Origin of the sequence: Pseudocoprococcus catus (genome assembly GCF_019734885.1) — a bacterium.
Taxonomy (GTDB): domain Bacteria; phylum Bacillota; class Clostridia; order Lachnospirales; family Lachnospiraceae; genus Coprococcus_A; species Coprococcus_A catus.
Genome location: NZ_JAAXCM010000045.1, coordinates 1 through 53,798 on the forward strand (window position 1 = coordinate 1; position 53,798 = coordinate 53,798).

The 53,798-nt window shown below is 45.8% G+C and carries 38 protein-coding genes and 1 pseudogene; 32 read left to right on the forward strand and 7 right to left on the reverse strand.

The annotated features are described in order from the left end of the window. Window positions 1–265: 265 nt before the first annotated feature. Together HED67_RS12240 and HED67_RS12245 are read left to right on the forward strand one after the other, a co-directional pair. The gene (locus tag HED67_RS12240) at window positions 266–502 is read left to right on the forward strand and encodes an HTH-like domain-containing protein (protein ID WP_221718468.1); all 237 of its coding nucleotides are present in this window, start codon (window positions 266–268) and stop codon (window positions 500–502) included. A 468-nt stretch (window positions 503–970) separates the two neighbouring features. Beyond that, the gene (locus HED67_RS12245) at window positions 971–2,179 is read left to right on the forward strand and encodes a molybdopterin molybdotransferase MoeA (RefSeq protein ID WP_221718469.1); all 1,209 of its coding nucleotides are present in this window, start codon (window positions 971–973) and stop codon (window positions 2,177–2,179) included. A gap of 39 nt (window positions 2,180–2,218) precedes the next feature. On the opposite strand, the gene ftsH is transcribed toward HED67_RS12245, so the two are convergent. Continuing rightward, a complete protein-coding gene (ftsH, locus tag HED67_RS12250; RefSeq protein ID WP_221718470.1) occupies window positions 2,219–4,033 on the reverse strand; it encodes an ATP-dependent zinc metalloprotease FtsH in 1,815 nt (604 codons plus the stop codon). A 212-nt stretch (window positions 4,034–4,245) separates the two neighbouring features. Here ftsH and HED67_RS12255 point away from each other — a divergent pair, with 212 nt between their 5' ends. The 4 genes from HED67_RS12255 (at window position 4,246) to HED67_RS12270 (ending at window position 10,332) form a co-directional block, all read left to right on the forward strand. Next, on the forward strand, window positions 4,246–5,994 hold the full coding sequence (locus HED67_RS12255) for an ABC transporter ATP-binding protein (protein ID WP_221718471.1): 1,749 nt from the start codon (window positions 4,246–4,248) through the stop codon (window positions 5,992–5,994). Then, on the forward strand, window positions 5,984–7,795 hold the full coding sequence (locus HED67_RS12260; protein ID WP_221718472.1) for an ABC transporter ATP-binding protein: 1,812 nt from the start codon (window positions 5,984–5,986) through the stop codon (window positions 7,793–7,795). The genes HED67_RS12255 and HED67_RS12260 overlap by 11 nt, the downstream gene beginning before the upstream one ends. Window positions 7,796–7,861: 66 nt before the next feature. Continuing rightward, the gene (locus tag HED67_RS12265) at window positions 7,862–9,346 is read left to right on the forward strand and encodes an LCP family protein (protein WP_246612225.1); all 1,485 of its coding nucleotides are present in this window, start codon (window positions 7,862–7,864) and stop codon (window positions 9,344–9,346) included. A gap of 23 nt (window positions 9,347–9,369) precedes the next feature. Further along, window positions 9,370–10,332 (forward strand): 3'-5' exonuclease, encoded by a 963-nt coding sequence (locus HED67_RS12270; protein WP_221718473.1) that lies wholly within the window; start codon window positions 9,370–9,372, stop codon window positions 10,330–10,332. 42 nt (window positions 10,333–10,374) lie between these two features. Here the strand turns inward: HED67_RS12270 and HED67_RS12275 are convergent, their stop codons facing one another. Continuing rightward, window positions 10,375–11,112 carry a tyrosine-type recombinase/integrase gene (locus tag HED67_RS12275; protein WP_178441581.1) on the reverse strand — a complete coding sequence of 246 codons (738 nt, stop codon included), beginning with the start codon at window positions 11,110–11,112 and terminating at the stop codon, window positions 10,375–10,377. Between the two features lie 133 nt (window positions 11,113–11,245). Then, window positions 11,246–12,562: a serine hydrolase gene (locus HED67_RS12280; protein WP_221718474.1), complete on the reverse strand. Its 1,317-nt coding sequence runs from the start codon at window positions 12,560–12,562 to the stop codon at window positions 11,246–11,248. A gap of 254 nt (window positions 12,563–12,816) precedes the next feature. Here HED67_RS12280 and HED67_RS12285 point away from each other — a divergent pair, with 254 nt between their 5' ends. The 11 genes from HED67_RS12285 (at window position 12,817) to HED67_RS12335 (ending at window position 28,902) form a co-directional block, all read left to right on the forward strand. Further along, a complete protein-coding gene (locus tag HED67_RS12285) occupies window positions 12,817–13,251 on the forward strand; it encodes a PaaI family thioesterase (protein WP_178441579.1) in 435 nt (144 codons plus the stop codon). A 246-nt stretch (window positions 13,252–13,497) separates the two neighbouring features. Further along, window positions 13,498–15,120, forward strand: a complete 1,623-nt coding sequence (gene ilvB, locus HED67_RS12290; RefSeq protein ID WP_221718475.1) for a biosynthetic-type acetolactate synthase large subunit — start codon at window positions 13,498–13,500, stop codon at window positions 15,118–15,120. 7 nt (window positions 15,121–15,127) lie between these two features. After that, on the forward strand, window positions 15,128–15,610 hold the full coding sequence (ilvN, locus tag HED67_RS12295; RefSeq protein WP_015513047.1) for an acetolactate synthase small subunit: 483 nt from the start codon (window positions 15,128–15,130) through the stop codon (window positions 15,608–15,610). Window positions 15,611–15,621: 11 nt separating this feature from the next. After that, window positions 15,622–16,284, forward strand: coding sequence for a tRNA (guanosine(46)-N7)-methyltransferase TrmB (gene trmB / locus HED67_RS12300; RefSeq protein ID WP_221718476.1), 663 nt, complete (start codon window positions 15,622–15,624; stop codon window positions 16,282–16,284). Between the two features lie 368 nt (window positions 16,285–16,652). Then, window positions 16,653–16,802, forward strand: a complete 150-nt coding sequence (locus tag HED67_RS12305) for a hypothetical protein (protein ID WP_221718477.1) — start codon at window positions 16,653–16,655, stop codon at window positions 16,800–16,802. A gap of 411 nt (window positions 16,803–17,213) precedes the next feature. Continuing rightward, on the forward strand, window positions 17,214–23,972 hold the full coding sequence (locus tag HED67_RS12310) for a DNRLRE domain-containing protein (RefSeq protein ID WP_221718478.1): 6,759 nt from the start codon (window positions 17,214–17,216) through the stop codon (window positions 23,970–23,972). Window positions 23,973–24,232: 260 nt separating this feature from the next. Further along, window positions 24,233–24,553, forward strand: coding sequence for a hypothetical protein (locus HED67_RS12315; RefSeq protein ID WP_208728509.1), 321 nt, complete (start codon window positions 24,233–24,235; stop codon window positions 24,551–24,553). A gap of 223 nt (window positions 24,554–24,776) precedes the next feature. After that, on the forward strand, window positions 24,777–26,708 hold the full coding sequence (locus HED67_RS17430) for an RHS repeat domain-containing protein (protein WP_221718479.1): 1,932 nt from the start codon (window positions 24,777–24,779) through the stop codon (window positions 26,706–26,708). Window positions 26,709–26,711: 3 nt separating this feature from the next. Beyond that, window positions 26,712–27,299 carry a hypothetical protein gene (locus tag HED67_RS12325; protein ID WP_117539726.1) on the forward strand — a complete coding sequence of 196 codons (588 nt, stop codon included), beginning with the start codon at window positions 26,712–26,714 and terminating at the stop codon, window positions 27,297–27,299. A 114-nt stretch (window positions 27,300–27,413) separates the two neighbouring features. Continuing rightward, window positions 27,414–27,947 (forward strand): phage holin family protein, encoded by a 534-nt coding sequence (locus HED67_RS12330; RefSeq protein ID WP_221718480.1) that lies wholly within the window; start codon window positions 27,414–27,416, stop codon window positions 27,945–27,947. Continuing rightward, a complete protein-coding gene (locus HED67_RS12335; protein WP_221718481.1) occupies window positions 27,934–28,902 on the forward strand; it encodes an N-acetylmuramoyl-L-alanine amidase family protein in 969 nt (322 codons plus the stop codon). The genes HED67_RS12330 and HED67_RS12335 overlap by 14 nt, the downstream gene beginning before the upstream one ends. Window positions 28,903–29,281: 379 nt before the next feature. Here HED67_RS12335 and HED67_RS12340 read toward each other — a convergent pair whose 3' ends face one another. Then, complete coding sequence (locus HED67_RS12340; protein ID WP_015513053.1) at window positions 29,282–29,440, reverse strand: DUF1540 domain-containing protein; 159 nt, start codon at window positions 29,438–29,440, stop codon at window positions 29,282–29,284. Between the two features lie 225 nt (window positions 29,441–29,665). Between HED67_RS12340 and HED67_RS12345 the strand changes: the two genes are divergently transcribed. The 12 genes and pseudogenes from HED67_RS12345 to HED67_RS12400 all read left to right on the forward strand — a co-directional run bounded on the left by HED67_RS12345 (window position 29,666) and on the right by HED67_RS12400 (window position 44,823). After that, window positions 29,666–30,700, forward strand: coding sequence for a DUF2804 domain-containing protein (locus HED67_RS12345; RefSeq protein ID WP_221718482.1), 1,035 nt, complete (start codon window positions 29,666–29,668; stop codon window positions 30,698–30,700). A gap of 102 nt (window positions 30,701–30,802) precedes the next feature. Continuing rightward, a complete protein-coding gene (locus HED67_RS12350; RefSeq protein WP_221718483.1) occupies window positions 30,803–31,213 on the forward strand; it encodes a hypothetical protein in 411 nt (136 codons plus the stop codon). Between the two features lie 132 nt (window positions 31,214–31,345). Further along, a pseudogene (locus HED67_RS12355) lies at window positions 31,346–32,539 on the forward strand (AAA family ATPase); the annotation flags it as partial. Window positions 32,540–32,934: 395 nt separating this feature from the next. After that, window positions 32,935–34,482, forward strand: coding sequence for an amino acid adenylation domain-containing protein (locus HED67_RS12360; RefSeq protein WP_246612226.1), 1,548 nt, complete (start codon window positions 32,935–32,937; stop codon window positions 34,480–34,482). A gap of 315 nt (window positions 34,483–34,797) precedes the next feature. After that, the gene (locus HED67_RS12365) at window positions 34,798–35,025 is read left to right on the forward strand and encodes an acyl carrier protein (protein WP_215632282.1); all 228 of its coding nucleotides are present in this window, start codon (window positions 34,798–34,800) and stop codon (window positions 35,023–35,025) included. Between the two features lie 24 nt (window positions 35,026–35,049). After that, complete coding sequence (locus HED67_RS12370) at window positions 35,050–36,621, forward strand: MBOAT family O-acyltransferase (RefSeq protein ID WP_221718485.1); 1,572 nt, start codon at window positions 35,050–35,052, stop codon at window positions 36,619–36,621. Window positions 36,622–36,662: 41 nt separating this feature from the next. Continuing rightward, window positions 36,663–37,673: a hypothetical protein gene (locus HED67_RS12375; RefSeq protein ID WP_221718486.1), complete on the forward strand. Its 1,011-nt coding sequence runs from the start codon at window positions 36,663–36,665 to the stop codon at window positions 37,671–37,673. Window positions 37,674–37,922: 249 nt separating this feature from the next. Beyond that, entirely contained in the window at window positions 37,923–39,026 is a 1,104-nt protein-coding gene (locus tag HED67_RS12380; protein ID WP_221718487.1) for an ABC transporter ATP-binding protein, read from the forward strand. Further along, window positions 38,935–41,244 (forward strand): Gldg family protein, encoded by a 2,310-nt coding sequence (locus HED67_RS12385; RefSeq protein ID WP_330656610.1) that lies wholly within the window; start codon window positions 38,935–38,937, stop codon window positions 41,242–41,244. Before HED67_RS12380 ends, HED67_RS12385 begins: the two co-directional genes overlap by 92 nt. Before the next feature lie 3 nt (window positions 41,245–41,247). Further along, the gene (locus HED67_RS12390; RefSeq protein ID WP_221718489.1) at window positions 41,248–42,774 is read left to right on the forward strand and encodes a DUF4340 domain-containing protein; all 1,527 of its coding nucleotides are present in this window, start codon (window positions 41,248–41,250) and stop codon (window positions 42,772–42,774) included. 166 nt (window positions 42,775–42,940) lie between these two features. Further along, window positions 42,941–43,951, forward strand: a complete 1,011-nt coding sequence (locus tag HED67_RS12395; RefSeq protein WP_221718490.1) for a TFIIB-type zinc ribbon-containing protein — start codon at window positions 42,941–42,943, stop codon at window positions 43,949–43,951. Next, complete coding sequence (locus tag HED67_RS12400) at window positions 43,951–44,823, forward strand: TPM domain-containing protein (RefSeq protein ID WP_221718491.1); 873 nt, start codon at window positions 43,951–43,953, stop codon at window positions 44,821–44,823. Before HED67_RS12395 ends, HED67_RS12400 begins: the two co-directional genes overlap by 1 nt. Window positions 44,824–44,884: 61 nt before the next feature. On the opposite strand, the gene HED67_RS12405 is transcribed toward HED67_RS12400, so the two are convergent. The 3 genes from HED67_RS12405 to HED67_RS12415 are packed head-to-tail and all read right to left on the reverse strand — an operon-like array spanning window position 44,885 to window position 46,172. Continuing rightward, window positions 44,885–45,331 carry a GNAT family N-acetyltransferase gene (locus HED67_RS12405; protein WP_221718492.1) on the reverse strand — a complete coding sequence of 149 codons (447 nt, stop codon included), beginning with the start codon at window positions 45,329–45,331 and terminating at the stop codon, window positions 44,885–44,887. A 14-nt stretch (window positions 45,332–45,345) separates the two neighbouring features. After that, a complete protein-coding gene (locus HED67_RS12410) occupies window positions 45,346–45,840 on the reverse strand; it encodes a hypothetical protein (RefSeq protein WP_330656609.1) in 495 nt (164 codons plus the stop codon). Next, window positions 45,837–46,172 carry a helix-turn-helix transcriptional regulator gene (locus tag HED67_RS12415; protein WP_215632274.1) on the reverse strand — a complete coding sequence of 112 codons (336 nt, stop codon included), beginning with the start codon at window positions 46,170–46,172 and terminating at the stop codon, window positions 45,837–45,839. Before HED67_RS12415 ends, HED67_RS12410 begins: the two co-directional genes overlap by 4 nt. Window positions 46,173–46,617: 445 nt before the next feature. Between HED67_RS12415 and HED67_RS12420 the strand changes: the two genes are divergently transcribed. The 3 genes from HED67_RS12420 to HED67_RS12430 form a co-directional block, all read left to right on the forward strand. Further along, window positions 46,618–52,743 carry a DNRLRE domain-containing protein gene (locus HED67_RS12420; protein ID WP_221718493.1) on the forward strand — a complete coding sequence of 2,042 codons (6,126 nt, stop codon included), beginning with the start codon at window positions 46,618–46,620 and terminating at the stop codon, window positions 52,741–52,743. Between the two features lie 124 nt (window positions 52,744–52,867). Then, complete coding sequence (locus HED67_RS12425) at window positions 52,868–53,242, forward strand: hypothetical protein (protein ID WP_221718494.1); 375 nt, start codon at window positions 52,868–52,870, stop codon at window positions 53,240–53,242. A gap of 341 nt (window positions 53,243–53,583) precedes the next feature. Beyond that, window positions 53,584–53,798, forward strand: a 215-nt coding sequence (locus HED67_RS12430) for a hypothetical protein (RefSeq protein ID WP_221718495.1), incomplete at its 3' end; no start/stop codon positions are given.

Sequence of the window (53,798 nt, forward strand, 5' to 3'; positions counted from 1 at the left end):
CAGTTGATGTTGCTTTGTGTGGATATTAAGACAAAATTGTTTGGACAATTAGAGCTATAAATTAAAAGGAAAAAAATTGATATCTATTTGCTAATACATTTTAGTTTGAAGTGCTTCCTGAAAGGGCATTGGCAGGAAGAAAATGTAATGGGATAATTGCATTTTCTGTTCCGGAAGATGCAAAAAGTATAGAATTTGAGTATGATGCCAATTTTTGGACCTCAGAGAATATTTTGTTCCTGTACCAGTAAAAGGAGGATGCATTATGGCAGAATATGAATTAGGAATGGCATTAAGAGAAGCATATAATAATGCAAAAAGAAATGAAATCGCAATGTCGGTACATTTATTTGGCATTGAGCATGGTGAAGAAATATTGGCAAATCATTATAATATCCAGGAGATAGCCAGAATATCGGGGATAGGTCAAAGTTATGGTGTTGAGGTGAGCAAAGGTGTGAAGCTTTCACGATTTGTAGAATTAAAGAAAAATCAATTATAAATAAAATAAGACGGTTATCTTTTTTGTCATATGATGAATCGGGTAACCGTTTTTTTCGTTATTATTTTATTTATTGCGTGCGGATTTTCTTGCCTCACGCTTTTTTCAAGAGATGATGTTGGAACCATTGGCAGCAATGACCGGCCAGAGAAAGTTTTTTCTTTCATATTTAGAGTCAAAAATGTTATAATAATGGTAAATTTTGCGAGAAATAGAACGAATTCTCTTATATTTACAAATAATGGAAAGTCAAAATGGCTGAGAGATTATTTCAGATGATTTTCTAACCGGAGGCTCATGGAGAATTTGAACTTAATGCCTTTATGCCGCTGATCGCGGATAGTCTGCTGGAGAGTCTGGAGCTGATGACATCATCCGTTCAGTTATTCAGAGAAAAGTGTATCAAACCATTACAGGTGAACGAAAAGAATTAAAGAAATGTCTGGAACAGAAGGAATAGGAATCAGAATGCATACAATACAAATAATAACATTGGAGGAAGCACAGGAGCGATTGCTGGCACATGTCTATCCCGTGATGCCGGAGAAAGTCGGGTTGCTTGAGAGCATTGACAGGATTCTGGCAGAGGATGTCTATGCCGCTGTCAGCCAGCCGCCTTTTGAACGGTCTGCCATGGATGGCTATGCCGTACGGAGCAGTGATCTGAAGACGGCAGACCGCTGTCATCCGGTCTGTCTGAAGGTGATTGACCGAGTCTGTGCTGGAGAGGTGACAGACAAAAAGGTACAAGAAGGAGAAGCTATCCGGATCATGACCGGAGCGATGATACCGGAAGGGGCGGATTGTGTTGTTAAACAGGAAGATACGGATTATGGCGAAGGTGAAGTGAAGATTTATTTATCATTGGAAAAACATATCAATTGCTGTCCGGTGGGAGAAGATTTTCACAGAGGAGACTGCCTTGGACGGAAGGGTGAAAAAATAGACGCTTATATGATGGCGTCTATGGCTTCCGGCGGCATTGAAAAAGTGACAGCCAGAAGAAAAATACGGGCAGCAATCATTACAACAGGTGAAGAACTGATGATGCCTGGTCAGCCGCTGCTTCCCGGGAAAATCTATAATTCCAATCTGGCCTATCTGACGGGAAGACTCATGCAGCTGGGGTGTGATATCACAGAAGGGTGTTTTGTCGGGGATGATACAGAAGCGATTGTTTCGGCAGTTAGGCGAAGTGCGGCACAGGCGGATGTGATCCTGACAACAGGCGGAGTGTCCGTTGGTGTCAAAGATCTGCTCCCGGAAGTTATAGTAAAACTGGGAGCAGACCTTCTTTTTCATGGTATTGATCTGAAGCCGGGAATGCCGACCATGGCATCCCTTTATAATGGAAAAACGATTATTTCATTATCAGGGAATCCATTCTCTGCATCTGCGGTATTTGAGTTGTTGATGCAGCCGCTGATCCGAAAAATGACAGGCAGCAGTCATCCGGTGATGGTAAGAAAAGAAGCAGTTCTGGCTCATGATTATCCCGGAAACATTGGCAGCCGAAGAGTATTAAAAGCCTATGACGACGGCCATGCAGTGCATATCACCAAAGGACAGCATAACGCCCAGATGCGGCAGGGAATAGGAACCAACTGTCTCGTTGACATGCCGTCCGGCACCGGCCCGTTAAAAGCCGGGGATAAAGTCCATATCTGGAGATTATAAAAAAGATGGGGCTGTCGGGAAATAGACAGCCCCATCTTTTTAGGCGTTGAGGATGTTCATGAATTCTTCGCCGGTGATGGTTTCGCGTTCATAGAGGAAGTGAGCCAGTTCATCCAGTTTCGCACGATTTTCAATGAGAATCTGAATGGCTTTCTGATGCTGCTGTTTTACAAGTTCAACGACTTTGTGGTCGATCTCAGACTGAGTCTCAGCAGAACATGCAAGAGAAGCATCACCGCCGAGATACTGGTTTGTGACAGTCTCAAGAGCAACCATATCGAAATCCTCGTTCATACCGTAGCGGGTGATCATGGCACGGGCAAGGCGGGTTGCCTGCTCGATATCATTGGAAGCACCGGTGGTAACGGAGCCGAAGATGACTTCCTCAGCGGCACGGCCGCCTGTGAAAGTGGCAATCTTGTTTTCGATTTCTTCTTTGCTCATCAGATAATGATTGCCTTCATCCACCTGCATAGTGTAACCAAGGGCACCGGAAGTTCTTGGGATAATAGTGATCTTTTGAACAGGTGCGGAATCGGTCTGCTTGGCAGCAACGAGCGCATGTCCGATCTCATGATAGGAAACAATCAGCTTCTCCTTATTCGTGAGAATAGCATTCTTCTTCTGATATCCGGCAATGACAGTTTCAATACTTTCTTCAAGGTCCGCCTGAGTTGCAAAACGTCTGTTGTCACGGACGGCACGAAGTGCGGCTTCATTGACAATGTTCGCAAGCTCGGCACCGGAAGCACCGGAAGCCATGCGGGCAATCTTGTTGAAATCAATATCATCTGAAAGACGGATTTTCTTGGCATGAACCTTCAGAATCTCTTCACGGCCCTTTAAATCCGGCAGTTCGACAGGTACACGTCTGTCAAAACGTCCCGGACGGGTCAGGGCAGGGTCCAGGGATTCAGGTCTGTTAGTAGCAGCCAGAATAATAACACCGGTATTCCCTTCAAAACCATCCATCTCGGTCAACAGCTGATTCAGAGTCTGTTCACGTTCGTCGTTGCCGCCGATCTGGCCATCACGTTTCTTGCCGATGGCATCAATTTCATCGATGAAAACGATACAAGGCGCTTTCTCTTTGGCCTGTTTGAAAAGGTCGCGGACCTTGGAAGCACCCATGCCGACGAACATTTCAACAAATTCTGAACCGGACATGGAGAAAAATGGTACATTGGATTCGCCGGCAACAGCCTTGGCAAGCATTGTCTTACCTGTTCCGGGAGGGCCTACAAGGAGAATACCCTTCGGCATGGAAGCACCGATCTCTTTGTATTTGTTCGGGTTGTGGAGATAATCAACGATTTCAGTCAGATTCTCCTTTGCTTCATCTTCACCGGCAACATCGGAGAATTTGATGCCTTCGGTAGACTTTACATAGATCTTGGCATTGCTCTTGCCCATACCAAACATCATGGAGTCCTTGCCGCCGCCCATCTTGTTCATGAGCTTCTTGGACATATACTGGCCCAGGGCAAAGAAAATAACCAATGGAAGAATCCATGTGAGCAGGAAACTTACCAGCGGTGACATCTGTTCAATGATCTCACTGGAGAATTCTGCACCGGATTCGTAGAGTCGTTCTGTACGGTTCGGATCATCCATCAGACCTGTCTTGTAAATCTGGGATCCATCCTTGTTGGTGAAAACAATCTGGTTGCTTTCAATCTCAACCTTACCGATCTCCTTCTTCTCTGTCATGCTGATAAAAGTGCCATAGTCAACTTCCTTGACACTGTGCTGTTGGATCATTGGCACGATCAATGTATTAAGAAGGATGAGGATAAGCAGAACGATTGTATAATAGTAAAACCAGTTCTTTTTTGGGGTTTTGACTTCATTCATAATATTCGGCCTCCTTATAATGTATGTTTCTGATAATTTTAAATTATAGCATTCTTTGCAAAAATATACCATGCCCAATCTCTTATAAATCTGTTTAATAATTAAAAATATGAAGAACTAAAGATAATATTTTTATTAAATCTTTGGTTGACGGGAGAAACAATACCATGCATACTAGTGGTAAGGGTTGTAGAAAATAATGGGGGAATGATATGCGATTAATGTTATCTTATCTCAAGCGCTATAAGGGGCTTGTTTTTTTAAACTTTATTTCGGTTTTCGGATTTGCTCTGACAGAGTTGGGCATTCCGACAATTATTTCCAAGATGGTGGATGGCGGTGTGGCCAGCGGGGACAGAGAATATCTCATGAAAATGGGCGGATTGATCGCCGTTATCTCAATTGTAGGTATTCTCGGTACTGTAGTGCTTGGTTATTGCGGTGCCAGAATATCCACGGCGGTGACTTGTGATATAAGAAATGATCTGTTTGAGAAGGTTCAGAGCTTTTCTCATCGGGAGATGAATCAGCTGGGAGTGTCTTCGCTGATTACAAGGACAAGCAATGATGCACTGCAGATCATGAACTTCATGAACATTATTCTGAGAACAGCCATGCTGACGCCGGTGATGATCGTTATCAGCTTTACATTGATCATTATGTCATCCGTACGTTTATCTCTGGTTATTGCAGCGACGGTACCTTTTATTATTCTTGGCGTTGTGCTTGTGGCAAAAATTTCAGGGCCCATCAGTGAACGTCAGCAGACCGCACTGGACGGGCTGAACCGTATTTTCAGGGAGAATCTCACCGGTATCAGGGTCATCCGTTCTTTTAACAATGATGCCCGTGAAACGGAGCGTTTTGGTGAACAGAACCAGGAATTCACCAATCAGTCCAGGAAGTTATTTACACTGATGAGTTCTACGGAGCCGTTATTTTTTCTGTTAATGAATATTGCGGCAATTTCCATCTATTTTATTGCAAGCCAGATGATCAATCAGAGTACGCTGCAGGTGGGACAGCTGATGGCGTTTATGGAATATCTTTTTCATGCCATGTTTTCTGTTATGCTGTTCTGCCTCGTATTTATGATGTATCCCCGTGCCAATATTTCTGCCAAACGTATCGAAGTGGTGATGAATATGACACCGGATATTCAGGATGAGATTTCTGAGGAAAAGACGGTTTCTGATATCGGAGAGCATATAGAAGAAGTTGTGTTTGATCACGTGGATTTCTGCTATCCGGACGGTGAAGAAGCTGTCCTGAAAGATATTTCGTTTACGGCAAAAGCAGGGGAAACGCTGGCGATCATCGGCAGTACCGGATCTGGCAAGAGTACGTTGATACAGCTGATCCCGAGATTTTATGATGTGACCGGCGGTCGTGTGCTGATCAATGGTGTGGATGTCAGGCAGATGAATAGTCATGAACTGCGGGAACATATCGGTTTTGTTGCACAAAAAGCCAATCTGTTCAGCGGAACTATTGAAGAAAATATTCGTTTCGGACGGGAAGATGCGACAGATGAAGAAGTGCGGCACGCAGCGGAAATTGCCCAGGCCATGGATTTTATCATGGATAAACCAAATGGTTTTCAAGAAAAAATTGTTGAGGGAGCGGGCAACCTGTCCGGCGGGCAGAAACAGCGTCTGTCCATTACCAGAGCACTTGTGAGAAAGCCGGATATTTATATCTATGACGATTCTTTTTCGGCACTGGATATGAAGACGGATGCGTTGCTCCGTCAGGCATTAAAGAGTGAAGTGAAAAATGCTGTGGTCATCATTGTGGCACAGCGTGTATCTACGATCATGGATGCGGATCAGATTCTTGTGCTGGATGAAGGACGGCTGGCGGCCGTGGGACGTCATAAGGAATTATTAAAAGAATGTCCGTTATATTATGAAATTGCAGCATCCCAGCTGAGTGAGGAGGAACTGCAGAATGTCCGTTAATCAAACTGAAAATAAACGAAAAGGTATTCATCAGATTGGTTACTGTCTGAAATATCTGATGACATTTTTGAGCCCGTATAAGGGCGGTCTGATCCTTGGCCTTCTGATGGTTGTTGTGGCCAATATTACCTTTGCGGTGATGCCATTGGTGGAGGGGCAGATGACAACACAGCTTTTCAGTGACGGTGAAGCAATCCTGAAGGGTGTGGAGGGTGCGCATGTTCATTTTGATGTTATTTTCGGCATTATGGGAACTCTGGTGGTGATTTATATTATCAAAACAGTCTCACAGCTGATCACGGCAGTCTTCCTGACGAAGGTACTGCAGCAGGCAATGTGTGATATCAGAAACACTTTGCAGAAGAAGATCCAGCGCCTGCCGGTGCGGTATTTTGATGATCATGCCTTTGGCGACGTGCTCAGTTGTGTCACCAATGATGTAGATACCCTGAGCAATGCGCTGCAGGAGACACTGCAGAGAGTACTGGCGGCGATCCTGACATTTATCTTTGTTATTGGCATGATGTTCTATATCAATATAGTGCTGGCATGTATTGCCCTGCTGATCATTCCTTTGTCATTGATTGTGACGCGGTTTTTTGTAACACGTTCACAGAAATTGTTTGATACACAGCAGCAGACATTGGGGGAACTCAACGGTACTATCACAGAGATGTACGGAGGCTTCAATGAAATTATTTTGTATAACAGACAGCAGACGGCGGTAGATAAATTTCACGATGTCAATGGGAGAATGAGAAATGCTTCTTTCAAAGCACAGTTTGCATCATCTCTGATCTCACCGTGTATTTCACTGATCACATACCTGATCATCGGTTCTGTAGCAGTAACGGGCTGCCTGTTTGTTATGAACGGCACATTGCTCCTTGGCAATCTGCAGGCATTTATCCGTTATATCTGGCAGATCAATGATCCGCTTTCACAGATTTCCCAGCTGTCTTCACAAGTACAGTCAGCATTTGCAGCCATGGGAAGAATCTTTACACTGCTGGATGAGGAAGAAGAAGCTCAGGAAGGAACTGTTTCAATTCAACCGGAAGAGATACGGGGAGAAGTGACATTTGACCATGTTGTCTTCGGATATGATGATGAAACACTGATGCGGGATGTGAATTTTGAGGCGAAGACCGGACAGATGGTGGCTATTGTAGGACCGACAGGTGCCGGCAAGACGACATTGATGAATCTCCTGCTGCGTTTTTATGATGTGAAGGGCGGAGCCATCAGGATAGACGGTATTGATATCCGGGATATGGACAGGGAAGAATTAAGACAGCTGTTTTCACTGGTTCTTCAGGATACATGGCTGTTTAAAGGAAGCATTTATGACAATATCCATTACGGAAGGCTGGGTGCCAGAAGGGATGAGGTCATTTCGGCAGCCAAGATGGCGAATGTACACCATTTTATCAAAACACTGACAGGCGGCTACAATTTTGAAGTCAATGAAGAAAGTACGAATATTTCCCAGGGGGAAAAGCAGCTTTTGACCATTGCGAGGGCGATCTTAAAGGATCCGCGGATTATTATTCTGGATGAAGCGACCTCTTCCGTGGATACCCGTCTTGAAAAAATGCTGCAGGAAGCCATGCACAGAGTGATGGATGGCCGAACTTCTTTTGTTATTGCACATCGTTTGTCCACTGTGAGAAATGCAGATTTGATCCTTGTGGTTGATCACGGGGATATTGTAGAGCAGGGAACTCATGAGGAACTTCTGGCCAAGAAAGGTGTCTATGAAAAGTTATATCACAGTGGGACATCTCTTGCGAATCAGTAGTCAGTGTGCTAAGATAATAGAATGAATTTGATAAGCAAGTCTTGAATGATTATGGAGGGAAATATTTTGCGGGGAAGACCAACAGGAAGAAAGGCGCATATTCCGGGATTAATTATTACGATTGTATTATTACTCATTGCCGTGGAATTTATCGGCTTGCTGGTGGTGACAAAGCTGGTGCCTGTTTATCTGATTTTTGCGGTGGGAATCGCAATTTTGACTTGTGTTTTGCTTATATGTCTTCTGACAGGTGATTTTCGGAAGAAGGTGCGCTTTGTCATAGGTATTGTGTTGGGAATTTTATTCATTGTTTTGCTGGTTGTAGGGAACCTGTTTGTATTGCATACGTATAATACCCTGACCAAGATATCAGGGGTGAATACGAAGACATCACAGATTGGTATTTATGTTTTGAAAAATGATGCAGCGCAGACAATTGAAGATGCGAAAGATTATACATTTGGTACATTGAGCAGTCTGGATAAGAAGAACACGCAGGAAGCTGTGAAGCAGATTCAAACGTTGCTTGGACAGCCTGTTAAGCAGCAGTCCGCGGATGGTGTGACAAAGCTTGTGGACAGTCTGATGGATGGCAGCTGTGGCGTAATTATCCTGAATCATGCTTATCTTCCGATCTTGTCGGAAATGGAAGGCTATACGGATATTGAGAATAAGATCCGGGAGCTGGATATTCTGGATGTCAATACGGTCATTGAGGAGCAGACGAAGGATACGAATGTTTCACAGAAGCAGGATGCAAAGAATATCATATGTCTGTATATCAGTGGTATCGATACAAGGGGCAGTGAGATCATCAACACGCGAAGTGATGTGAATATCATTGCAACGATCAATACAGATACAAAACAGATGCTGCTTGTGTCAACACCGAGAGATTATTTTGTCCCGCTGTCAATTTCCAATGGTGTACCGGATAAACTGACCCATGCAGGTATTTATGGTATTGATGTGTCTATGGATACCCTTGGAATGCTCTATGATATTTCACTGGACAAGTATTTCAGAGTCAATTTTGCAGGTTTTATCAAGATTATTGATGCACTGGGCGGTATAGATATTGATTCAGATGCTGCATTTACAGCGAGTACGGATCAGGAGTATTCCTTTACAAAGGGTATGAATCATATGAATGGTGCGGCAGCATTGGCATATTCCCGTGAACGTTATGCTTTTCAGGAGGGTGACCGTGCAAGAGGCCGGCATCAGATGCAGGTGATCAGTGCGGTGATTCAGCAGGCGATGTCATCGGAAATGCTGAGTCATTATACAGAAGTTCTGAATGGTATCGAAGATTGTTTTGACACGAATTTCTCCTATGACAGAATGGCAGAGCTGGTACGCCAACAGCTGGAGGATGGCGGCAGCTGGAATATTGTCAGCTATAGTGTGGATGGTACCGGCGATACAAGGCAGCCGTATTCTATGAGTGCCAATGCGTATGTTATGATACCGGATCAGACAACCGTTGATGAGGCAAAAGCACTGATGCAGCAGGTTGTGGATGGAGAGGTTATAGACCTCAATAAATAAAGTGACATGATGGAGTGAACGGCATGAATTATATAGTTGTAGATTTTGAGTGGAATCAGACCTCTTATGGAAAGGGGTCTGAGAACCGTAAGATTCCCTTTGAAATCATTGAGATCGGAGCAGTGAAGCTTAATGAAAAACGGAAGGAAGTTGATCGGTTCAGCCGGACGATCCGGCCAAAAGTATACAAGAAATTGCATTATATTACAAAAGAGCTGACAGGCATTACCCAGGAAGAGCTGAATGTCAGTGATCCGTTTACGTATGTACTGGTGGATTTTATGCTCTGGTGTGGAAAGGATTACACCTTTTGCACATGGGGCAATATGGATCTTGTGGAATTACAGAGGAATATGAAGTACTATGGTCTGCTGGATCTTCTCAAAGGCCCTGTAAAGTACTACAATGTTCAGAAATTGTTCAGAGAACTCTGTGCGCATGATACGGCTGCAGCATCTTTAGAAACGGCGGTGGATTATTTTGATCTGCCGAAGTCAGAGGATTTTCATCGTGCGGTAAATGATGCAGCCTATACAGCGGAGATTTTTCGAAGGGTTGACCATGAAGCAGCGAAGAAGCTCTATTCGATTGATTATTATCAGAATCCTCAGACAAAGAAAGAAGAGATTCATCTCAGATATGATTCTTATTATAAATACATTTCCAGGGTTTTTGATACCCGGGAAGAGGCTATGGCAGATAAAGAAGTCCGTTCCACAAGATGCTATAAATGCGGACGGGCGGCCAGAAAGAGGATGCACTGGTTTTCTGCAAAGGCAAAAGCATATTATTGTCTGGCAGATTGCCCGGAGCATGGGTACATACGGGGCAAGATCCGTATCAAGAAGGATGATGAACAGCGTATATATGTCGTTAAAACACTGCGGCTGATAGATGATGAAAAAGCGGATCAGCTGAGGCAGATGAAAGCAGATGTTCTTCAAAAAAGACGTGAACGCAGACAGAAAGGCTGTCAATGTCACTGAATATGTTCAGTGGCATTGACAGCCTTTTCGATTCGATAAAGATCAGTGTGTCTGATTAAAATCTCTGAGTGTATCGTGCATCTGTTCAAGCAGTGTGTCCACACGACCATAGTACGGAAGCGACTGGCGTTTGCCGGTCAGCTTCCGGCGGATCTGCTTTAATTCATGGATAATGGCATCGATATCCTCCACACCTTTCTTGTCTGTCAGCAGATATTCCATGGCTTTCTGATTGCCGTCATCTGTAATCTTGTCATAGATAACCCGGATATTCGGCTTCTCGCCGATATAACGGAAAGTAATATTTGGGGATGCGTGATTCAGTAAATTCTGAATATACTGAATATCACCGGTTTCCTTGTAATAGCGCCACGCAAAAGTCTTGCGCATAGTCTGTGTGCCGATAGATTTCAGACCGATTCTGTTGCCGGTCTGCTTGAAAATGCGATAAGCCTGTTCACGGGACAGCGGTTTATGCGTGCTGGCATATCCGGTAATCAGGTATTCGTCATCATCTCTGCCATCAATAAAGTCGGAAATTACAGCCTGAAGCTCTTCTTTCAAAGGAAAAGACTGTTCAATTTGTCGTGTTCCGATTACAGCGATCAGTTTGTCCTTGTCACGTACATCTTTTACTCTAAATTGCAAGATATCCTGAAGCTGCAACCCTGTTCCGATTCCGATCTCAAATAAAATGTAATATTTATCGTCAACAGATCTTAATGCGTCTCTAAATTTTTGGAGTGTTTCGTCATCTTTAATCGGAGCGACCCAGTTCATATATTCACCTCGTGTATAACGTATCATCATAGTGAAGAGGTAGACTATTCACTACATTTATCAATCCCATTATAACACGGTTACATTTTAAATCAAGTAATTTATCAAAGTTCAGCTATATTCGACAATGATATTAATGATTTTTGTTATATTTTTTAATGCGTTCATCACGAAGACGTTCATAATTTCGACGATGTTTTCTGCGTTTTAAGACATGATACAGCCAGATCATGAAGAGTGACAGCAAAATAACGGTGCAGATGACGCATAACAGGGCTATAAATATATGCTCCAGTGCGAAATTGACCATTTTGTGAAGATATATCGACAGCGGGGATCCGTTGGAATAATCGTCAGCTGCCGGAAGCATTTCAGAGTCACTTTCTGTTTCAGTAAGTTCTGCAAATGCAGGCAGATTCTCTGTTTCTCCGGGGTGGCTGAAGGTGGAGGATTCAGTTTCGGCAGTTGTTTCTGCAGCGGCCATTTTGGTTACCAAACGGTCGTAGTTGTCGAAGCAGTAGTCCATGGCACTGATGGTATCGGGATAGATATGACCGTCAGAATTCTCCATAACGACGCTTACAAGGGTGTGATCATTCTTTTCGGCATAAGTAACAAGGGTATTTTTGGCTTCCGATGTATAGCCTGTTTTGCCGCCGATGCAGGCATCATAATGGTATTTGGTATCCATCAGCATCTGATGCTTGTGATAGAGTGTAAAGCCTTCCGGTCGGAGATTGGTAGATTTGACAGTGTATTCCTTACATCCGGTGATTTCGCGAAATGTGGGATTCTGAATCGCCTCCTTTGCAATAAGTGCCATATCATGGGCACTGGTATAATGCTCCGGGTCGTGGAGTCCGTTTGGGTTGACGAAATGTGTGTTGGTGCAGCCAAGCTGTTTGGCCCGTTCATTCATCAGATCGCAGAAAGCACTGACAGAACCGCTGAGATACTTGGCAGCTCCGTTGCAGACTTCATTGGCTGAAGACATGAGAATCGCATGAAGGGCATCGTTGACAGTAAGCTCTTCGCCGTTGAGTATGCCGATATTCATGTCATTATAATAATTCAGACCGTTCCAACAATCCTGGGAGAATGTGATGGTGTCGTCAAGATCAGCGTTCTCAATAAGTAGAAGACCGGTCATTACTTTCGTGATGCTGGCAGGATAATGCCGGTCATCCATGTTTTTGTAATAAAGAATTTCGCCGGTATCAACGTCCATAACGCAGGCTGCACTGGAGTATAAAATGATATCTTCCGTTGAGACCTTGTCTGTCGGCAGGATAACGGGACCTGACGGAGCTTCGGTCTCTGTTTCAGATGCGTCCGTTTTTTCTTCTGAAGAGGCTGCATTTGTTTCGTCGGCATAGGCTGTCAGGGGTGAAAGTATGCAGCTGGAGAAAAAAAGGAGCATTATAAATAAAGTACAAATTAATTTTTTCATGTAAAAAATCTCCTAAATACAGTATAGTCCGCAATTATAGTATAAGATTTCAGCCAAAAAGTCAAATTGTATCTTTTGCCAGGTTTCGCATGGCTTTAATCTAGGTGAAAGATGAAAAGCTGATTATTGAATAAATATGCGACATGTGTTAAACTTTATTCCATACGAGCCGTTTGGGATTAAGAAATAATCAGACAATTGACGGAGAATAAGCAGAATCGGATAAAAGTGCGGAAGAAAGGATGAAGGACAGGATGTTAAGTAAAGAAATGCGCGAGAAACTGATGGGTGAAATCGGACGTAATGATAAGTTTATCGAATTGATAGGTATCAGAATTGTGGAGTTAGATGAAGGATATTGTAAAGGTGAACTGGAAGTCACTGATCAGCATATGAATCCACTGGGAACTGTTCATGGCGGATGCCTGTACACGCTGGCGGATACGGTGGCTGGTTTTGCAGCAGCCTCCTGCGGATTTGAAGGACCGACGCTTTCCGGAAATATGTATTTTCTCAGACCGACAATGGGCGTGAAGAAACTGACCTGTGAGAGCCGTGTTGTGAAGAACGGCAAGCGTATCCGTGTTGTGGAAGCAACGATTTACGGCGATAATGGGCAGGAAATTTCAAGAAGTCTTCTGGAATATATGGATATGCAGCGTGAAATGGTTATCAAAAAAGAAGATTAATTCAGATCGGATCAATTAAAAATTTCTATGAATGAGATAAATATTTAACGGGGCCGCGTTTATTTACACTCCTGCGTGAATGTGATAAAATGTATTACATTCAACAGGAGTCGTGTATCCTCAGGGGAGAGTACAGTGCAGGAGAGCAGACTGCGTGATATCAGATGGAGGATATGATATGTAAGAGAAAGGTAACTGTGAAGGGACTGAACAGTTACAGAAAACAGAGTGTATGGAGGTAGTGCTATGTTAACTGGAGCACAGGTAATGGTTAAATGTCTGGAAGCCGAGGGCATCAAGGCTGTGTTCGGCTATCCTGGCGTTGCGATCTGTCCGTTTTACGACAGTTTATATGATTCAGGTATCAGGAATATTTTGGTTCGCCATGAACAGAACGGCGGACATATGGCCAGCGGATATGCCCGTGTGACGAGGAAACCGGCAGTCTGTGTGGCAACTTCGGGACCGGGGGCGACGAATTTGATCACAGCATTGGCAACGGCTTATGCGGACAGCATTCCGCTGATTGCGATCACAGGACAGGTTTCAAGTGAACTCCTTGGCAAGGATGTTTTTCAGGAGGCAGATATTACAGGTTCGGCGGAACCTTTTGTCAAATACAGCTATCTGGTGAGAGATGCCAGAGAGATCCCCCGTATTTTCAAGGAGGCATTCCATATTGCATCTACAGGACGCCGGGGCCCGGTTCTGATTGATGTACCGCTGGATGTTCAGCAGAAGCAGATAGAATATGTGCCGGTGAATGAAGTCAGTATCCGTGGTTATAAGCCGACAGTGAAGGGCAATAATCTTCAGATCCGCAAGGTTGTGGATGTATTGTCCCGTGCCGGTAAACCGCTGATCTGTGTGGGCGGCGGAACAATTCTCGGCAATGGTGAGCAGGTTGTCCGCGAGTTTGCGAATAAATTTCACATTCCGGTTGTTTCTACTATGATGGGTATCGGTGTTATGCCGAATGAAGATCCTTTATATATGGGCATGCTGGGAACCAATGGTAAGCCTCATGCTAACTATGCAGTTCATGAGTGCGATGTCCTTGTACTTGTGGGGGCCAGAGTGGCAGACCGAGCCGTTGTGAAGCCTTACAAGCTTGAGAGAAGGAATACAACTATTGTCCATATCGATGTGGATCCGGCTGAGATCGGCAAGAATCTCGGAACAACGGTTCCGCTGGTAGGCGATGTGCATGTGATCTTTGAGAATCTGCTTCAGTATGAGATTCCGGGAGATTACACAGCATGGAATGAAGAACTGGCAGAGAAGAAAGCAGCTTATGTGGACAGACGTCATTTTAATCCGGATTTTGTGAATCCATGCCGTTTTGTTCAGACACTGAGCGGCAAGATGAATGATGATGCCATTTATGTAGCGGATGTTGGTCAGAATCAGCTCTGGTCTGCAGATAATTATGTGATGAAGCACGGCCGTTTCCTGACAACAGGCGGATTCGGTACAATGGGTTATTCCATTCCTGCAGCTATCGGTGTCCGCGCGGCATTGCCGGATACACAGATTGTCGCTGTCTGTGGTGATGGTTCCTTCCAGATGTCTCTGATGGAACTGGCTACCATGCGTCAGTGGGACCTGCCGATCAAGTTTGTTATTATGAGGAATGGCTATCTTGGTCTGGTACGTGAATATCAGCATCATACCTATCATGACCGTTACAGCGGCGTTTCATTGGACGGCAGTCCTGATTTTGAGAAAATCGCAGAGGCTTACGGATTGGATTATTTCCATCTTGAACATAATGACGAGATGGAACAGAGAATTGATGAATTCCTTGCATGCGACCATGCAGCCATGATGGTTTGTGAGGTTTACAGTTTTGATTTGGTAAAGGAGTAACAGGCGGATGAAAGGAATATTTTCGGTATTAGTAGAGAATAAAGCCGGTGCATTGAGCAAGACCGCCGGATTATTTGCCAGAAGAGGTTTTAACATCGACAGTCTTGCTGTAGGTGAGACGGATGACAGAGATATATCCAGTATGACCATCATCTCAACCGGGGATGAGCGTATCATGGAGCAGATTGAGAAACAGCTGAACAAGAAGATCGATGTAATCAAGGTTCGCCGTTTTGCAGAGAATAAGTGTGTAACAAGAGAACTTTTGATGCTGAAGGTGACTTATACGAATGTGACAAGATCAGACATTATGGAGATCTGCAATATTACAGGTGCTCATATCGCAGATCTTTCACCGAAGTCCATGGTCATTGAACTGACCGCCAAGACATCCAAGATTGATCGTTTTATCAAGCTGATGCAGCCATTTGGCATTATTGAGATGGCACGTACAGGCGCACTGGCTGTACAGAGAGATTCCAACGAATAGGCAGGTTTTTTATGAGACTTAGAAATGTAAGAGGTTCAAGAGAGACAATTGCAGCAGATGAATGCGTTCTGCATGATCCTGAGGAGCAGCGGGCACAGAAGGGCCGCTGGCATGAACTTTTTGGCAATGACCATCCGATCCACATTGAAGTCGGCATGGGTAAAGGTCAGTTTATCATGACGCTGGCACAGCAGAACCCGGATATTAATTATATCGGTATTGAGAAGTATTCAAGCGTGCTTGTGCGTGCTTTGGAGAAATACCATACATATGAGGGCGACAATATTTTCTTCCTTCGCATGGATGCGGAAGAGATTGCGGATGTTTTTGATGAGAATGAAGTAGACAGGATTTATTTGAATTTCTCAGATCCATGGCCGAAGGATCGCCATGCTAAACGTCGTTTAACTTCCAAGGAATACTGGGCACGATATGATCGGATTCTCTGCCCGGAGGGACGTGTGATCTTCAAGACAGACAATCGTCCGTTATTCGACTTTTCACTGGAGCAGGTGGAAGTGGCCGGCTGGCAGCTGGACAACTATACGTTTGACCTGCATCACAGTGAATATGCGGAAGGCAACGTTATGACTGAATATGAGGAGCGCTTTACAGCCAAGGGCAATCCAATTTGTCGTCTGGTGGCACACAGAGATCCGCAAAAAAAAGGATAGAGCGCAGAAAACAGACCTTAGACGGATTTGTGAAACATTCAGGATTTTTCGAAAACATATAAAATTCCCCTCTTCACAGCAGGCACGTTCGCACTGCCTAACACTGTCAGCGGTACATAAGATGCCAAAGGACGGCATCTAAGTACCGGACGTGTTAGGAGCACCTGCTGTGAAGAGGGGAATTTCTATATGTTTACCCGAGAATTGAGTGTTTCACAAATCCTGTTTCATGAAGTTTTTGACTGCACGCTTTGAATTTGAAGCGCTAGGTGCTGGATAATGTTTAGAAGAAGATAATGTTTCGAAAACGATATTTCAGCTTGCTGCATAAGATAGTAATAGGAAATTTGAATTCCGGAGGCGTATGCATGGCTTCTTTTAAGCAAAAAATGGCGGGTAAGGCGGTACTGTTTGCTTATGATCATAAACAGATTTCTAAGCGGGGACAGCGGTTGGGGGATTCTTATAAAGAAGTGAAAAAGACAATTGAAAATATTGGCAAGGATAAAACACGCTAAAAGTTGTTGTTTCATATAAGAGACATCTTTTGATATGACTTTGTATAAGATACAGAGAAAATATCAAAGGATGTCTCTTTTTTTTGATTTCTTGGATTTTGAGAAAATACAGAGAATAAAAATCTGAAAAAATTAGAAAATATCTATTGATAATCTCTGAAAATGGGAATATAACAACCTCGACATCACGGAAACTAAGAAAAATAGATAAGATATTCTTCAAATGTAAGAATGCATGCAAGAAAGAATGTCTGAGAAAAGCAGAACTCAATGCGGAAAACCTGTTTCTGAAAATTCGAGAATACAGTTGGAATTCCGGGATGGGGCTGCCGTGATGATGACATGGCAAATATCCGGATCTTTGCACGAAACTTTATATATGACAGAACAAAAGAAAAAGGAGAAAGAACAATGAGTAAAGAATTAATGAATACTACAGAGATGAAAGAAGTTATTTCAAAAAGAACGGCCTGCATGAAGGTGTTTGAACATGCAGACCACCGTTTTACAGCGGCCATTTACGGCACACCGGTCCACTACATGAAGGACGGCCGCTGGGAAGAGATCGACAACCGCCTGGAAGCGGCAGCTGATAAAGTGCCGGCTGATGCGGATGATATGGAAAATATCTCAGGGGCCTTCAGAGTCCGTCTGTCCAACAAGGTGAAGAAAAAGCAGATGGTTTCACTGGGAGAGGGCAGCAGAAAGCTCACATGGGGTTTTGTGGATGCCAATTCCGTGAAACGCCAGATTTTAAAGGAAACGGAGGAGCAGCAGCCGGATAGTGCCGGTGCGTTAGAGCATACGGCGGACAGTGAAAAGGACCCCACAGCGGCCTATGCCGTCAGACATTTAAAGAGCCGCATCCTTTATCCGGAAGCCTTCCATGGTGTAGATATCCGTTACACCATCGGCCCGGAAAGCCTGAAAGAGGATCTGGTCTTAAAGCAGGCAGACGCCGTGCATGCTTTCACATGGCGCTATGCCCCGGGTGGGTTAAAGGCCAGACAGGAAGGTGCGGATATCGTCTTTGAGGATACAAAGGGAACAAAAGCCTACAGATTGTCTGCACCGTATATGACGAATGCCGCAGGGGAAGTGAGCCACGGCCTGACACTGACCCTGACGGATGACGGCGGTGAGAAGAACAAGGAGGCTTACGTGAGACTGGAAGCGGATGCGGGATGGCTTGCGGCAGAAGAAAGAGCATATCCGGTGGTCATCGACCCGGTGGTGACCACCGATGTGGCCAGGGATAAGATCCAGGACTGCCATGTCTCTTCTTTCTACAATACAGACAATTTTTACAACAGCCATATCCTGAAAACAGGCAGGGTGGACGGTTCCGTCCTCAGAAGCTACCTGAAGTTCACCCTTCCGCAGCTCAACAAAGCTTCTGAGATGGTGACATCCGCCTGGTATGTGGCCATCAGACGCCCGGGCGGTTCAGACCAGCGCCGCATTGATATCCACCGTGTGACAAAGGACTGGAACAGTAAGACTGTCACATGGGACAACAAACCGTCTTACGACCCGAAAGTGGCCGATTATATCGCTTTTTCAGGTTCTGGACTGACAAGACTGGTCTTTGATATCACAGGTGTGGTAAAAGACTGGTATGCGGATGGGAAGAACTACGGCCTGATGATGAAAGAGCATGGGGAGGAAGAAGGTACGTATAACGAATACATTTCATCTGATGACAATCTGGATGATAATGCGGCCACACGTCCCCAGATCATGATCCAGTACGTAAGCTGCGAGGGCCTGGAGGATTTCTGGACGTATCACCAGCATGATATCGGCAGGGCCGGTACAGGCTATGTGAATGATTATAACGGCAGCCAGATCCTGGTGCATCCGACTTATGCCCTTTCCGGCAGCCGTGCGCCTATCAGCCTGAGCCATGTGTTCAACAGCAGTGAACAGGGGGCGGATATCGGTTACGGCAAAGGCTTCCGTCTGAACTACCACCAGACCATGATGGCGAAGAAGATCGGAAGTACAGACTATTACTGCCAGACTGACGGTGACGGTACGAGAAGATATTTTGCCAAGGATACAACAGACAGCAAGTGGAAGGATGAGCTGGATCAGACCCGTATCCTGACACTGGATTCATCCAACAGATATACCGTGACGGATAAGGACGGCGGCAAACAGCACTTTTTAAACGGGCTGCTTGTAAAGGAGGAAGATGCTTCCGGCAACACGCTGTCGATCTTACACAACGCATCGAAGATCGTGAAGCTGACAGACGGCTCCGGCCGTGAAGTCAATCTGGCCTATGGCAGTGACGGCCATCTGTCCAAACTGACGGATGCAGCAGGCAGGGTGACAGCATTTGGTTATACCAACGGTTTCCTGACATCCATCACAGACCCGGACGGTGCCGTGAGCCGCTTTACTTACGACACGGCAGCGGGCAAGGGCATGATGCTGACAGCGGCAGACCCTTACGGCTATAAAGTACAGTACAGCTATGGCAGCCGGGCCCCTTACAGGGTCAGCAAAGTCACGGAATATGCCGGCAGCACAGAGGGACAGAGCCTGACACTGGCTTACGGACACAACCGGACAAGCTTTACAGACAGCAAAGGAAGAAAAGAAGTCTATCTCTTTGACAATGCAGGGCGTACCGTCAGTGTGCGCAATGATGCCGGTTACGGTGCCGCATGGCAGTATCTGGATACGGCAAAGAACAAGAACAAACTGTCCGCAGCCACAGACCTGCGCTATGTATCCCCGCAGTATCTGAGGGGCGTCACGGGCGGTATGGCAGGCTGGACACGTTACAGCAATGCGGATCACGTTGTGGTGGAAGACAGTGCGGCAGGTGAAGCTTATATCGGCACAAAGTGTATCCGCATCCGCAGCACAGCAGCTTCCGGAGACGGTGCAGCGTTCCAGAACCTGACGGTAAAGGCGGGGAAGAAATATGTTTTTTCTGCTTATGTCAGAGCCAGTGTCAGTGAACTGGCGGCAAAAGGGCGTATCTGGCTGCAGATAGAGGATACAGCGAAGAATCTGGCGGTCGTGGCGGATTCAGCCGGCATCACGGCGGGTACGGAGGGCTTTAAGCGCCTGTCAGTGTCCTTTACGGCACCGGATAACGGGACAGGCAATGGCACATCCTCCTTAAGGATCCTTGCCAGGACCCGCAATTTCAAGGGAACTGCATGGTTTGACGGCCTCCAGATGGAAGAAGGGGAGGCAGCGGGACGCCTGAACCTGGTATCCAACAACTGCTTCCAGAATGGCATGACGGACCATACAGCATTACAGTTCGCTGGCGGTGACGGCGTGTTAAAGACCGGTGCGGCGGCACAGGTGCCGACCGTCTTAAAAGGCACTGTCAATGAGGATAAAGTCAACATCCGTGCGGCGGCAGGTACGGCATATCAGGCCCTTGTCATGGCACCGAAGGGCACCAGTGCGACAATTCATGGGGCGGATTATGACAGTGACGGCGCCATCTGGTATGCCATCCGTGCAAAGATTAGCAATAAGATCTATGACGGCTATATGAAAGGCACCTATCTGAACCTGTCCATTTCAGGGGCGGTTGTGACAGTCAGGGGTGTGGTTGCGGCAGACAACCTGAACCTGCGTGCAGGTGCAGGCACCGGCTACAGCGCAAAGACCATGATGGCGGCAGGCACAGCCGTGGGCATCAAAGGTGCGGCAAAGGACAGCAGCGGCACGAAGTGGTATCGCCTGGCCTTTACAAAGAACGGCACACAGTATGATGGCTATGCATCTGCAGATTATGTGGCGGTCATGCGTCCATCTACTTCCCATGCGGCACCGTCTGGTACGCTGAATGTCCGAACAGAACCGAATACCTCCTGTTCTGTGGCTGTCCAGATCGGCAGCAGTGACAAGGTAAATATCGTCAGCCATGCCGGTTTAAAGAACGGAGACCTGTGGTACGGTGTGAAACTGACCAAAGGAGGCAAAGCCTACACCGGTTATGTGCTGTCTGATCTTGTGACGGTTTCATCTACAGATGTTCCTGCAGAGATCCGGATGGGACAGCAGGAAAAAGTACCGGGCGGCAACGGCCCGACAGGGGACAGCGTTTTAAAAATCACAGGGGATGAGAAGAACAACAAGCGCTGCTATCAGCCGCTGGCCATCTCCGGCAAAAAGGGCGACTGCTTCATGGCCTGCGGCTGGGGCTATGCCGACAGCGTGAGCCTGAAAGAGAAGTTCTTTGAAAGCGATCCCCATGCGGGCAACAGCTTAAACAGCAGGAAGAACCGCCATTTCGGCCTCCATATCAACTTCATATCCAGCGATGCCAATGACAGGAATGACATCCACTATGCGGAATTCGGGGCAGACTGCAGTGAGTGGCAGTTCATGAACACCGCTTTTGTGGCGAAACATGATTATGTGCGGGTGGATATCGGCTTCTGTTATGGCAACAACAGCAACAATGCCTACTTTACGGGCCTTGGCCTTTATAAAGAAGAATACGGTACAAGCTTTGCCTATGATGACAAAGGCAACGTGGTGAAGGTGACAGACCAAGCGAAGAAAAACAGCAGCTTTGAGTATGATGCCGCCGGAAACATTGCAAAACTGATTGATATTAAGGGCAATCATTTTGAGTATACGCACGATGATAAACACAGGCTGACAGGCGCAAAGTCTGCAATGAATATGAAATATGCATTTGTATATAACAGTCAGGGCGGAATATCTTCAGCAAAAGTTGTAGATCCATCCAACGCAGCAAAAGCCATTACAGCGACTGCGGAGTATACAAAAGATGGCAGTTACATATCCAAACTTTGTGATGAAGATGGAAACAGTACATCTTATGGCTGGGATACGGCAAAGGGATGGATGACGTCTGTAACAGATGGTGAAGGAAACTGGACAGATTATACCTATGATGCATGCAACAGGGTGACAAAAGTGACATCTTCTGCGGATATCAACGATAAAGAACAGAAGATTTCTGTGGCATATACCTATAAGAATGACCGAATGACGCAGATTGAGCATAACGGTTTTGTATATGAGCTTTTGTATGATGGATTCGGCAAAGAGACAGCGGTGAAGATTGCGGGTACACAGGCTGTGAGCCATACATATGACAGTAAAAACGGACTGCTGCGCAGTACATCTTATGCAAATGGATTTTCAATCCGATATGAGTATGATACCCTGGACCGTCTTCAGAAAATGGAAGCATTAAAGGACGGCAGTGTGATATATACATGCAGACTCATTTATGACAAGCATGGACAGATATGCAGAAGGGAACTGAAAGGCGACAAATCCTGTATCTGGACATATGAATATGATTTGCTTGGCCGTATGGGAAAAGCTGTTTCGAATACCGGCGAAGAACGATTGTATCATTATGATGCGAATGGTAATGTAGACAGTGTGACAACATTGTGTGATGGTAATAAGCAGACAACCGTGTATACATTTGATAAGGATGACAGGGAGACAAAACTGCAGGCGGGCAGTGCGGTTGTGTCAAGAACCTATGATGCTTATGGCCGCAGGTATATCTCAGACAGAAGCAGCGGTGCGTTTAAAACGACTTACAGATATGCTGTTAATGCGGCGGGACAGCCGGTCAACAGAATGGAAGCTGTTGAGAATAATGGCAAAAAGATTCAGTATACCTATGATAATAATGGAAATATCAGAACTATACAGGACGAGGTTGGTGTAACAACTTATCATTATGATGCGCTGCAGCGTCTGATCAGGGAGGACAATGTACGTTTAAACAAAACAATTATTTATACCAGAGATGCAGGCGGCAATGTGACTCAGAAGAAGGTTTATGCCCTTAGTACACAGGAAAAACCGGAAGGTCAGCTTGAACAGACAATGGTATATGCTTACGCAGACGGATGGAAAGACCAGATGACAGCAGTGGATGGACAAGCTGTTGCTTATGACACAGCAGGTAATATGACAGCATACAAAGGCCAGAAATACAGTTGGTGCGGCAATGGTATCCTGACGGATGTGATAAAGGAAGATGGCACTCAGATTCATTATGCGGTCAATGCGGAAGGTGTCCGTATGGAGAAGAAAGTAAATGGTGTAGTTGCAGCCACTTATTTTACTGATGGCAGTCAGATCCTTGGAGAGAAAAATGCTTCAGGTTATCAGTCTTATATTTACAATTCCGGCGGTGAAATAGAAGCCATTTATTATAAAAAGAGTGTCTACTATTATATCAAAAACGGCCAGCAGGACATCATTGGCTTGTGTGATGCATCCGGCCAGTGGGTTGTGGATTACAGCTATGATACATGGGGGAATCTTCTGAAGACAGGCGGCTCCATGGCGTCAACACTTGGTGTGGATAACCCATTCAGATACCGCGGTTACTATTATGACACAGAAACAGGACTGTATTATCTGGAAAGCCGTTATTATAATCCGGAATTGGGTAGAATGATGAGTGCGGATAGCCTGTCAGTGCTGGGCATGAGCAAAACAACACTGAATGACAAGAACCTGTATAACTACTGTGATGGCAATCCGGTCGGAAGAGTGGATGAAAGCGGTAATTTCTGGGCAGGAATGATATTTGGCGGAGTTATTGGCTGTGTGTCAGGACTTATGACAGCAGGTGCAGTTGCTGAGATAGAGGGAAGAAAAGTGACAAAGAAGGAAGCGCTGGTTGCAGGCCTTACTGGTTTGGCATCAGGAGCTGTATCAGGAATAATACCTGGATTAGGGATAATTCGAGGATGGACGGGTGCACAGATTTTTCAGTATACGTGGTTGGGAAACATTGCAGTTTCTGGGGGTGCTGCATTATTTTCCGTAGATGGTTCGGCTAAGGAAAGAGTAAATGCGGCATTAAATGATATGCTAAAGACAGCTGTAACAGGATTGGCTTTTGCACCACCGATTCCTGTATTGGAGTCAAATGGAAACACTATATTAGGAGCAGCCGTAGGTGGAATATATGATATGTCCATTGCAAAAGCAAACAGCAGCAGAAAAAATAATACATCCAGAACATCCTCCTCATCATCTTCAAAGAGTGGATATTCGGGAAGATGGTTAGTCAGTGTGGAACGGAAATATACAGGTTCGGGTCGCTTCTGTTGGGAGATATGTACGAAGTATTATTCGGATGGTTCAATCAGTGTAGAGAGATGGAAATATACGGTTTAATGTACTGGTATATCTTTTCAAAGCGTAAAAGGAGATGGTATAATTAAGAGGCAGCAGAATTGGCTGCTGCCTCAAAAAGATTTGGTCATGCCAGGGGGAAGAAAGTCGTGAAAGAAATAAGAGGCGGTTTGCCGGAGCAATATTCAAATAAGGGATTTTGTTGGTCTTTTATTGGGTTATTTATAGTTTGTGTTTTTTTTGGCATTCTGTTATGCAGGGAAGGAACAGGAATTTGTGAGACTGTTATAGGAATCGGGTTTATGTATTTGGCTGTGTTGTATATTTATTTGAGATTTTCAGTATCATATGTTATAGATGAAACGGGGGTTACAATCACTTATATTAATTTTAAAATATGGACAGTTCATTTCAACTGGGATGAGTACTACGAAGTGGAATTTGGAACAACGAGAAAAAATGAGGCCGGTGTAGATTTTGTCATGTCTTTTAAGAAAAAGAAGAAATGTCTGAGTGATTTTATATTTTCCGGAACGGTAGGATGTGAATGTACAGAAGAGACGTATGCACTGGTGAAAAGCTGGCTGCCGGAGAGTGTAAGGATGCCAAAGGTCAAGTTTTAATTATTTTATTTCCGATGCCTCGTAATTCCTGCGGGGCACCCTTTCACCACGAAAAAGATAAACTGAAAATATATTTTTACGCGGATTCGGTAACAGAAAAAACGTATCCATTGCCGGAAAGGCGGCAGTCAGCCATGATTATGAGGCAAAGAACGGCAACCTCTTAAAGAGCACCTATGCCAATGGCTGGGAAGTTACCTATACCTATGATAACCTTGACCGTGTGACAGAAGTGAAAGCATCAAAAGATGGCACAAGTTATACCATCGGAAGGTATATCTATGACAAACTGGGAAGGGTGGCACGTTTCATCGACGGACAGGTATCCGGAAAATCCTGCACTTACGGCTATGACTTGACAGACAGGCTGTGTGAAGCAGTCTTTGATGACGGTACAGCCTACCGATACACTTATGATGCCAATGACTGCCTGATTAAGGAAGTCCAGACCACACCGGATGGCGTTAGAACCGTGACAAGAGCCTATGATGCGGACAGCCGTGAAACAACTGTTATCTGCGGCAGTGCCAAGGTTGAAAAGACCTTTGACAAGCTGGGCAGACTTTCATCCATCAAGAGGAACGGCGGGAAACATACGACAACGTATACTTATGAGACAACAGCGGATGGCGGACAGACAGGGCGTGTAAAAACCGTGAAAAACGGCAGCGGCACATGGGAGTATGCTTATGATGCCTGGGGCAATGTGTCTAAAGCCACAGAAAACGGCAGTGCAGACAGCCATACTTATACCTATGATGCCCAGGGACAGCTGACCCGTGAATATGACCCGGATAAGAAGCTGTATCTCGGCTATCAGTACGATGCCGGCGGCAACCTGACGGAAGTGCGCAGTTACCCGGCAGGGGCAGAGGGCGGACCGGAAGGAACAGGGACTGTCCTTAAAACTTTTGCCTATGACAGCACATGGAAAGACCAGCTGGCATCGGTTACCATGGAGGGGAAGACAAGGAACTTCACCTATGATGTCAACGGCAACCTGCTCAGTGACGGAAAGTATACCTACAGCTGGACAAAGGGAAGCCTGCTTGAGAAAGTGACAGGTGATGGCCTGGAGGCAGTGTATACCTATGATGCATCGGGTATCCGGACATCCAAGAAAGTAAACGGTATCACAACAGAATACCTGACAGCGGGCGGCAGTGTCCTGTCGGAGAAGAAGAACGGCGTATGGCAGCATTACCTGTATGACGGCAGCGGTCAGCTGATGGCTATCCGTTATAAGGGCGCGGATTACTATTATATCCGTGACGGCTTAATGAGCATCACAGGACTGGTTGACGCCAATGGTGTGGCTGTAGTAAACTATAGATATGACAGTTGGGGTATACTGACCGGCATCACAGGCAGCATGGCAGGGACACTTGGAAAGGATAACCCGTACAGATTTAAGGGGTACTACTATGATGAAGAGACGGGGATGTACTATCTGAAGAGCCGCTATTATCAGCCGGAGATCTGCAGGTTTATCAGTGCGGATAGTTATGATGTATTGACACAGTCTCCGATGGCATTAGTTGATACAAATTTGTATAATTATTGTGATAATAACCCTGTTTATAGGGAAGATGAGAATGGTCAGTTTTGGAACATAGTAATTCCAGCACTGATAGGTGCGGCTGTAGGTACATTTTTGACGTGGGCAGCAACATCTGCAACAGGTCAGGAATATAGAACAAAAGATTATCTGAGTGATTTTGTAGCAGGATTTATTATCAATTTGATTCCGATTAAAAATATATCTAGAGCATTCTATGTAATTTATACAACTGGTAAAGGCATATATGATGGTGAAGAACCAAAGAGTATTGCATTTAATGCAGCGATAGCATGGACGGCTTCTTCATTGAATATTAGTGAAAGACTTAATTTGCCACATAAGACAAATTATGATAAAGTTGCTAATAATGTAATTGATGTAGTGGAAAATGCGGGAAGAGAGTTTGTAGGTGCTATTACAAGTAGAATTTTTAATTCAGGCCCTTCAAAAACTAAAGCGTCAAAATCGGTAAAAAATAGTTTTAAACGTACTTTAATTTCTAATCAGATTATAAGGAAAGGGAAAAAAGTATATAGAAAGAGAGTGTATTATTATCGAGGACGAAAAGAATGGAGAATAGAAAGGATACATTAAAACGTGGATGAGGATAAAATTATAATTATACCTGAAAAATATTATATGCAAATCTATCAAGTGGGTTTTTGGTTTCTTATAATCATGTCTATTATATGTATAGCGTATGGTTTTTTTGCAAATGAAAAAGCATGGTTAACGTATACTATAATAGGGATTGTTGTAGGAGAAGTAATATTGATTCGAGAATGGTTTAGCTTTGGCAGAGTGATAGAGATGGATAAAGAAGGCTGTACCGTCAAATGGCGAAACCGCAGTAAGGAATATCGCTGGAGTGAATTAAAAACAAGAAGGATAGAGAATAATATAAAATCATGTTATACAAATTGCCGCAAATGCGCAGTGATTTCTCCGTATGAAATAAAAAGATTTCGAAAGAAAGATCCAATGAGCTATTTTATAAATATTTTACATTGGAGAGATTGGAGTACTTTTTATGTATATTTAGATAGCGGAAAAATAAATGATGGAAAGAATAGTTATGAAGGCGGAATTAACGAAAGTATATTCAGAGGAAAAATTGCTCAATGGGGAGTAACATTTGATGATGTTAACTTGAAAAAAGTTAAACCATGGGAAGAAATATTATAACCATTCCATTTTATTCTCAATGCCCCGCATTCTTGCGGGGCATCCCCTTACCACAAGAAAAATAAACTGAAAATATACAAATGAAAAATTAAGAGGAAAGGAGATTAACGAAAGATGAGAGATTTAATGTTACAGTTTTCAAATAACATTTTTATAGAAATCCTGATGCTGGCTATCTGCGCGGATACACTGCTGGGGGTTCTTCGGGCCATCAAGTTTCGACAGTTCAACAGTTCTGTGGGTATCGATGGAGCTATCAGAAAGGTGGCCATGGTTGTCAGTGTAGGGATTTTGATGCTGGCGGATTTACTGATTCATGTGAATCTTCTGGCTTTTATACCTGAGGAATATGTGCATGATCTGGGTGTTCAGAAACTGGGGATGTGCGAATTCTTCTGTCTGCTGTTTACAGCCTGTGAATGTTTATCCGTATTGAAAAACATGGTTCTGTGCGGCCTGCCGGTGCCGAAGAAGGTCGAAAGCTGGATGAGAGATTTTCTTGCCAATATGACATCAGAGCTGCCAATGGACAATGGTATAAGTGATAAGATATATGAAGCAGGCGAGGCGAACACCAATGAAGCGAATACTAATAATAGTGTGCTGAATAAAATGAAGGCAGGAGGTGGAGAAAATGTCAGAAAATAAAAAGCTGTTAGTCGTCATTGACCCGGGACATACGGGGAATACCTATAATGCCGGAGCCGTGAAAGGTTATTATGAAAGCAAGGCTGTTTATGATTTGAGTCTTTATGAAAAGACAGCCCTGGAAAAGAGAGGGATTGATGTTATCCTGACAAGAGAACGGAATCAGGACCCGGGGCTTTATGAACGCGGACAGATGGCAGTGAAAAAGGGGAACGGATATGCCAATGTTTTGTTTGAGAGCAACCATACGGATGCATTCAATGGAAAAGTCTGCGGTGTGACGGTGGTTCGTTCGGCACATCTTCCGGGATCAGAAAAACTGGCAGAGAAAATGATCGATGCCATTGTCAAAGTCATGAAGCCATCCACAGGCATTACTTATAACAGGGGAGTCGTGACAAAGACCCAGAGCAACGGCGCAGACTGGTATGGGGTTATCCGTGGGGCAGTATCTGGAGCAGCTTCACAGGGACAGGCGAAAAATGGCCCGGTTCGTTATGATTATATAGTTGAGCATGGTTTTCATGATAATCCCAAGGAATGTCTTTTCCTGTCGAAACAGGAGAATTTAAAGGCTATAGCGGAGGCCAAGGCAGCTGCAATAGCAGAGTATTTTGGTATTGGGAATAAAAGCCAGCCAGCAAATCAAAGCGGGCAGAGCAGTCAGAATAACCGAAATAATAACAGTCATCAGACAAATCAAAATACTTCGACAGATAGTATGACATTAAATAAAAAGACAGCATATCTGGTCAGAGTTTCTGTTGACGATCTGAACATCCGGCAGGCACCCACGATTCATTCAAAGGCTGTGGGATTTACAGGCAAGGGGGTATTTACCATTACAGAAGAAGCAACGGGAATTGTCAATGCAGCCGGAGAGAAAAGCCAATGGGGAAAACTGAAATCAGGGCAGGGGTGGATATGCCTTGATTATGCCGAGAAAGTGGCTTGAAAAGTTTGAAAAGAGTTTTAACCGGTTCAAGATAAAGGAATGAGATGCTATAATGAAAGTACTGTGATAAATTATAGTTGTAACAGTAGTAGCTGGTAAGAGATATACTAATGATTATAAGGGATGATTGAACAAAAGGGGCGTCCGCTTTACGATTTTTTAATCGTTAAAGCGACGCCTTATTTACGCGAGCAACGAGCCAGGGTTCGTGCTTGCACGAGACTTTGGCGTTGCTAAGCGCCAGTGGCGCTTGTTTAGCAACGACCGAAACGGAGTGTAGAGGCCGCGATAACTTGAGAAACTCGCGGAGCGTGTTTCTCATAGTTTGATATACATGGGCCGCACGCTTTGGGGTTATTGGTGCATCCCTTTTTTTAGTTTAGCGGGCTGCAAAAGATTCGCAGTCGGTGCCCTCTTTTGTCTTAGGGGAACATTCGCAGGCGCCGATGCTGACACAGTTTAAGGTACAGTATTCCACATTACCTGCATGATGTTTACAATCATGAACGCCACATTTAATTGAATTGTTTACTTCCATTTTGATAATCTCCTTTCAATTGCGAAAAAACTGAGTCCGTTCAACATGTAATCGTGAGAAATATTTTTCACTTGATACTGTGAACGGAAAAGCTAACATATTGACGGGTGACAGCATTAGTTTGCACCGAAATTTATGAAATATGTATAAAAGACTATTTTTTTTCAAAAAATTTGTTATACTGATAATATACGTTCAAAATAAGAGAAGACAGGAGGGATCTTTATGCAGCATGAGGTAACGGATGTTCAGAAGTTGTTGGATAAGCAGGGATATGTTGTGACACCCGGTTGGGCAAGACGACCGGTCTGGCAGTATAATCGCGAGAATATTGCAGCCCCTTCTTTTCGCATTAAGGAATGGGATTATTATCTTGCGGGCAATGAACATTATGCCGTTGCATTTACCCTGTCGGATCTGGGATATGCGGGATTAATTAGTGTTTCTTTGATTGATCTTGTGGAACGAAAGGAACATACTGAGACCATATTGACGGCAATGCCTATGGGACGATTGGGACTGGGGAGGACATCGGATGATGGCAATGCGGATTTCAGAAATGGTCGGATTCATCTTCGTTATACGGTGAAGCCGCATAGAAGAAGAATTCAGTGTGTTTTCCGTGATTTTCAGGATGGTAAGACATTGAAGGCGGATCTTCTGATGAAGCAGCCGGAGATGGACAGCATCTGTATTGCTACGCCGTGGAAGGAGAAGCCGAAGGCTTTTTATTACAATCAGAAGGTGAATTGTATGCCGGTCAAGGGCAAAGTGAACTTTGACGGGCGCGATTATATTTTTGATGGGAGAAAAGATATGGCTGTCCTTGACTGGGGACGCGGTGTATGGACTTATGACAACATCTGGCGTTGGGGAACCTGCAGCACAAGGCTGAATGGCGTACCTTTTGGATTTAATCTTGGCTATGGATTCAGTGACCGGAGCAGTGCCTCAGAGAATGTAATTTTCTATGACGGCCGTGCCCATAAGCTTCAGGAGGTTGTCTTTATGATCGGACAGGATGATGAAGGCAATTTCAATTATATGGATCCCTGGACGATTTCATCCAGTGATGGTCGCTTTGAGGGGATTTTTGAGCCGATTCTGGATAGAAATGCGAAGATTGATATGAAGGTGATCGTCAGTGATCAGCATCAGGTGTTTGGACATCTGACAGGGACAGCTGTTCTGGATAATGGAACAGAGCTGAAGATGCGGGATGTTATCGCCGCGATAGAGGTTGTTCATAATCGCTATTAAGACATTTAAGAGACATGTTGTCTGATGGAGGAGAGGGACTGTCGGATAACGGGGTGACAGAAGCAGTTGTTGGCGGAACTGCGGTAATTAGGAGGGATTTACATGAGAGGAGCAGTAGAACTTAGGACAGATGGATGTACAGATCTGCAGTTAGATAGCAGCAAGCATTACATTGTGACCAAATGGTACGGTAGCAGTCTGGCGATTTTTGAAGAAGCCGCTTTTCAGAAATATCTCAGGAGACTGGATACGGATTTCAAGGATAATGGTCATGGACAGAGTGTGATCCGCTATTTTCTGTCAGCGGCCGTTACCATGATGACAGAAGAATCAGATGGATGGCGTATTCCACCGGAGCTTCTGACGTGCATTGAGAAAGACGGGGAAAGGCTGGAATACTGGGAATGTGAGATCAACAGCAGTTATCAGGACAGTTTGCCTGTTTTTGTAGTGGCAGCATCCGGGAATATGGATAGTGCCATTGAGATGACGAAGGAGCGTCATGCCGCATAAACGGCTTATCCGGTGAATATTATTATGTAACTGTTCAGAGCCAAGTAAAATTTCAAAAAACTTCATAAATAAGCACGAATACATAATGAATATACAGGCAGGGCTGACAGGCAATAGAAGGAGGTGCGGTGCATGGGTGGTTATCTGAATCCTGGGAATGAGAAGTTTGGAGAAGCTTTGAATTCTCAGATTTATGTGGATAAAACGGGGTTAATTGAATATACCAATAGGGTCATGTACAGCAATCAGAAATATGTGTGTGTCAGCCGGCCTCGACGCTTTGGCAAGTCGATGGCGGCCAATATGTTGGCGGCCTATTACAGCCGGGGGTGTGATTCGCGGGAATTATTTCAGGGATTGAAGATTTCCAAAGCGGATGCCTGCGAGAAGAAATTAAATCAATATAATACAATATTTCTGAATATGCAGGAATTCCTCAGTCAGACATCAAGCATGGATGAGATGCTGCGTTTAGTAAAAAAATCAGTTTTATGGGATTTGTTTTTTGAATATCCGGATATTAATTATTTTGATAAAGAAAATTTTAGCAGGGCAATGCAGGATGTTTACCAGCAGACGAAATGTCCGTTTGTGATTATTATTGATGAATGGGACTGCATTTTCAGGGAATATCGCGAGAACCATGAAGCGCAGGAACAGTATCTGGATTTTCTGAGGGATTTCCTGAAGGACAAGGCGTATATTCATCTTGCCTACATGACCGGAATCTTGCCGATTAAGAAATATGGCACACATTCAGCACTTAATATGTTTGATGAGTTTTCTATGACGAATCCGGGACCCTTGGCAGAATTTGTCGGTTTTACGGAAGAGGAAGTTGCCGCTTTATGTAAGCAATATGGAAGAAATTTGTCTGAACTGAAAGAATGGTATGACGGTTATCATTTTGAGAAGGCCAGATCCATCTACAGTCCGCGCTCCGTGGTGACGGCTATTTTAACCGGTATTTGCGATTCTTACTGGAATCGGACGGAGACATTTGAAGCTCTTCGGTTCTATATTGATATGAACTTTGAAGGACTGAAGGATGATGTTTTGAGTATGTTGGCGGGAGAGAGAATTCCGGTTAATACAGGAACATTTTCCAATGATATGACGACATTCTACAGTGAGGATGATGTTTTGACGTTGTTGATCCATCTTGGCTATTTGGGATATGATTTTTCATACAAGGAAGTTTTCATTCCAAACAGTGAAGTGCGGGGCGAATACATCAATGCCGTTGCTGCATCCCAGTGGGGTGAGGTTTCCAAGGCATTAAAGAATTCTTCAGATACGCTTCAGGCTATCTGGCAGAAATATCCTGCTGGTAGGCGTCAACTATGATAAAGCGACGCGGGAACATACCTGTGTGATAGAGGAAGCGGAGAAATAAATAATAAATTCTATGAAAGAGGATGTCTGAGGATATCCTCTTTTTATTTACGCGAGCAACGAGCAAAGGTTCGTGCTTGCACGAGATCTTGGCGTTGCTAAGCGCCAGTGGCGCTTGTTTAGCAACGACCGAAACGGAGTGTAGAGGCCGCGATAACTTGAGAAACTCGCGGAGCGTGTTTCTCATAGTTTATTATATAGTAACTCTAAATTTTCTTTCAGATTTCTTTCACTCCGTATATCTTTCTTACAATACCCCGACTTTTCCTGTTTTCGGATTTTTTTGTGCTATGATAGGGACACCAAAGAGAACAGGGGGCGATAGCTTGAAAAATATATTGGAATATCTTGAATGTTCAGCCGGCCGCTGGCCTGAGAAAACAGCCTGCGCCGATACAGATACATCGATGACATGGCGGATGCTGCGGGAGGCGGCAGCACGGATTGGCAGTTTATTGCTGATGCATCGGATGACCCATCGGCCGGTGGCTGTTTATATGGAGAAAACACCGGCCTGTCTGGCAGCGATGCTTGGTACTGTTTATGGCGGTGATTTTTATACAGTAATTGATACGAAAATGCCCTGGGACAGAATTCGTAAGATTTTCAGTGTACTGAAACCGGCGGCGGTTATTACAGACAGAGATCATGAGGAGACAGTCAGGGAAGCCATGGAAGCAGTCAGGAAGGATAGACCGAAGGTTCTTCTTTATGAGAATGCCATGCATACGCCTGAGGACAGAGAAGGACTGGCGGAGATCCGGAGAAAATCAGTGGATACGGATTTGGTTTATACTCTTTTTACATCCGGTTCTACAGGTATGCCAAAAGGTGTTGCCGTGACGCATCGGAATGTGATGGCTTATGCCGAATGGGTGAAGACCACATTTGATATTAATGAAGAGACCATTTTCGGAAGTCAGACCCCATTTTATTTCAGCATGTCGGTGCTGGATATTTACACAACTCTGGCAGCAGGAGCAGAGCTTCAGATCCTGCCGAAACGGCTTTTTGCCTTTCCGGTGCGGCTTCTGGAATATATGAACAGCCGGAAGATCAATACTATTTATTGGGTGCCGACGGCATTGTCCATCGTGGCAAACTGGAAAGTGCTGGATTATGTATCCCTTGAGTATATGGAAAAAGTTCTTTTTGCCGGTGAAGTCATGCCGGTGAAACAGCTGAATTACTGGCGGAAGAAAATGCCGGAACTGCTGTATGCAAATCTCTACGGGCCGACAGAAGTAACAGATATTTGCGCTTATTATATTGTGGACCGGGATTTTGCGGATAGTGAAACACTGCCTATTGGGCGTGCCTGTGACAACTGTGACCTGATCCTCCTTCGTGAGGATGGTACGGAAGCGGCACCGGGAGAAATCGGCGAACTGTGCGTCAGAGGTTCCTTTGTGGCCAGCGGATATTACGGTGATCCTGAGAAAACGGATGCGGCTTTTATACAGAATCCGTTAAATCCCTGGTATCCGGAGAAAATATACAAAACCGGTGATCTGGTTCGCTATAATGAACGGGGCGAGCTGCTTTATCTGGGACGGCGTGATTTTCAGATCAAACATATGGGTTATCGCATCGAACTGGGTGAAGTGGAGGCAGCTGCCGGTGCGGCTTCTGATGTAAAAAGCTGCGTCAGCATTTACGATGAGGACAGGGACCGGATTATTCTTTTCTATGAAGGCGGCCCGAAAAATGAAAACCAGATGCGAAAACTGATGGAAAGCAAACTGCCGGCGTATATGCGGCCTGGGGAATGCATTCGTGTGAAGCGAATGCCGGAAAATGCCAATGGCAAAATTGACAGGAAATACTTGAAGAGCTATTACGCAGATTTGATGGAGGGGCAGGCCATCGGTTAGTTTATGAGGTTTGCAAAACCTGGGGGCTTTGAAAGTGCGTGTCTGATGGACGTTTCAAAGCAGGAACATTTGCACTGCCCGGCATTGGCAGCGGTACTAGGACGCTAAAGGACAGCGTCCAAGGACCGGCCATGCCGGAAGCACCTGCTTATGAAATGTCCATCAGACACACACTTATCAGAAGCTTATTGGGTTTTGCAAACAAGATAGCTATTGCAGGAATCCGATGGCCTGCCTATAGGAAGTTGAGTGGATAAGGAGGTTAGCTCTGAACAGTTACGATAATATATAAAAAATAGAAGGAGTTACAAGATAATGAATGAGTTATTGAGTATTTTAAATAAAGTGAAACCGGGTATTGATTATGTGAATGAGAAGCATCTGGTGTCGGATGAGCTGATTGATTCTCTGGATGTGATGACGATTGTGACGGAGATTTGTGATGAGTTTGATGTGGAGATTTTGCCGACGGATGTGGTGCCGGAGAATTTTGAGTCTGTGGAGGCGATGCAGAAGCTGATTATGCGGCTTCAGGAGGATTAAGCTGTTCGGGAGGATGACGACGGGATGAGTTATACGTCTTATTTTTATCTGCTGTTTTTTCTGGGTGCACTGGTGATTTTGTATTACCTGATGCCCCTGAAAAGGCGGTGGCTGGTTTTGCTGGGCGGCAGCTATTTCTTTTACTGGCTGGCCTCCGGAAAGCTGATTGTTTTCCTGCTGATCACGACGGTGTCGGTTTATCTGGGGGCTCTTGCTATGGAGCGGGAGCAGAAAGCCTTTGACAGTGTACGGAAAAGTCTGGAAAAGGAAGAGAGAAAAGCCAGAAAGGCAGCGATGATGCGCCGGAAGCGCCATATTGTTCTTGCGATGGTTCTGATCAATGTGGGGCTTCTGGCCTTTTTAAAATATTATCATTTCTTCAGTGCCAATGTGAATGCCCTGGGGAACAGTCTGAATTTGGGAATCCAACTGCCGGCGCTGAAGCTTGTGATGCCTCTGGGTATTTCTTTTTATACGCTGTCGGCGGTGGGGTATGTCATCGATGTCTACCGCGGGCAGACTGCGGCGGATCATCATTTCGGAAGACTGGCACTTTTTCTCAGTTTATTTACGAATATTACGGAGGGACCTATCAGCCGATACGGACAGCTGGCAGGGCAGGCCTTTGAAGGCCATCGGGCGGATTACCGACAATTTACATTTGGTGCGCAGTTGATCCTCTGGGGCCTTTTTCAGAAAATGGTGCTGGCGGACAGAGCGGCCCTGCTTGTCAGTACGGTTTTCGGAAGCCCATCAGATTACAGCGGCGGTGTTGTGATACTGGCGATGCTTGTGTATACACTGCAGATTTATGCAGACTTTGCAGGGTGCATGGATATCGTCCGAGGCAGCGGGGCGCTGTTTGGCATTGAGATCACACGGAACTTTCATCAGCCGTTTTTCTCAAGATCCATCGGTGAATTCTGGCGGAGATGGCATATGACATTAGGCGCATGGTTCAAAGATTATATTTTTTATCCGGTGACTTTGTCAAAGACGAATATGAAGTTGGGAAGATGGGCCAAGAAACATCTGAGTCCTCATCTGGGACAAGTGATGCCTACTGCTTTTGCACTGTTTTTTGTCTGGTTGGCGAATGGTATCTGGCATGGAGCAGCATGGAAATATGTGGCCTATGGCATGTATTATTACGTGCTGACGCTGTTTGGTCTGCTTTTCAAACCGATGATATTTCTCTTCTATAAGAAAACAGGCATTCAAAAGGATAGTCGCCCATGGCAGTTCTTTTTGATCTTGAGAACATTTATATTGGTTAATATCGGTATGCTTTTGTTCCGTGCAGACAGCCTGCCTGTTTTTGCGGGCATGTTTGTGTCCATGTTCAGGAAGACAACAGGACATTGGCTGGAACTGGGGATGGATGTGCATGATCTGGCGGTGCTGGCCGCAGGGGCACTTCTTATGCTGGTGGTTGGTATTCTCCGGGAGGAAGGTATCTGTATCCGGGAACGGATCGCATCCTTGCCGATCATATGGCGGTGGATGATTTATGCCGGTGCTTTTTGTGCCATTGTGCTGCTGGGGGCTTATGGCAGCGGATACGGCGTGGTGGATCCTTTGTATGCCAACTTCTAAACTTCGGAAAATAATGACTTCGGGAATGAGGAGACGGGAAGATGCATATATCTAATAGACAACAATTTGTAAAAAGGGCATTGAAAATTATCACGTTTGTCCTGCTGGCGGTTTTGCTGCTGGAAGGAATGTCAAAAGCGCTGATGCCGAGATCTAATTCCGGCAGCGGCGGCATGCACAATTACAGAGCCCGTGGGTTTTACGGAGAAGAAAAAAATTCCCTGGATATAGCAGCCATCGGCAACAGCGATCTGGCCAGTGGATTTTCCCCGATGGAATTGTGGAAAAGTCATGGTATTGCGGGCTTTGCCTGTGGAGAACCCAATCAGACCATTGATCAGTCGGTGCGGCTGCTGCAGGAGGTACTGACCTGTCAGAAGCCGAAAGTTGTCATTTTGGAGACAGATACCCTTTTCCAGGAAAATATGGAGGGTCATCTGACATCCCTTGTCAAAACAGCTGTCAATTATCTTTTTCCGGTGCTGGAATATCATGACCGGTGGAAAAGTGTGACCTTATCAGAGCTTATGGGAAAACAGCAGAAACCATGGCATGATTCCGGCAAGGGTTATCGCTATTCCGGTGACCGGGTGGCCTATAAAGGTGACGATTACATGGCTGAAACAAAGGAGAAGGAAGAGATTGATGCCATTGCCATGAAGAGCCTGGATCAGTTTGTTGAAATCTGCCAGGAAGCGGGAATCCAGGTGATGTTTGTGGAGATGCCGTCAGCCAATTCATGGAATATGGCCAGGCATCGGGCAGTGGCGGACTATGCTTCGTCCAGGAATATTTCTTTTATAGATTTTAATATGAAAGACAGAATGAAAGAAACAGGATTCGACTGGATGACAGACAGCCGGGATGGCGGCAATCATCTGAATTACAGCGGGGCAAAAAAGATTAGTGTCTGGCTGGGGAATTATCTGGTAAAGGATTATCAGCTGGAGGATCATAGAAAGGACAGCCGTTATCAGCGGTGGCAGCAGGATGTCAGTGCCTACGACCGAATTGTCTTGGGAGCTGTTCATCAGACAGCAGATGAAAGTTAAATATACAGGCAGAGAAGATGACCATTTATGACTGTTCACAAAATGGTCATTTTTTCGTCACAAAATTCCCACTAAAAAATCACAAAGGTTAGCTATGCTTTTATATAGCATGAAACAGATGATTACGAAACCCATTAAGTTTCGAACTGGTTTTCTGAAAGCGAGTATTTTTGAATAGTTTATTCGTCATATTGGAATTTCTGGGTTTCGTAATTGTCTGTTCAAATAGTGAGAAGGAGGAGAGAGACTTTGATAGAAGTCAAAAATCTTGTGAAGAAATATGGCGATCATGTGGCTGTGGATCATCTGAGTTTTACAGTGGAAGAAGGCCATATCTATGGTTTCCTTGGGCCTAACGGCGCCGGCAAATCCACGACGATGAATATGATCACCGGTTATATCGGACCAACAGAGGGCAGTATTATGATCAATGGACATGATATGCTGGAAAATCCTGAGGAGGCCAAGAAGTGTATCGGTTATCTGCCTGAGATCCCGCCGCTGTATACGGATATGACACCCCTTGAATATCTGCGTTTTGCGGCTGAATTAAAGGGAATTGCAAAGAATAAAAGGAAAGAAGAAGTTAAAAAGGTGATTGCAGATGCCAGACTTGAGGACGTGAAGGATCGTCTGATCCACAACCTGTCCAAAGGTTATAAACAACGTGTCGGACTGGCACAGGCGCTGCTTGGTTATCCGGAAGTCATTATTCTGGATGAACCGACGGTCGGCCTGGATCCGGCTCAGATCATCGAGATGCGCGGATTGATCAGAAGCCTTGGCAAAAAACATACCGTCATTCTGAGTTCCCATATTTTGTCGGAGATCAGTGCGGTCTGTGATGATGTGCTGATTTTGTCCCACGGCAAACTGGTAGCCAGTGATACAACGGACAATCTCGGCAAGCTTATGGAAGATAAAGTCACCCTGCATCTGACGGTCAAGGGTGATGAAGAGACGATCAAAGGGGCACTGGATTCAGTGGAAGGTGTGGAGAACATCGAATACAGAGAATCTGATGAGAAGGATTGTGTGGATGTGATGATTCAAAGTGATCCGAAGACAGAAATTCGGGATATGATCTTCTACAGATTGGCGGCTGTCCAGTGCCCAACCTATGCCATGAACCAGATCAAGAAATCACTGGAGGATGTCTTCATGGAACTGACTGCGGACAGTACAACAGATGCAGCAGATCAGAATGCAGCAGCGGCAGAGGATATTCGAGCCAAAGCAGGAGAATATATTGCTGCTGCAGATGACGAAAAGACAGAAACAGAAGCAACTGCAGAAAACGGCAGCAATACAGATAACGGAGAGGAGGCAGCAGAGCATGGCAGCGATTTATAAAAAAGAATTACGTTCGTATTTTACATCAATGACGGGCTATATCTGCATGGCCTTTATGCTGGTGGTCATCGGTATCTACTATGCGGTTATTAACCTTGCTTCCGGTTATCCATATTTTGGCTATACATTGTCCTGCGTCATTGTTTTATTCCTGTTGATGACACCTGTTTTGACCATGCGTATTCTGGCGGAAGAGAAAAGCAGAAAGACAGATCAGCTGCTTTTGACAGCACCGGTTTCCATGTGGAAGATCGTGGTTGGCAAGTATCTGGCCATGGTGACAGTATTCGGACTGGCACTTCTGGTGACTTGTTTTTATCCGTTGATCCTCAGCCGGTTTGGCACGGTTTCCCTGTCGATGGCCTATACCGCTATTCTCGGCTATTTCCTGTACGGGGCAGCCTGCATTGCCATTGGTCTGTTCATCTCTTCTGTAACAGAGAGTCAGGTCATTGCGGCGCTGCTGACCTTCTTTGTGCTGCTTGTATTTTATATTACGGGTACGATCACAAAATCATTGCCATCAACGGCGGTGGCATCCTTTGTTATCTGGATTCTTGTCATCCTTTTTGCGGCATGGCTGGTTTATAATCTGACCGCCAATCTAAAGATTGCGCTGGCAGCAGGTATTGCTGCGGAAGCAGTCAATATTATCATTTTCTTTGTAAAATCAGACTGGATGGCAGGTTCAGTGGCAAAAGCACTGGGTGCCTTTAATATGACATCCTTTTTCTCCAACTTTGGCTCAGGCGTTTTTGATGTGACAGGCATTGTCTATTATCTATCCATCATCGGATTCTGTATCTTCCTGACGATTCAGGCCATCCAGAGAAAACGCTGGGGCGGCGATGCGCTGATGACAGCAGTTATGCTGGCCATTGTGGTGGTCGTCAATCTGGTTGTGGGACAGATCCCGGTTAAATATACCCAGTTTGACCTGACAGATAATCAGCTTTATACGATTACTGATCAGACGAAGGAGTTCGTCAAGGGATTGGATTCGGATGTGGATGTTTATCTGGTTGCCCAGAGCGGACAGGAGGATAAACAGATCCAGAAAGTGCTGGAACGTTATGAGTCTCTGTCCAGTCATATCAAAGTGCATACAAAGGATCCGGTGGTGAATCCTTCATTTACCAAACAGTATACAGACAGTTCATTGTCAGACAACAGCCTAATCGTTGTGTGTGGGGACAAATATAAAGTCATCAATTACAGTGATATTTATCAGTCGGAATTTGATTATTCCACTTACAGCAGCCAGACAACAGGTTTTGATGCGGAAGGTCAGCTGACCAGTGCCATTGATTATGTGACATCGGATTCACTGCCGAAGCTGTATACACTGACCGGTCATGATGAGTCATCCCTTTCAGATACTTTGACCAGCCAGATTGAAAAGGAGAATATTGATATTGAGGAACTGAACCTTGTGACAAGTGAGGCAGTTCCGGATGATGCGAACTGTCTGATGATCAATGGTCCGCAGAAGGATATTACGGCAGATGAAAAAGACCGTATACTGGATTATATGGAAAAGGGCGGCCATGTGCTGATCTTTACAGACTATACAGAGACGGATATGCCGAATATGGCAGAGCTTCTGAATAATTATGGCCTGTCCACAAGCGCGGGACTGATTTTTGAAGGCAACAGCCAGCATTATTATCCGGGTTATCCATCTTATCTGATTCCGAGGATTCAGAGTGCAGATGCGGTGGGCAGCATGACATCCAAGGATCTGGTGCTGATGCCGTATGCACAGAATATCAATATTTCTGATGATGTACGAAGCACTGTTTCGGCACAGCCGATTTTACAGACAAGCAGCAAGTCTTATATAAAGGCAGATCTGAAGAACCTGACAACAACAGAAAAGGCTTCCGGTGATGAGGAAGGTCCGTTCACAGTTGGTGCTGCGGTAGCTGAAGAATATAATGATGTGGAGACAAAACTGGTTTACTTCTCATCTTCAGCGCTTTTGGATGAAAATATGAACCAGGCTGTATCAGGCGGCAATTATGAACTCATCAGCAACGTCATGAGCTGGATGATCGATAAAGAAGAAAGTATTTCCATACCGGCCAAGAGCCTGTCTACAACCTACCTGACAGTGACAGCTGCAGATGCAGGATTCTGGGGTGCAGTTGTTATCCTGATTCCGGCGGCTCTTGTGATCGGCGGCGGTGTGGTATGGTTCAGAAGGAGGAGGAAATAAAGCATGAAGAACAGGAAAAAAGCGCTTATCATTGCTATGATCTGCCTGGCGGCGGCAGCTGTTCTTTATTTACTCGTTGTAAAAATGAATCAGAAGGAAGCCAATTCAGAGTCTGATGACTCTGATGACTCCCTTGTGATCAGCAGTGTGGACAGTGGCCAGATCACGGCTATTTCTTATGAAAAGGATGGCAAAAGCCTGTCCTTTATAAAGGAAGACGGCACCTGGTATGATGCTGAGGATAAAAAATTCCCGGTCAATCAGGACAGTCTGACGACCATGACCAATACGCTGGGAGCAGTCTCGGCCACACGAAAACTGGAAAAGCCGGAGGCGTTATCAGAATACGGTCTGGATTCACCGGTACTGACTGTTCGTTATACAGCCAGTGACGGCAAAGAAGCTGAATTTATTGTAGGGGATACGAATGATGCAGCAGGCGGAGCCTACTTAAAGATCAGTGGGGACGATGCGGTCTATCTGGTTTCCTCTGACTTTGCGGATTCATTTAATTCAGATATCTATCAGCTGGCTGACATGGAAAGCTTTCCGACCATCACATCAGACAGCATTACAGATATCAGTGTGAATTCGAATGGCCATACACTGGAGATCAAGAACGACAGTGAAGGCGGACAGACAGTACTGGAAAATGGCAAAGAGCAGGAGAATTGTGCTTCTTCATCCGCATCGCAGTTTATCAGTGCCGTCACAGGCATTACCTTCAAGAGTCATGTAGAGTATAACTGCAAGGATTTATCAAAATATGGTCTGGACCAGCCAACTGCTGATGTGACGGTGGATTACACCACAACAGAGACTGTCAGCAGCGGGGATTCTGATGACAGCGAATCTGCAAACAGTACAGATGATACAAAGGCTGCATCGGCAGAAAGTGCAGCAGAAAATACTTCAGAAACGGCAGATACCGGGGAAACCGAAACCGAGACGGAAGCAGAAACGGTGAAGGTTGCGAAACAGGTAGTCCTTCATATCGGCAGTCAGAATGACGATGGGGATTACTATGCAGCTATGGACGGTTCAAAGGAAGTACATGTTATCAGTGCAGATACAATCAAAGAACTGATCGGAAAGAAAGCTTCAGATTTTATCGACAATGAGATTTTGTCCGGTACTCTGAGCAATGCAAAAAGCATTGATGTCACCATTGGCAGCGACAGCTGGCATCTGGCGAAGGAAGAAGTTGCGGAATCCGAAACAGAGGCTGAGAAGGAAGAAAAGTGGTATGAGGGAGATACGGAAATCGCCCTGACAGACTTATCTTCCGTTTACAGTGATCTTTCCGGTATGTCTGCGGAGAAGATCCTTGATACAGCGGCAAAACCAACCGGGGATGCGGCCATCAGTGTCACTGTCAAATGGGAAGATGATACCGAGACAACCATATCATTTACAGCCTATGACAGCAGCTTCCATCTGGCAGAAATCAATGGTGAGGCCAGAAAACTGGTCAACAAGCGGGACGTCGAAAAACTTGTTGAAGATATGACGGCACTGCTCAAAAAATAAAAAAGCGTGCAGCTTCAAGTGCGAATAAAGGACTTTCAATGGAACAAAATTGTTTCCGTTGAAAGTCTCTTTTTTGCTTCAGGATTGATTGCGGGTGGAGAGAGAAAATGGTATGATTAAGATAATTATAGTTGCTGAGAAAATAGGATGATAAGGGGAAGTTTTAATGATTGTGAATTTCAGCTGTCCGAACTGTGGGGCAGATATGTCATATGATATCAAGCTTGGAAAGCTTCATTGTGATCATTGTGATCACAGTGAGGATATCCGACCGGATGAGGAGAATTATAAGAATGCGGTCGAAGAACCGGCAGATAAACCGCGCTATTGTGTGAATTGCGGCGGTCTTTTATCAGCGGGAGCCAAAACCTGCGCCACGCACTGTGAATACTGTGGGGCACCGTTGGTGATGGCGGATCGTCTGAGCGGAGAGTGGCGGCCGGCCTATGTGCTGCCTTTTGAACTGGACAGGGAGAAAGCGGAGGCAGCCTTCAGAAAATGGTGTCATAACGGACGCTTCTCGCCTAAGGGATTTATGGCAGCAAAGAATATCCAGCGGCTTCAGCCACTGTACATTCCTTACTGGCTGTATGATGTAGATACGAATGTGGATGTACGGGGAACGGCGACACGGGTGCATGTTTATGTCCGGGGCGAGACGGAATATACGGAGACAGATTTCTTTGACGTTAGGAGAAAAATGCGCCTTGAATATACGAAAGTGCCCCATGATGCTTCAGAGAAGATGGACGATACGCTGATGGCAAAGCTGGAGCCTTACCGATTCGATACACTGAGAACTTTCCAGATTCCGTATCTGGCGGGATTTGAGGCGGACCAGGGAGATTATCGTTCAGAGGATTTATTGCCCCAGGTGAAGCAGCAGGTGGCCGGATATGCTGCAGAACAGGCCCGTTCAACGATTTCCGGTTACACAAGTGTACATATTGACCATCAACAGATGGATTATGACCATATCAGCAGCGACTATGTGTATCTGCCGATCTGGTTTATTTCCTATCGCTACAGGGACAAAGACTATATATTTGCCATGAATGGCCAGACAGGCAAGGTTATCGGTGAGCCGCCTGTGAGCAGGGGCAAAGTGGCAGGCTGGTTTGCGGGCATATCGGCATCGGCCTTTGCTGTACTGATGGTGATTGGAGGGCTGTTGTAATGAAAAAGGTATTGCATTTTCTGATGGTGCTGTTGATGGTCATGGGACTGGGAATGGCATCAGGAATGACAGCTTTTCAGGCAGAAGCAGCGGAAACGTCCGGAGAGACTGCATTGGCAGCGAATCAAGATGGAGATAAAGGGGCTGATGCGAAAAAGGCGGCCAGTGGTATTTATGATGAGGCAAATCTTTTGTCGGAGGATGAAGAAGCGTCGCTGATGACGCAACTGGAGAAATATTCTTCGAAATATAGTGCAGACATTGCTATCGTGACAACGAATGATGCCGGCGGAATGAGTTCACAGGCTTATGCCGATGCCTATGCGGAGAAAATCGGACAGTCTATGTCAGGAGATGAGTATCCGGGCATTCTGTTTCTGATAGATATGGATAACCGGCAGATTTATATGGCCACCCAGGGCCGGGCCATGAATTATTATGATGACTACAGAATCAGCAAAGTACTGGATAACTGCTATAACCACATCACGGATGGTGATTATAAAGGTACTTGTGAAGCCTTCCTGAAAGGTGTCCGTGATTATATGGGGCGGTCAACAAGCAAAAGTGCCCGTATGGATGCATTCGGTGTGCTGATCCGTCTGCTGATCGCCATGGCTATCGGTGCAGTTGCAACATTTGCCATGGTATTCAGACGCGGCGGTCATGTGACAACCAACAGCCGGACTTATTTCGATGCTTCCGCTTCTCATTTGGACGCCAAAGAGGATCGTTTCATGAACCGGACAGTGACAAGACGTCATATCGAGAAACCGAGGGGCGGCGGAGGCGGCCATGGCGGTTCAGGTGGAGGCGGCATCCATACGAGCAGCGGCGGAGGTACCCATGGAGGCGGCGGCCGAAGCTTCTAAAGAGCAGCCGAAATACTTGTTACAATATAAATGATAAACGCAAAACGTGGCGGAACGATGATTAATCGTCTACCACGTTTTTCTTAAAACCTATGGTATAATTTCTCGGAAAACCGATACGATAATAAAATTCGTGTGCGTCGGTGCGATGGACGGCAGATGTCAGATTGACATAGCGTCCGTTGTGCCGGCGCACATAGTCTTCTACATACTGCATCAGCGCCTGCCCGTATCCCTGATGTCGGTAATTCTCATCAATCACCAGATTCTCCAGGGAATAATAAAAACGGGCTTTGGCTGTCAGATCAAGACATTTGCTGAGGGTAATGGTGCCCGCCAGCTTGTCTTCATCATCAAAAATGCCCACCAGATGATAGTGGGGGTCATCCTTCACTTCTTCAAGGACGCGGATCATATCCTGGATGTCCGAGGTCCAGTCATCCTCCAGCTGACAGTAGAGACGGTGCAGGTCGGTGTAGTCTTTGGGGGTAATCTCGTGAATTTTCATTGTTTAAAATCTTTCTAAAAATGCTTCATAACCGATATATTCGGAATAAAGTAAATCGTATAGTTGTCAACAAGCGTATAGACACCGTACTTACTTCTATAACAGGACAGGGCTTCTTCCAGGTAATCTTCAGGCACATCCAGATATTCGGCCATCTCATAGCGATTCTGGCAGTGATGCTCGAAAGCACGGATAATTTCGCGAAGTCCGATGAGGCGGTTATATCCCCACAGACGGGCGTCCAGTTCCTGCTGTCTGCTGCCTGCATCCTTCAAATCAGTGATGTCTCCGACGCTGGTAAAGTGATGCCCTATTTCTTCTGCAAGAATGGCCGTCTTCTCAGCGGTGGTCTTCAACTGTGAATCCAATGCGATATGGTTATCTATGTAAAGACCATCCAGCCGCTTGGATGATGCTGTGTCGCCGTTCAGATCAATTGCTTCATGAACTGTGACATGTGCGTCATCTGCATCCTGCAATAATTGTTCATAAGTATTCAGATATATCACTTCCTTTGGTCTTCAAACTTGATAAAAGCAGCGAAAGACTTAATCTTCTCAAGCTGTTCAGGTGTAAATTCATCTCCGTCAAAATGGGCGGCGATGGTGGTCGGTTTCTCAGGGGCATAGCCAAAGGTACCCAGGACATCCTTTACCCCGTAAGCCTGACACATGACTAAAAGTGCATCAGGATTGGGCTGGCTGTTGCCGTTCTCCCAGCTGTAAATTGTCTTCTCAGAGGCTTTGAAGCCGTTGGAGGTTAATAACTCTGACATCTCCCGTACGGACTTCCCGGCTGCAATTCTGCATTTCCTTAAGGTTTCACCAACAGTGCTTTTCATTGAAAAAATCTCCTTCTGTAACCGTTAATATTCTTGCAAAACATAACTATCCGCATAAAGATGATAATCGGCAAAATCATCTTGGATACTCAGATGTTTGCGGGTCTGGTTTTTCTGAGATAATTATACCATTTTTCAATCATTCCGTCAACGCAATCTTAAAAAAATAGAAAATAGCTATTGACATTCCGAGAAAAGGGGAATATAATAACCTCAACATCACGGAAACAGAGAAAATAAAGAGATGAATTCTGTTTATTAGAGAACCACCTTGAAACGGGTATCTTAGAATAAGAGAACACTGGATGCTGAGTGAATTTCTGAAAATTCGGGAATACAGCCGGTGCATGAACTGGGAATACCGTGATGGCAGCGCAAATATCCGGAGCTTTGCATGACACGATCAACTGTAATAAATAAAGACAAAAGACAAGGAGAATGAACAATGAGTCAAGAGTTAATAAACAGTACAGAGATGAGAGAAGATGTGACAAAGAGAACGGCCTGCATGAAGGTGTTTGAACATGCGGACCACAGTTTTACGGCGGCGATCTACGGCACACCGGTGCATTACATGAAGGACGGCCGCTGGGAGGAGATCGACAACCGCCTGGAGGCGGCGGAGGACGAGCCGCCCTCCGATGAGGATGAGATTGAAAGTGAAGAAAGCACTGCCATGCAGGCAGCAGACAGTGGGGATGAAGGCACAGGTGTGAAGGTCCATGCCCTTGATCCGGCGGCTGACGGTGAAAGTGCGGGTGAGGATACCGGCAGCGGCGATGTGGCGAATATCGCAGGCAGCTTCCGTGTCCGCCTGTCCAACAAGGTGAAGAAGAAAAACATGGTCCGCCTGGGCGAGGGGGATACAAAGCTCACATGGGGCTTCGTGGATGCCCGTTCCGTGAAACGGCAGATCCTGAAATCAGCAGATGATGCTATGAATGCTCATGCCGGGAATGCCGACCCGACAGCCGCGTATGCGGTGCTGAACCTGGAGAGCCGCGTTCTCTACCCTGAAGCCTTTGAGGGTGTGGATATCCGATATACCATCGGCCCGGACAGGCTGAAGGAGGATCTGGTGCTGAAGCATGCAGAAGCAGTGAAGTCTTTTACCTGGCGATATGCCCCCGGAGAACTGAGAGCCAGACAGGATGGCGCAGATGTTGTATTTGAAGATGCTGAAGGCATGGAAGCCTACAGACTGTCTGCACCATATATGGAGGATGCGGCGGGCAGTATAAGTCGTGGCCTGACACTGACCCTCACCGATGACGGCGGGAAGAAGAACAAGGAAGCTTATGTAAGGCTGGAAGCAGACGGCGAATGGCTTGGAGCGGAAGACAGAGCCTATCCGGTGACGATCGACCCGGTGGTCTCCACCCCTGTGGACAGGGACAAGATCAGGGACTGCCATGTCTCCTCCTATTACCACGGGGATAACTTTTATAACAGCCATTTGCTGAAGACAGGCCGTGTGGACGGCTCTACCCTGAGAAGCTACATGAAGTTCGAGCTGCCCTATATCAACCGTGCGGACCAGATGATCACATCCGCATGGTTCTGGCTGACAAAATATGCCGGCAGCGGCAGTGCCGCCAGATATATCGATGTGCACAAGGTGACAGGCAGCTGGGACCACAAGACACTGACATGGGACAACAGACCGGGGTATGATGGACAGGTCATCGACTATGCCGTCTACCAGACAGATGAGGCAGACCAACAGGGCTTTGACATCACAAACCTGGTGAAGGACTGGTACATGAACGGGAAGAACTATGGGCTGATGGTGAAGGACCATACGGAGACGGGGCATTATACGGAGTATGCATCAGCAGACATCCATGAGGATTTTGCCAGCCTCCGCCCGCATATCCTGATCCAGTATGTGAACTATTCGGGCCTGGAGGGCTTCTGGACTTACCACAGCCAGTCCGCGGGCCGTGCAGGCACCATCCATATCAATGACTATACAGGCAACCTGATCCTGGAGCATGAGACCTTCAGCCTGGGCGGCAGCCGCCTGCCGGTGGGCCTGTCCCATGTGTACAACAGCAGTGAGGCGGGCGGGAAGGACCTGGGCTACGGCAGGGGCTTCAGGCTGGACTGCCACCAGACCATCGCCCGCCGTGAGATCGGGGACACCGTGTACTATGCCCATACGGAAGGTGACGGGACCGTCCATTACTTTGCAAAGGATGACAAGGGGGAATGGAAGGACGAGCTGGGGCTCGGACAGAAGCTCACCTTTGCCGAGGGGGACAGTGAGGCGAGATATACCATCACGGACAAGTCCGGGACAAAGCTGTGCTTTGCAGAGAAGACAGGGCTGCTGACAAAGATCACGGATGCCAATAACAATACACAGCGCATCACATGGTCCGGAGGGAAGGTGACAAAGGTCACGGACCCCACATCCCGTGCAGTGGCCCTGGTCTATGACAGCAGCGGCCATCTGGTGACGGTGAAGACACCGTCAGGGCAGGAGAAGAGGTTTGCCTATGACAGCAGCGGGCACCTGACAGGGATCACGGATGAAGACGGGGCACAGAGCACCTATACTTATGACGGGAACCATATGCTCAAGGGCATCACGGATCCGTACGGTTACCACCTTTATGTGAACTGGGTGCGCCCGGAGGCCTACGGGGCATGGCGTGTATCGGCGGTGCTTGAGAAGGCCGGGGGCGAAGAGGGGATGCGCCTGGGACTGGATTACGGCTATAACCGGACGAAGTTCACAGATGAGAAGGGGCGTTCCCAGTATTACCTCTTTGACAACAGCGGGCATACGGTGAGCGTGCGTGATGACAACGGCTATGGTGCCGCCTGGGAGTTTGCCAGCCGGAAGGTGAGCCGGCTGAGTGCGGCCTCGGACCTGCAGTTCACCCCGGTGCAGAGGCTGAAGGGGACCTTTGACGGACTGAGGGGCTGGAACGGCTACGGCAGCAGCAGTGCGGTGAAGGTGGATGAGGAAACAGATGATGATATCGTCTTTGTCAACAAAAAGTGTATCCGGTTCACCAGCAGCGATGCCTCCGCCTACGGCACGGTGGTGCAGACGGTGATGCTGCCGGCGGGAAGGACCTATGTTTTCTCGGTGTACGGCAGGGCAGCGGTGACGGGGCTCGGGGAGAAACCATCCTTCTGGCTGCAGGCACAGAAGGAGGACCAGACGGAGATCGCCCGCTATACTGAGAATATAAGGGGCAACCGTGGATGGAAGCGGATGCAGCTGGTGTTTAAGATCCCGTCCGGCAGCACACCGGTGAAGACAAGGATCGTGGTGCGGGCCGTGGACATGAAGGGCACCATGTGGCTGGACGGGTTCCAGCTGGAAGAAGGGGAGGCGGCAAGCCGCTTCAACCTGCTGACCAACGTGGACTTTTCAAACGGGCTTGACGGGTTTGTGAAGGCCGGGAATTCTGGTGACCTTGACAGGGTGGTGACGCTGTCAGTGGATTCAGGAATGTACCCGCCGGCAAAGAGCGGCCTTGGAAGGAACGTGTTCATGGCGGTGGGCGGTCCGTCGGAGAACAAGCGCCTGGTGTATGAGTTAGATATCTCCGGGAATGCGGGGGACTGCTACATGGCCAGTGCCTGGGGGCGCGGGCAGAGCGTGCCGAGGACAGTGCCGGATACGGACAAAGACAGGAAGGACCGCCATTTCGGCCTGTGCATCAACTTCTATGACGGGGAAGCAGCGGCGGCAGGGAAGAACGGGAACAACTACCAGTACCTGGAATTCGGTGCGGACACGGACAGCTGGCAGTACTTAAACGGCGCCGCAGTGGCGAAGCAGAAGTATACGAAGATCCAGGTGATGTACCTGTACAACAGGAACGCCAACAGGGCGTACTTCACAGGCTTGTCCTTCTTCAAGGAGAGATATGGCAATACCTTCGTTTATGATGATGAGGGCAACATCGTCAGGGCCACGGACAAGGCGAAGAAAACCAGCAGCTTCGAGTATGACAGCAGCAACAACATGAAAAAGCTCATCGATGCGAAGGGGAATGCCTTCAAGTATGACTATGACAGCAGACATAACGTCACAAAGGCCAAATCAGACGCCAACATGTGCTATACCTTCGAGTATGATACCCATGGCAACCCGCTGACGGCACGTACCGTAAACCCTTCTGCAGAAACCGATGCGAAGAAAGCCATGACATCCAAAGCCACTTACACCACAGGGACAGCCGCAGGGCAGTACATGGCCACCCAGACAGCACCGGAAGGGACAAAGAGCAGCTATGACTGGGATGCGAACAAGGGGCTCTTAAAGAGTGTGAGCGTCGGGGGCAGACAGACGGCGTACAGCTATGACAGTGTCGGGCGTCTGACAAAAGTCAGCGGCAAAGCCCAGGTGGGCGGTGTGGAAACACAGATCCAGGTGCAGTACGGTTATGAGAAAGACCGTCTGACCAAGATCACCCATAACGGCTTTGACTATACCTTTGCCTATGACGGATTCGGCAACAGAAAGAGTGTGAAGATCGCCGGGACGGAAGCGGTCAGCCATACATACGGTGACAGGAACGGTCAGCTGTTAAAGAGCACCTATGCCAACGGCTGGGAAGTCACATACACCTATGATAACCTTGACCGTGTGACAGAAGTGAAAGCTGCAAAAAATGGCACAAGTTATACCATCGGAAGGTATATCTATGACAAACTTGGAAGGGTGGCTCGTTTTGTGGACGGACAGGTACCCGGAAAATCCTGTACTTATGGCTATGACCTGACGGACAGACTGTGTGAAGCGGTCTTTGATGACGGCACGGCCTACACCTATACCTATGATGCCAATGACTGCCTGGTGAAGGAGCACCACACCCTACCAGGAGGCAGCAGGGATGTCATAAGAGCCTACGATAAGGACAGCCGGGAGACTTCTGTTACCTGCGGTAGCGCGAAAGTAGAGAAAGCTTTTGATGAACTGGGCCGTCTGTCCACGATCAAGAGGAACGGCGGAAAGCACACAACGACCTATACCTATGAAACAGCTTCTGACGGCGGACAGACAGGCCGTGTGAAAACGGTCAAAAATGGCAGCCATTCAGAAAACTATACCTATGATATATGGGGCAATGTGACAAAGGTCACAGAAAACAGCAGCCAGACAGGAAAGGCTTATGCCTATGATGCCCAGGGACAGCTGATCCGTGAATACGACCCTGATAAAAAGGTATGGCTTGGCTATAAATATGATGCAGGCGGCAACCTGACAGAAGTGCGCAGTTATCCGGCAGCAGAAGGCGGCAGTCCGGAAGGAGAAGGCACCGTCATAAAGAAATTTGCTTATGGCACTGCATGGAAGGACCAGCTGGCAGCTATGACCGTGGAGGGGACAACACGAAAATTTACCTATGATGCCAACGGTAACCTGCTGAGTGATGGAAAGTATACTTACAGCTGGACAAAGGGAAGTATGCTTGCCAAGGTAACAGGAGATGGCCTGGAAGCAACCTATACTTATGATGCATCCGGCATCCGAACATCTAAGACAGTGAACGGCGTGAAAACGGAATACCTGACAGCAGGCGGCAGCATCCTGGCAGAGAAGAAGAACGGCGTATGGCAGCATTATCTGTATGACGGCAGCGGTCAGCTGACAGCTATCCGTTATAAGGGCGCGGATTACTATTATGTACGTAACGGCCTGATGACGATCATGGGACTGGTTGACGCCAACGGCACGGCTGTAGTAAACTATTTTTATGACAGTTGGGGCAGGATGCTTAATATTACAGGTAGTCTGGCAGCAAGTCTTGGTAAGGACAACCCGTACAGATTTAAGGGGTACTACTATGATGATGAGACGAGAATGTACTATCTGAAGAGCCGTTATTATCAGCCGGAGATCTGCAGGTTTATCAGTGCGGATACCATAGAGGTACTGGATTGTCAGGGAGATTTAAATGATAAAAATCTTTATGCTTATTGTGATAACAATCCGGTTATGCGAGTGGATACAGGCGGACAAATCTGGATTACTCTAGGAATAATGGCAGCAGGCGGCGGAATAGGCATGGTAATTGGTGCGGCCAGCTCTGCGATAACACAGTATATGTTCAATGGAGAAATCAATTGGAAATCTGTGGGGGTTGCAGCAGTAGGCGGTTTCGTCAGTGGCGCAGTGGCAGCAAGCCCGTTAGGTTTGACGGGGCAGATTGGAGTTGGAGCAGCAGTTGGAGCAGTATCGTATGTTGCAGATTGTAAGGTGAATGGCAGTGCTTTAAAAGTGGACGAACTGGCAGTTTCAGCGGCGGCTGGTGTAGTTTCAGGAGGGATTGGCGGTTCAGGAGCAAATCAGTATAAAGCATTGTCTAACACGATAAAGACTGCTTCAAAGACGACAGCGCGATTTACAAGACTGATAAGCACGAAAGGAAGTGCTAGTCTTGCAGCTAAAAGAATTGCGGAAGCAAAAATGTGGAGAGATACCGTGTTGAAAGGAACAACCTGGATTAGCAGTATAAAATTTGCTGCTGGAACGGGAACTTCCAATGTGATTGCTCAGCTATGGACAAAAGCAAAGAATAAAGTAAGAAGCTGGTTCAAATAAGATATGTTTTTTGGACATATGAAAAAGTAGAAAATGTCACCTATGTTGAAATGAAATAAAAGAGACATAGGTGACGTAGAGTAGATGTATTGGGTAGATATAGTAGAGACAATAAGGAGTAGAAATGATAAAAGCAATGGCACGAGTTATTCTTTGGTTTGCAATATTATCTTTTATGGGATGGTATGCAAATTCATTATCCATTAGGCGGATAATAAAAAAAGTAGGTATTCGGATAAAATTTTATCCGGCTCATTATATCATGCCAAGCAGAAAGATGAGGAAGATATTTAAGCTGGATAAAAAAGAAATACCGAAGTGGATGTATTTTTCACTTTATCTATCATTTGTTTATATCATATTGTTTCTCATTTTTGTGTTATATGTTCTGATAGATGATGAATTAACAATATTACAAGTATTTCTGTATGGATATGGAATCTTAATAGTTGCAAATATCATATATATGGCGATTTTTGCTTTCCTGTATGATATCTGATTCTTGTAATTATATTTATAAATGGACCGTAGGGGCTGTTAGAGGTTGGATAATGTTAGAATAGCATGGCAGGGACAACCTGTACAGATTTAAGGGAGTAAGAGGCTGGGCTTATACAGTTACTAAAAAGGTTTCTGAAAAAATCAAAAAATCGAAAGATGGGAAGCAAAACATAAGAGATTCAGGGTTGGTAAATTTATCTAATAAGGAAGTATCTAGAAGAGCAAGGGATAAGTCATTATCTCCGAAAGAAAGGCAGCGTTATAAAACAGAAGAAAAGGCTAGGGAGTTACGCAATAAACAAAAAAGAAAAAGTCATTATTAAAAGGTGAAATTTAAAAATGAGATTTAAAAATGTTAGAGAAAAGATAACGTTTATTGATAGTTTGGAAAATATGGATAATGAATCGGTAAAAAAATATATAAGTATTCTTTCAATGCTTGCAAATGACAAAAATATAGATGTCAAGTTAACATTGGCAAGACAATTGGTACTTTTTGATAGCGATGAAATAGAAGAAATTTTATATGGAATGCTGTTTGATCAAAATAGACT

What these genes read in the sequence shown, in the direction of transcription:
- HED67_RS12240 (WP_221718468.1), top strand. Translation starts at nt 266, where the DNA reads ATGGCAGAATATGAATTAGGAATGGCATTAAGAGAAGCATATAATAAT.
- HED67_RS12245 (WP_221718469.1), top strand. Translation starts at nt 971, where the DNA reads ATGCATACAATACAAATAATAACATTGGAGGAAGCACAGGAGCGATTG.
- ftsH (WP_221718470.1), bottom strand. Translation starts at nt 4,033, where the DNA reads ATGAATGAAGTCAAAACCCCAAAAAAGAACTGGTTTTACTATTATACA.
- HED67_RS12255 (WP_221718471.1), top strand. Translation starts at nt 4,246, where the DNA reads ATGCGATTAATGTTATCTTATCTCAAGCGCTATAAGGGGCTTGTTTTT.
- HED67_RS12260 (WP_221718472.1), top strand. Translation starts at nt 5,984, where the DNA reads ATGTCCGTTAATCAAACTGAAAATAAACGAAAAGGTATTCATCAGATT.
- HED67_RS12270 (WP_221718473.1), top strand. Translation starts at nt 9,370, where the DNA reads ATGAATTATATAGTTGTAGATTTTGAGTGGAATCAGACCTCTTATGGA.
- HED67_RS12275 (WP_178441581.1), bottom strand. Translation starts at nt 11,112, where the DNA reads ATGAACTGGGTCGCTCCGATTAAAGATGACGAAACACTCCAAAAATTT.
- HED67_RS12280 (WP_221718474.1), bottom strand. Translation starts at nt 12,562, where the DNA reads ATGAAAAAATTAATTTGTACTTTATTTATAATGCTCCTTTTTTTCTCC.
- HED67_RS12285 (WP_178441579.1), top strand. Translation starts at nt 12,817, where the DNA reads ATGTTAAGTAAAGAAATGCGCGAGAAACTGATGGGTGAAATCGGACGT.
- ilvB (WP_221718475.1), top strand. Translation starts at nt 13,498, where the DNA reads ATGTTAACTGGAGCACAGGTAATGGTTAAATGTCTGGAAGCCGAGGGC.
- ilvN (WP_015513047.1), top strand. Translation starts at nt 15,128, where the DNA reads ATGAAAGGAATATTTTCGGTATTAGTAGAGAATAAAGCCGGTGCATTG.
- trmB (WP_221718476.1), top strand. Translation starts at nt 15,622, where the DNA reads ATGAGACTTAGAAATGTAAGAGGTTCAAGAGAGACAATTGCAGCAGAT.
- HED67_RS12305 (WP_221718477.1), top strand. Translation starts at nt 16,653, where the DNA reads ATGGCTTCTTTTAAGCAAAAAATGGCGGGTAAGGCGGTACTGTTTGCT.
- HED67_RS12310 (WP_221718478.1), top strand. Translation starts at nt 17,214, where the DNA reads ATGAGTAAAGAATTAATGAATACTACAGAGATGAAAGAAGTTATTTCA.
- HED67_RS12315 (WP_208728509.1), top strand. Translation starts at nt 24,233, where the DNA reads ATGTATTTGGCTGTGTTGTATATTTATTTGAGATTTTCAGTATCATAT.
- HED67_RS12330 (WP_221718480.1), top strand. Translation starts at nt 27,414, where the DNA reads ATGAGAGATTTAATGTTACAGTTTTCAAATAACATTTTTATAGAAATC.
- HED67_RS12335 (WP_221718481.1), top strand. Translation starts at nt 27,934, where the DNA reads ATGTCAGAAAATAAAAAGCTGTTAGTCGTCATTGACCCGGGACATACG.
- HED67_RS12340 (WP_015513053.1), bottom strand. Translation starts at nt 29,440, where the DNA reads ATGGAAGTAAACAATTCAATTAAATGTGGCGTTCATGATTGTAAACAT.
- HED67_RS12345 (WP_221718482.1), top strand. Translation starts at nt 29,666, where the DNA reads ATGCAGCATGAGGTAACGGATGTTCAGAAGTTGTTGGATAAGCAGGGA.
- HED67_RS12350 (WP_221718483.1), top strand. Translation starts at nt 30,803, where the DNA reads ATGAGAGGAGCAGTAGAACTTAGGACAGATGGATGTACAGATCTGCAG.
- HED67_RS12365 (WP_215632282.1), top strand. Translation starts at nt 34,798, where the DNA reads ATGAATGAGTTATTGAGTATTTTAAATAAAGTGAAACCGGGTATTGAT.
- HED67_RS12370 (WP_221718485.1), top strand. Translation starts at nt 35,050, where the DNA reads ATGAGTTATACGTCTTATTTTTATCTGCTGTTTTTTCTGGGTGCACTG.
- HED67_RS12375 (WP_221718486.1), top strand. Translation starts at nt 36,663, where the DNA reads ATGCATATATCTAATAGACAACAATTTGTAAAAAGGGCATTGAAAATT.
- HED67_RS12385 (WP_330656610.1), top strand. Translation starts at nt 38,935, where the DNA reads ATGACGAAAAGACAGAAACAGAAGCAACTGCAGAAAACGGCAGCAATA.
- HED67_RS12390 (WP_221718489.1), top strand. Translation starts at nt 41,248, where the DNA reads ATGAAGAACAGGAAAAAAGCGCTTATCATTGCTATGATCTGCCTGGCG.
- HED67_RS12395 (WP_221718490.1), top strand. Translation starts at nt 42,941, where the DNA reads ATGATTGTGAATTTCAGCTGTCCGAACTGTGGGGCAGATATGTCATAT.
- HED67_RS12400 (WP_221718491.1), top strand. Translation starts at nt 43,951, where the DNA reads ATGAAAAAGGTATTGCATTTTCTGATGGTGCTGTTGATGGTCATGGGA.
- HED67_RS12405 (WP_221718492.1), bottom strand. Translation starts at nt 45,331, where the DNA reads ATGAAAATTCACGAGATTACCCCCAAAGACTACACCGACCTGCACCGT.
- HED67_RS12415 (WP_215632274.1), bottom strand. Translation starts at nt 46,172, where the DNA reads ATGAAAAGCACTGTTGGTGAAACCTTAAGGAAATGCAGAATTGCAGCC.
- HED67_RS12420 (WP_221718493.1), top strand. Translation starts at nt 46,618, where the DNA reads ATGAGTCAAGAGTTAATAAACAGTACAGAGATGAGAGAAGATGTGACA.
- HED67_RS12425 (WP_221718494.1), top strand. Translation starts at nt 52,868, where the DNA reads ATGATAAAAGCAATGGCACGAGTTATTCTTTGGTTTGCAATATTATCT.